Genomic DNA, 57,671 nt, shown 5'->3' on the forward strand with positions numbered 1-57,671 from the left:
ATCTGCTGATTCATCTCCTGCCAGACCTGACCGGCAAGGGAACGGTTACGTGGCAGAATACGCTGAAATCCGCGCAGCATCTGCTCTTTGTCTTTCAGTAAAAAGAAAATCATCAGCGGCACTAAAATCAGATAAATTGTCAGTGCCAGTAATCCCACCAGCGACGCCAGCGACATTTTCACCACTGAATCCCCGACTGAGAGCAGCTTACTGCGTGCATTGTCGAGGATCATATCCATCAAACCCACATCCATTAATGCAGGGAAGCGATCCGGCAGTCCGCGGGCAAATTCGTTGAACCGGCTGAACATATTCGGCATATCCAGCAACAGGTTACGTCCCTGGCTCCAGACGGTTGGCGCAAGAATAAAGATAACCAGCACACTGATCCCGATAAACAGGCTCAGGATCAGGCCAATCCCCATTTTGCGCGGGCATCCCCGTTTTTCCAGCTGATGAATCGGCCACTCCAGCAGATAGGCAAGCACAATGGCTATCAGCAGCGGCGCTAAGATACCGCTGAAAAAATAAATAATTCCGAAACCTGCCAGCAAAATGACGGTCAAAGCTACTGCCTGGGGATCGGCAAACCGCCGTCGGTACCATTGTATGATTAAATCCAGCACTGTACTGCTCCTTGGCTTAGTGGCGTAAATCTGACAATTCCTGCCACCCGGGCAGTCTGTGTGAGGATTTTACTTGAGTGTTTGCTATGATACACGAATTATTACCAGTGATAATTAACGGGGAAGACGTCATCCTATGAATTCGTTTCTGAAAAAACCGTTAGCAGCCTTATTGGCTGTCATCCTGACATTACCGACGCTGCCTGTTGCGCATGCCGCCATTGAGGATGCACTACCGGAAATCGGCACAACCGCCGGAGGCACACTCAGTATCGGGCAGGAAAACCTGATGGGCGATTTTTATCTGCGGATGATACGCAGTAGCTCACCAATGGTCTATGATCCTGTTTTACTGCAATATGTTAACACCCTCGGGCAAAAATTAGTCTCCAACGCCGATGCGGTAAAAACCCCGTTTAATTTCTTTCTGATAGCCAATCCGAATATCAACGCCTTTGCCTTCTTCGGCGGCAATGTGGTGCTGCACACCTCACTGTTCCGCTACAGTCTGACGGAAAGCGAGCTCGCCTCAGTAATGGCGCACGAAATTGCTCACGTAACCCAGCGCCACCTTGCCCGCATGATGGAAGATCAAAAAAATAAAGCCCCGCTGGCCTGGGCGGCAACACTTGGTTCAATTCTGCTGCTGATGACCGGAACGCCCGTCGGGGCGGCAGCGATGACATCAACAATGGCAGGAATTCAGCAAAATATGATCAGTTTTACTCAGTCAAATGAGCAGGAAGCTGACCGTATCGGCATGGGAACGCTGAGCCGTTCCGGATTTGACCCGCAGGGGATGCCGGATTTCATGACCATTATGGTGGATATGTCCCGCTACAGCTCCAAACCACCGGAAATGCTGTTAACTCACCCCCTGCCGGACAGCAGGCTTGCTGATGCGCGTAACCGTGCCAACCAGATGACCCGTAAAAATCCGCCGCAATCACTTGATTTTCTGCTCGCCCGCGCCCGGGCAATGAGTATGTACGGCGGACAGCCCCTGCGTAATGCCACCGATCAAATGATAGACAATTACAGCAAGGGCAACAGTAAAGAACAGATGGCCGCGGATTACGCGCGGGCAATTTTGCTGTACCGCGACAATAAATATGATGCGGCCTCGCAAATTCTGACAAAACTTCTGGCGGCAGAGCCCAATAATGTCTGGTTTATTGATGTCATGACGGATGTCGATATCGGACTGAATAAAACACAATCCGCCGTCACCCGGCTGGAAAATGCCATAAAGCGGGACCCGGGAAATCCGGTTTACCGGATTAACCTCGGCAATGCCTATATTCAGAATAAACAGTATGATAAGGCAACAAAAATCCTGCGCAATTATACCTTTGATTATCCGTCTGACCCGAGCGGCTGGGATTTACTGGCAGAAGCAGGCGGTAAAGCCGGGCATCGCGCTGATGAACTCGCCGCCCGCGCGGAATACCAGAACTTAATGGGTGATTTTGACGGCTCTGTCCGCAGCCTGACCGAAGCCAGCCGCCAGACAAAGCTCAACAGTTATGACCAGGCGCGTTATGATGCGCGGATTGACCAAATCCGCCAGTTACAGATGCAATTCAAACAATTTAAATAATCAATGAGGAAAACCATGACAGACACAGTCACCATCTGGCATAACCCGCGCTGCTCCAAGAGCCGCGAAACCCTCGCATTGCTGGAAGCGCACGGAGTAACACCTGCGGTGATTCTCTATCTGGACACCGCCCCCTCTGTTGCAGAGATTAAAAACCTGCTTAAAAAGCTGACATTTGATGATGCCCGCCTGCTGATGCGTACCAAAGAAGCAATTTACAGCGAATTGGGTCTGGCAGACGTCACGAGCCAGGATGCATTAATTCAGGCAATGCATGACAATCCGAAACTCATTGAGCGCCCTGTTGTCGTTAACGGGAAGCTTGCCCGTTTGGGTCGCCCACCGGAGCAGGTGCTGGAAATTATTAACTAAACGGTTGTCCATCCCCCGGCAATTATCCCGGGGGATATTTTCTGATGCGCCGCATTCTCACAAAATCAATAATGTTCTTTTTATGAAATCGTTATTTATTTCTGATGATACATTTTGCTCAGTTAACACTGCTCAACAAAATGATTAAAGGAATCAATCATGAAAAAGACATTAGCTGCATTATCATTCATCTCAGTTGCTGCATTTTCTGCTCACTCTGTAGCAGGTCCGGGAGAAATGGAATATACCTACCGGAATGGCGAAAAAATACGTGTGGTAAGCCCGGATGCACAGACTTCACTGTTTGAAGATACGTCCGGAAAGCCCGTCTTAGAGATTAACTCACCAAATAACCGTGGCATATCTCATAATATATTTGAAGAATATAATGTTGGACGTAAAGGTTTAACCATCATTAATAATGAAAATGCGGCCACCATTATCAATGAAGTTATCGGCAATAAAGTCACCAATTTATGGGGAAATACCCACATCGCAGGAGGCAAAGCCAGCTTGCTGATTGTCAATCCGAACGGCGTAAACTGCCACGGTTGCACCTCAACCGGTACAACAATTTATACTCACCGTAAAACGCTGCCTGTCCTGGTCAATTCATTGAATAAAAAGACAATATTCCGTGGTGTGATACCGGCGAAAGCATCAGACAGACTCACAGATATCCGCCATAATATTTCATTCTCAGCACCGTAATAACCACTATCCTGCTGCGGGTTATACCGCAGCAATGCTTCCCTTATCTGTTTATTTCCCCATCACATCCGTTTTCCGCCGGAAACTTTCCCTTCATCATACTGTCATACTTTTTATCATCACAATGAACAGATGATTACGCCGCAGCGCAATAACTTAAGAAAACTCTTATTGTGACGATGCCGGAATCACGTATTGATATATACATAATTAATTCAAAATTATACGCGTCATCAGGGATAAAGAATGACCATCTATGACTTAAAGCCGAAATTTCAGAGTCTGTTACGCCCCCTTGTTGTCCGGCTTTATGATGCCGGGGTAACGGCAAATCAGATTACGCTCTCGGCATTATGCCTTTGCGTTCTGACCGGCATTGTCCTGTTTCTCTTTCCTGTCCCGCCACTTTTTCTGCTGCTGCCTGTTGTTCTGTTTATCCGCATGGCGCTGAATGCCATCGACGGTATGCTGGCGCGTGAACATAATCAAAAAAGCCGTTTCGGGGCGATACTCAATGAGCTTGGTGATGTGATTTCTGATACCGCGCTGTATTTCCCGTTTGTTCTGCTGTTTCCCGCCTGCACAGGCTGGATATTGCTAATCCTCTTTTTATCCCTGCTGACAGAGTTTATAGGTGTGCTGGCACAGACTATCGGCGCATCCCGCCGCTATGACGGTCCCGCAGGTAAAAGTGACCGCGCATTTGTATTTGGTGCGCTCGGGCTGTGGGCGGCTATTTTTCCGTTATCTCTCTCAGCGGCAGTATTTCCGGTGCTGTTTGCCATACTGTCCGCACTGTTATTTTATACCTGTTATAACCGTATCCGCCGTGCGTTGCAGGAATGTACGCAACAAGACGTATCTCAAAAGGACTGATTATGAGTTTATCTTCTGATTATCCAACTCAGCGCGAAAGCATTGAATCTCAATTCAGTACCAGTGATCAACAGCGTTTATTTTTCCGTTACTGGCCATCTGCCACCGGTGAAAATAAAGCAATTGTGCTGTTTCACCGCGGACATGAGCATTCCGGGCGTGTCGCGCATCTGGCTGATGAACTGGATTTACCGGATTTTGCCGTCTTCGCCCCGGACGCCCGCGGGCACGGACGTAACGACGGTCCCAGAGGCTACAGCCCGTCAATGGGTACGTCCATAAATGATATCAATGAGTTTATTAAATTTATTTCAGCGGAATATGCCATTCCTGTCGAAAATATGATTGTGCTCGGGCAAAGCGTCGGCGCGGTTACCCTGACCGGCTGGGTGCATGATTTTGCGCCGAAAATTCGCGGGCTGGTACTGGCGTCCCCGGCGTTTAAAGTAAAACTGTATGTGCCGTTTGCCCGCAGCGGGCTGGCATTGATGCAGAAAATTCGCGGGCTGTTTTATGTCAATTCTTATGTAAAAGCCAAATTTCTGACTCATGACCCGCAGCGCATCGCCTCTTTTGAGCGCGACCCGCTGATCACCCGCCCTATTGCCGTTAATATTCTGCTGGAGCTGTATAAAACCGCTGACCGCCTGGTCGCTGATGCCGCCGCGATTACCGTACCAACCCAACTGTTTATCTCCGGCAGTGACCATGTTGTGCATCACAAACCGCAATATCAGTTTTATGAGCGGCTCAATACGCCAATCAAAGAGAAACACATTTTGCCGGGGTTTTATCACGATACCCTGGGTGAAAAAGATCGCCATATCCCGATTGCGGAGATCCGCCGTTTTATCACCACTCTGTTTGCAGAGCCGCGTTATCAGCATGATTATTCTCATGAAGATGTCTGCAGTGCCGGGGCTGATGCCTACCGGGAATTACAGGCACCGCTGCCGGATTATTGTCCGAAGAATCTGGGCTATAAATTACTGAGCAAAGCGATGTCCACGCTCGGCAAGGCCTCAGAAGGTGTCAGTATCGGTTATGACAAAGGATTTGATTCCGGCTCGACACTGGATTATGTCTATCGCAACCAGGCGCAGGGAAAAGGTATTTTCGGGCGCATTGTTGACCGGCAATATCTGAACAGTATCGGCTGGCAGGGAATTCGTCAGCGCAAAGTGAATATTGAAAAAATTCTGCGCCGCACGATCCGGGCATTACAGGAAAGCGGAACACCGGTACGGATAATGGATATCGCCGCAGGTCAGGGTCGCTATATTTTTGATGCTATCAATGATTACAGTAAGATAGAGTCTGTTTTGCTGCGTGATTACAGCACCGTGAATGTCGAACAGGGACGGCTTCAGATTAAAGAGCGATTCCTGGAAGACAAAATCCGTTTTGAGGAAGGCAATGCCTTTGATACCGCCGATCTCGCCGCTGTCACACCAAAACCAACGCTCGGCGTGGTGAGCGGACTGTATGAATTATTCCCTGATAACAATTTGTTACGTGATTCTCTTGCCGGGCTGGCACAGGCAATTGAGAGTGGCGGCTATCTGGTTTATACCTGCCAGCCATGGCATCCGCAGGTTGAAATGATTGCCCGCGTACTGCCGAGCCATCAGGGCGGTAAAGCATGGGTGATGCGCTGCCGCAGTCAGGGTGAGATGGATGAACTGGTTGATAAAGCAGGATTTGAGAAACTGGATCAGCTTATTGATAACTGGGGAATATTCAGTGTCTCTGTGGCAAAACGCCGCTGACAGTAATAATAATTAAGGTGCGCATCAGTGCGCACCGCTTATTTTTCGCGGACTGACATACTATATTTTCACGGACTGACATACTATGGCTGATGTAGCGGATATACCTGCTCCGGTGTTTACTTCCCGCCGGAAACGGTGGGGAGCGGCCCTGCTCTGGCTGCTGTTTCTGGCACCGTTTTTTTTCCTGACATACGGACAGGTTAACAGTTATACAGCAACACTGCCGGATGTGCCCTCTCTTGCTTTCGGCTGGGAGCACCATATCCCTTTCCTGCCGTGGACCATTATTCCGTACTGGAGCATTGATCTCTTTTACGGGCTGTCACTGTTTATCTGCACCACGCTGCGCGAGCAGTTTATTCACGGACTGCGGCTGATAGCTGCCTCTCTGGCGGCCTGCGCCGGTTTTCTGCTGTTTCCGCTGAAATTCAGTTTTCCCCGCCCACAAACAGACGGCTCTGCCGGCTGGATGTTTGATCAGCTGGAGATGTTTGACCTGCCGTTTAACCAGGCCCCATCTTTGCACATTATTTTGCTGTGGCTGCTTTGGCTGCGTTTCCGTGCGCATGTACCGCAAAAATGGCAGTGGTTTCTGCATCTGTGGTCCGCACTTATCCTGATCTCTGTCCTGACCACCTGGCAGCATCATTTTATTGATGTTATTACCGGCGGTGCAGTCGGTGTACTGATCAGTTATCTGCTGCCGGTTAATACACAGTGGCAATGGCGCACCCACCGTATTCGCCGGGGTTATCAGTTAGCAGCGCGATACGGGACAGGCGGACTGCTGCTTGCCACTGCCGCCGCTGTTATTGGTGGTCAGGGCTGGTGGCTGTTATGGCCCGCACTGGCCTTTTTATGTGTGGCAGCAGGCTATTGCGGTGCCGGAACCTCTGTCTTTCAGAAAGATAGAAACGGGCAGATTTCCCCGTCTGCCGCCGTGCTGTTACTGCCTTATCGCCTTCTGGCGCTAATCAGCTATTATTGGTATGCGCATCAGTGCCGCCATACCAGTGTGGTAAATGCGCATATCGCGCTGGGAGGATACCCGCAAGCACCGTTGTCCGCTGCCGCCGTTCTGGATATGACCGGTGAATTTCCCCGCAGCCGTTATGCTAAAGATCTGGCTTATCATTGCCAGCCGCAGTTGGATCTTTTCCCGCTGACAGAAGAAGAGATTGAATCCGCAGTGTATCATCTGACCAGGCTTGCGCAGTCCGGTCAGGTTTATGTTCACTGTAAGCTGGGTTACACCCGCAGCAGTACAGTGGTGGTTGCGTGGCTGATGAGACAGGGAATGGCGGAGAGCCTGCAACAGGCGCTGGCGTTAGTCAGACAAGCACGCCCGCAGATTGTACTGCGGGAACCAACCCTTGCCGCACTAACCCGCTGGGCAGCCCGTTACGGAAATAAAAATGAATAATATAACGTATGATAATCAGGTAATTGTTATTTTTACGGCGGGCTGGCGTTATCTGGCGGGGCTTTCATGTCTGGCGTTTCTCTTCCAGTTTATGCTGTATATCTCCGGGTTTTCCGGTGAATATCAGATGGCGGCAGGAATTGTGTTTTTTCTGTGCGCCAACTATTTTATCTTCCGGCTGTGGCTGGATCACAACTTGTTCCGCCACCTTGCAAAAACAAAAGAAAACAGTGCCTTTGACGACACACTGACAACCCTGTTCCCCGGCAGAGCGCAACATACATCCTACGCACAGCGTCTGACCGGCACAAAGCGCCTGTTTCAGCAGGGTGCGTTGTGTATGGTGATTCAGTGGGGAGTCGCTGTTATTACGCTGATGAACTGAGATCAGACAGCGTATATACCCAACGTCATTCAGGATGCAGGAAGGCGGCAAGCTCCGATTGCCGGGGAGCATACATAAGTATGTGACCCGGCTATCCTCGTTCCGCCAACGCACCTGCAGTTTGAATGAATAAGGGTATATAACTACAGGCGCAGGGTATCTTTCACAAAGGGAATAGTCAGCTTGCGCTGTGCCACAATCGAGGCATGATCGAGCCGGTCGAGCATGTCAAACAAGGTGCGCATCTGGCGATCAAGGCGTTTTAAAATAAAGCGGCCGACATCTTCCGGTAATTCAAATCCGCGCAGCTTTGCCCGCAACTGTAATGCCTGAATTTTTTCATCATCGCTCAGCGGGTGGAGCTTGTAAATCTGTCCCCAGTCAAGGCGCGAGGCAAGATCAGGCAGTTGTAACGGGATCTGGCGCGGCGGGCGGTCACCGGTGATAAGCAAACAGGTTTTGCCGGTTTCAAGAATACGGTTATAGAGATTAAATACCGCCATTTCCCACTCTTCATCACCCGCAATGCACTCAATATTATCAATACAGACCAGTGACAGATGCTCCATGCCATCCAGCACTTCAGGCACAAACCAGGCGCGTTTATCTAAAGGGACATAACCGACCGCACTGTTTTTGGAAGACGCGTGGGCACAGGCTGCGTGCAGTAAATGACTTTTTCCCCCGCCATCCCGTGACCAGAAATAAAGGTAGCTGCCATGCGGCTGATCGATAGCCGTCTGAATCGCAGATAACAGCGACGCATTTTCTCCTGCATAGAAACTGGTGAACGTTTCATCATCAGGGAGAGAGAGTGGTAGTGAAAGCTGAGACGGCGTGTTCAGAATGACCTCTGCCAACGGGTGAACAAACGCAGGTAGTTTACCATAAATTCACCGTATAAATGAACCACAACAACGCAATTCACCTGCACAGTGATACAAAAAGCCGCAGCAATGTCTCTCCCGGTGATCGTTTTAAGTGACATTCTGAATAGTTTAAACTCCGGATGATTATTTTTATAACGAGTTGCAAGAATCGCCCATCAATAAATCACACGGTTTTTTATTTAAACTTTATTTAATTTTTACCTGATAAATTAATTAACTCATTAGATACTGTTTTTTATGAAAGAATTTACCTGAAGTGTTTTTATAATACTGATGATGAATTTTTTATCTTAAACACCCGTCACTTCCGTAAAGTGATTATTTATTTTTGACTTGGACATTTTATGAAAAAAAAACATAAATTTGCTTGCCGTAATAATATTATCTATTACTTCAGCCAGTTACGCCACAGGTAGTGAATACACATATAAAAATGGAATGAAAATAAAAATAAATAATAACCATGCTGAGTTATCAACAAAAAATAAGATACCAACAATCAATGTAAATGAAAAAGATAATTCAGGTAGTGCTCACATTAAATATGATGAATTTAATGTCGGAAAAAAAGGGTTGCTATTTGATAATAAAATAAATGCTAATATTATTATCAACGAAGTCGTTTCTGATTCACTTACACGGCTTTCAGGAAACATAACTGTCCGAGGTCAGCAAGCTGAATTACTTATAGTTAATCCGAATGGTATCACCTGCTCTTCATGTAGTTTTACCAACACGTCCCACACCCATCTCATTGCAGGAAAAGCGGGAAAATATGATGATCTCACAGACCCTGAAATAAGTGAATATGAAAGCAAAGGGAAAAAAAATATCCATCAGAAACATGAAACAAAACTCAGCCGAAGAATTATCATTAATCTCGCGTAACATTGAAATAAAAAATAGCAATATAAAATCAAAAAACATTAATTTAAAAACCATAAGATCATCATACGGTGATGGTTATAAACATGCCAGTTCAATTAACATTGATAACAAATCAATTATCATTGCTAATGAAATCCGGGTTGATGCATACAATGGGACAATAATCAACAATGGGCATCTGACAGGAAATGCATATAGCAGCCTTAACAATATATCACTGAAAAACAATGGTCATGTTAACGGAAAATTCGCACAAACCTACCTTTTCGGTGATATATATATTCAGGGAAGTAAATCTATTAACTTTGAAAAACATGAAGTTATTGATGGGAATAAAAACAACATCTTCTGGTCTGGTGGGAAAACAGTAATAAATTAAAACAATGCATAGCCGGACCATATACTTTATGGCCCGGCTGACTACCTGTTTTTGCCTTTTGTTTTCAACTTAAAATTAACAGTAAAGTGAACGAGATCATAACAACAAATTTATTCAAATAAACTATCTTTCCGTTCATTTCAAATAAACATAAGGATATTATATAAACAAACCAGGACTGTTAATTTCATTATTAATACTGCCACCGTTATCATCCGCAAATGCCGTTGGTACAAATATAAATATTGCTAATAATATGGCTAAACTGAGCAATGATAATAATAAAAAAAATCATCACCATTTTACAGAAAGATAACTCACACATTTCACATATTACCTATAACGAATTTAATGTTGGTAATGAAGGCATTATTTTTAATAACAAAATTGGTGCGGACACCATCATAAATGAAGTTGTTTCCCGGTCAGCGTCTGAATTGAATGGCGAAATTTGTACTGGTGAATCCGAACGGTATCGTCTGTTCTTCATCATGTCGTTTCAGAAATATAACACTTGCAAATCTTATTGTTGGCCAGGCAGTTCTTCCTTCAAAAGCGGTTATTGGTCGTTATGCTGACAGCACATCCGCATTGGTTATCAAAGACACTACAAAAAAAATAGCTGAACGATTAATACTAAACAGTAAAAATATTGATGTCAGTAATAGTAATATCCAAACTAATCATCTGACTCTGACCAATGTTTATAACTACCTGCATGGCATCCCGTCAAAAAAATAAAACATCTATTGATGAAAATACTAAAATACGGGCAGGTAATATCAGTTTTAATGTTATCGAAACTGATATTCATAATGATGGCGTAATAAAAGGAAATATTCGCGGGATGGTTATTTCATCCAACTTTAATAACGACGGTAAAATATCCGGTGAAAAATTGTCTTTACAGTTTTCCGATAACCGGGGAATTACCAGAAATGGAAAAGTCATATTTAAGGACGGTAGCCTTTAATTATATATCAGTAATGTACTGTTGATATCACCGGAGGAAACAATTTATCCTCCGGTGATAGTATTATCAGTCTTTCTTCACTTCATCCAGATTCACATCCACCACCCGCTCTTCCGGACGCAGAATGTTCACAATACGGAATATCAATGCCAGCCCGATACCCACAACCGTCGCCAGCGCCATGCCTTTCAGTTCAGCTGCGCCAATGTGGATGGTCGCCCCGCTCACCCCGATAATCAGGATAACAGCAGTCAGGATCAGGTTTTGCGGCTTATTGTAATCCACTTTGGAATCAATCAGCACACGGATACCGGACGCACCAATCACCCCGTAAAGCAGCAGAGAAACGCCGCCCATCACAGGTACAGGAACGGCGGCAATCGCCGCTGCCAGTTTACCCACACAGGATAAAAGCACCGCCAGTACAGCTGCCCCGCCGATAACCCAGGAGCTGTACACCTTGGTAATTGCCATCACACCAATATTTTCGCCGTAAGTCGTGTTCGGTGTGGAGCCGAAAAAGCCGGATATGACCGTGGATAACCCATTGGCAAACATCGAGCGGTGCAGACCGGGGTCTTTCATCAGGTCACGTTTGACAATATTTGCCGTCACCACCAGATGCCCGACGTGCTCGGCGATCACCACCAGTGCTGCCGGTAAAATAGTTAAAATGGCAAACCATTCAAAACGCGGCGTATAAAATGTCGGTAATGCAAACCATGGCGCGTTACTGATCGGGGTTAAATCCACCACCCCCATAAAGAAAGACAGTATGTAGCCGGTCAGAACACCGATGAGGATCGGGATAATCGCCAGGAAACCGCGGAAGACCACCGAGCCCATAATAGTGACGCCCAGGGTGGTCAGGGAGATAATCAGCGTCGTGCTGTCCGGTGACGCACCATCCGCGACTTTCAGCCCGGCCATACCGGCAGCGGTTCCGGCAAGCTCAAGACCGATAACCGCAACAATCGCGCCCATTGCCGCAGGCGGAAACAGGACGTTTATCCAGCCGCGCCCCGCAATTTTGATAATCCCCGCTACCAGCATAAACAGCAGACCACAGACAATAAAGCCGCCGAGCGCCAGTTCATAGCCGAGAGGCAGTAAAATCAGTACCGGTGAAATAAAGGCAAAGCTTGACCCCAGATACGCAGGGATTTTTCCTTTACAGATGAACAGATACAGCAGCGTGCCGATACCGTTAAACAATAAAATAGTGGACGGATTTACCTGAAAGAGGATAGGTACCAGAACAGTGGCACCAAACATGGCAAACAGGTGTTGCAGGCTTAACGGGATTGTGACCAGCAGTGGCGGACGTTCATCGACTTCAATAACGCGGCGCGTCATCTTAAACCTCTTATTGATTACTCAGGGATATGTCAAAAAAAAGCCGACTATCAAGTCGGCTCATTATATTATTTCGTACCAAATATCTTATCGCCTGCATCACCCAGCCCCGGAACAATGTATCCGTGCTCATTAAGGTGATCGTCAACAGAGGCAGTGTACAGCTCAACATCCGGGTGTGCTTTTTCCAGCGCTTTCAGCCCTTCCGGTGCCGCAACCAACACCAGAATTTTAATTGCGGTACAGCCGGCTTTTTTCAGCAGGTCAATCGTGGCAATCATAGAACCGCCGGTTGCCAGCATCGGGTCAACCACCAGCGCCATGCGCTCTTCAATATTAGAGGCTAATTTCTGGAAGTACGGCACAGCTTCTAACGTGACTTCATCACGATAAACACCGACAACACTGATGCGTGCGCTCGGAATACTTTCCAGCACACCATTCATCATACCAATACCTGCGCGCAGGATTGGCACAACGGTAATTTTTTTTACCCTTAATTTGTTCGATTTCGACCGGACCACACCAGCCCTCAATGGTCACTGTCTCAGTTTCTAAGTCTGAAGTTGCTTCATAGGTCAGCAGGCTACCGACTTCTGAGGCCAGTTCACGAAAGCGCTTTGTGCTTATATCATGATCTCGCATCAGGCCAAGTTTGTGTTTAACGAGCGGGTGTTTAACCTCGGTGACTTTCATGGGATCTCCTACTGTGTAAGCCCTGGCGGACAAAAAAATCGCGAGATTATACCGCTTTTCTTCCGCAGCGCCACCCTGCATTTGTTGATTTTAGTCAACTATCACGCGTTTCATGTTCGTTACATAAATAAATGTGACATGACGCAATATCATAAATTCCGGCGCAAATAGTCTCGCAATCGTTTGCGCGGACTGCTAGAATGATCACGTTTTCGATTCACCCACTTACTTGCAATCGCCGTTGGGGGCCGCAGTGACTGACAAAACTTCTCTGAGTTACAAAGATGCCGGTGTTGATATTGATGCCGGTAATGCCTTAGTTTCCCGTATTAAGCATGTTGTCAAAGAAACACGCCGTCCTGAAGTGATGGGCGGACTGGGTGGTTTCGGTGCGCTTTGCGCAGTACCGCAAAAATACCGGGAGCCGGTGTTAGTCTCCGGCACTGACGGCGTGGGAACCAAACTGCGTCTGGCGATGGATCTGGCACGTCACGATACTATCGGTATTGATTTGGTTGCCATGTGTGTGAATGACCTGATCGTTTGCGGAGCAGAGCCCCTCTTCTTCTTAGATTACTACGCAACCGGAAAACTGGATGTGGATACGGCCGCCCGTGTGGTGACCGGTATCGCCGAAGGCTGTAAACAGTCCGGCTGCGCACTGGTCGGCGGTGAAACCGCTGAAATGCCGGGCATGTATCACGGTAATGATTATGATGTTGCCGGGTTCTGCGTCGGCGTGGTTGAAAAATCAGAGATTATTGACGGCAGCAAAGTCCGCGCCGGTGACGCGCTGATTGCCCTTGCATCCAGCGGACCACACTCTAACGGCTATTCGCTGGTCCGTAAAATTCTGGAAGTGAGCAAAACAGACCCTGCCACAACGGAGCTTGACGGAAAATCACTGGCAGACCACCTGCTGACCCCGACGAAGATTTATGTGAAATCCATCCTGAAACTTATCGCAAATACCGATGTACATGCTATTGCGCATCTGACCGGCGGCGGTTTTTGGGAAAATATCCCGCGTGTATTACCTGACTGCACACAAGCGCGCATTGATGGTGCATCCTGGCAATGGCCGTCTGTGTTTAACTGGCTGAAAACCGCCGGCAATGTGGATGAGTATGAAATGTACCGCACCTTTAACTGCGGTGTCGGTATGATAATCGCACTGCCGGTCGCGTCTGTACCTGCCGCACTTGCATTGCTGACCGAAGCCGGTGAAACCGCATGGCAGATTGGCGATATCGCCGTCTGCCGTGAAGATGAGCCGCAGGTTGTTATCCGCTGATGAAAAAGCGTCTTGTCGTTCTGGTTTCCGGCAGCGGCAGTAATTTGCAGGCGTTAATTGACGCCTGCAACCCGCAGCGCCCTGACGCAATCAATGCTGTAATTGTGGCTGTTTTCAGTAATAAAGAAGACGCATACGGATTAACCCGTGCGCGCCTTGCGGGGATACCGGCGCTGTCACTCAGCCCGGCACAGTTCAGCTCGCGGGATACATTTGATGCGGCGTTACAAACGCATATTGATGACTATCAGCCTGATCTGATTATTCTTGCCGGTTATATGCGAATTCTGAGTCCCGGGTTTGTCCGCCATTATTACGGGCGCATGCTCAATATCCACCCTTCTCTGCTGCCGAAATATCCGGGTTTGCATACCCACCGCAAAGCACTGGACAATAACGATGCCGAACACGGTACATCTGTTCACTTTGTGACTGAGGAATTAGACGGCGGCCCGGTTATTCTTCAGGCGCGTATCCCGTTGTTTGCGGGCGATACCGAAGAAAACGTGACGGCGCGGGTACAGCAGGAAGAGTACCGGATTTATCCGCAGGTCATAAACTGGTTTGTGCAGGACAGACTCACACTGCGTGATGACGGCGCTTATCTGGACGGAATGAGCCTGGACGGAATTAGTCTGACTGACCACCCCGGGTAATCGTCATAATCAGCGCATCGACATCATTTTTTTCAGGTGATCTTTACGCCGCTCTGTGTAGTTCCACCAGGACTGTGCCGGTTGTCCCCCCAGAAAATCAGTGACTGACCAGAACACATCCATCACACAGGGGTCCTGGCGGACGCCGGTGATAGCACACAGCATTTCGTACATAATGACCGGGTCAGAGCCGGTTATCTCTTCCGGTTTTTCATACCCCAGCAGGCGCAGATCATCTGCCGCCGCTTTCCCGACGTTAGGTAAATCAGTAAATGTCTTCAGATTTGTCCGGTCAGCTTTGGTCGGGTTCATGGGGATATCCGGTGTGTATTAATAATACGCGTATTATCACATAATTTATCTTCTGGCGGCACACAGATTTATACTCTTATTGTGATTAATGCATGATTAATGAGACTAATAATGAAAACCGGCCCGGATAACACGCTACCAGGTCCCCGGGGCGCTAAATTTCCATCCTCAGATAATTCCGTTTCTGTTATGTGTTACACTTGTCGTTAAGATTTACCCAACGTCATTCAAGATTCGGGCAACGAACCTGCGGTTTGAATGAATAAGGGTATAAACACAATACCGGAGTGATATATGACTGGTGGTCAGGTTGTTCCGCCTGTAAAACTGCGTCCGCTTGAGCGCGAAGATTTAGCATTTGTTCATCAGATGGATAATAACGCCAGCATCATGCGTTATTGGTTTGAGGAACCTTACGAAGCATTTATTGAATTAAGCGATTTATACGACAAGCATATTCACGACCAATCCGAACGCCGCTTTATTGTTGAAAGTGACGGTACCAAAGTGGGATTAGTCGAGCTGGTTGAAATTAACCATATACACCGGCGTGCCGAGTTTCAGATTATTATTGCTCCGGCACATCAGGGACACGGTTTTGCCTCCCGCGCAGCCGGTCTGGCAACAGATTACGCATTCTCAGTTCTGAATCTGTACAAACTTTATCTGATTGTGGATATCGAAAACGAAAAAGCGATTCATATTTATAAAAAGCTCGGTTTTCACACAGAAGGTCAGTTAATTGATGAATTTTTCGTCAACGGTGAATACCGGACCGCTATCCGCATGTGTATTTTTCAGCCTGAATATCTGGTCTATAAAAATAACACCGTGAACCCGGAAAGATTTATCGAAAAAAATGCCCGCGTAAAGCAGAACCTGTAGTTTTTTTTTTAGTAAACTGTACGCCGCGTTTAACCTTATTAAACAGAGCAACTCATTGCCATTGCGGAGTAATAATGTCCCAAGATAGACTCTATATGGAAAAAGAACTCAGTTGGCTATCGTTCAACGAACGGGTTCTTCAGGAGGCTGCCGACAACCGCAATCCGCTGATTGAACGCATGCGTTTTCTGGGCATTTACTCCAATAATCTGGATGAGTTTTATAAAGTCCGTTATGCGGATGTCAAACGCCGCATCCTGATTAATGAGGAACAACGTGGCTCCGGCGCCAGTGCGCGCCATCTGCTGCGCAAAATTGAAACCAAAGTCGCCAAGCAGGATCAGGAATTTGATTCCCTGTATAACGACCTGCTGCTGGAAATGGCCCGTAACCAGATTTTCCTGATCAACGAACGCCAGATTTCACCAAAGCAGCAAATCTGGCTGCGCCAGTATTTCCGCCAGCATCTGCGCCAGTACATCACGCCTATCATGATCCAGACCAGCACGGATCTGGTGGAATTTCTGAAAGACGATTACACCTATCTTGCGGTGGAAATTGTCAAAGCCGGACGGCAGACCCGCTATTCGCTGCTGGAAATTCCGTCTGATAAAGTGCCGCGTTTTGTGTATCTGCCGACCGAAAATAACCGCCGCCGCCAGTCAATGATCCTGATTGATAATATTCTGCGTTACTGTCTGGATGAGGTATTCAAAGGCTTTTTCGATTTCGACGCGCTGAATGCGTACTCCATGAAAATGACCCGCGATGCAGAATATGACCTGGTGACCGAAATGGAGTCCGGGATGATGGAACTGATGTCATCCACACTCAAGCAGCGCCTGACCGCAGAGCCGGTACGCTTTGTTTATCAGCGGGATATGCCTGATGAAATGGTCACCCTCCTGCGGGAAAAACTGGGGCTGACCAATGATGACTCCGTCATAGCAGGCGGACGCTACCATAATTTCAAGGATTTCATCCGCTTCCCGAATGAAGGCAATAAGAATTTATTAAACAAACCATTGCCGCGTCTGCGCCATGCCTTATTTGATCATCACCGCAACGGCTTTGATGCGATCCTTGAACAGGATGTCCTGCTTTATTACCCTTATCACACCTTTGAGCATGTGATGGAGCTGCTGCGCCAGGCCTCTTTTGACCCGGGTGTTATCTCCATCAAAATGAATATTTACCGCGTTGCCAAAGATTCGCGCATTATTGAATCCATGATCCACGCGGCACACAACGGTAAAAAAGTGACTGTGGTGGTGGAATTACAGGCACGGTTTGATGAAGAAGCGAATATTCACTGGGCGAAGCACCTGACCGCCGCCGGTGTGCATGTCATTTTCTCCGCGCCCGGACTTAAAATTCACGCCAAGCTGTTTATCATCTCCCGGCTGGAAGAGGGGGATATTATCCGCCGCTATGCCCACATCGGCACCGGTAACTTTAATGAGAAAACAGCGCGTCTTTATACCGACTACTCTCTGCTGACCGCCAATGAAGAGATAACCAATGAAGTGCGCCGGGTATTTAACTTTATTGAAAACCCGTACCGCCCGGTCAGTTTTGATAACCTGATGGTTTCCCCGCAGAATTCACGGGCAATGCTTAATCAGCTGATTGATGACGAAATTGCCAATGCCCTTGCCGGTTATGAGTCCGGGATCACCCTCAAAATTAATAATCTGGTTGATAAACAACTGACTGACCGCCTGTATGATGCCTCCGAAGCCGGGGTGAAAATACGACTGCTGGTACGGGGAATGTGCTCACTGGTGCCGGGACAGGTGCCATACAGTGAAAATATTCAGGTTACCAGTATCGTTGACCGTTTTCTTGAACATGACAGGGTCTATGTCTTTACAAACAAAGGGGACGAGAAAGTCTACCTCTCCTCCGCAGACTGGATGACCCGCAATATCGATTACCGGATAGAAGTGGCGGTTCGTCTGCTGGATCCGGCGCTGCGCCGCCGGGTCATTGACATACTTGATATTCAGTTCAGTGATAATGAAAAAGCCCGTTTTATCGATAAAGAAATGACCAACCACTATGTGCCGCGCGGTAATAAACGAAAAATCCGCTCACAGATGGCGGTTTATGACTATATTCGTTCCCTGGAACAACCGGATAATTAAAGGGCTCTGTTCATGCCATTATCACTGATCACGGAAAAAGATCGCCCGCTGGAAATTGCGGCTATCGACTTAGGCTCTAACAGCTTTCATATGGTCATTGCCCGTATTGTTAACGGCGCATTACAGGTTCTCGGTCGCCTGAAGCAGCGGGTTTATCTGGCTGAAGGGTTGAATGAACACAATGAACTGAGTGAAGAAGCCATCGCGCGCGGGCTGGCCTGTCTGGCGCTGTTTGCAGAACGTCTTCAGGGCTTTCCGGCAGCACAGGTCACTATCGTCGGCACACACAGTCTGCGTGAAGCGGTCAATGCGTATGAATTTGTGGAGCGCGCCGCTGCTGTTATCCCCTACCCGATAGAAATAATCTCCGGACATGAAGAGGCGCGCCTGATTTTTATGGGTGTGGAGCACACACAGCCGGAAAAAGGCCGCAAACTGGTGCTGGATATCGGCGGCGGCTCAACTGAGCTGGTGATCGGCGAGCGCTTTGAGCCCATCCTGATTGAAAGCCGCAGCATGGGTTGCGTCAGTTTCAGCCGCCAGTTTTTTCCGGATGGCAACATTACTGAAGCCAGCTTTACCCGCGCCAGACTTATGGCGGCGTCCAAACTGGAAAATATCGCTATCGCCTTCCGCGTTCAGGGCTGGGATGTGTGTCTCGGGGCATCCGGCACAATCAAAGCCGCCTGTGAAATTTTGCGGGAACTGGGCGAACGGGACGGAATAATTACCCCTGTCCGCCTGGCATTGCTGGTTAAATTAGTTCTGCGTTACAAAAATTTCGCCTCACTGGACTTACCCGGTCTGTCAGAGGATCGCAAAAAGGTGTTTGTGCCCGGGCTTGCTATCCTGTGCGGTTTATTTGATGCCCTCGAAATTAAAGAACTGCGGCTGTCCGGCGGTGCGCTCCGCGAGGGTGTGCTATATGAAATGGAAGGTCGTTTCCGCCATCAGGATATCCGCCAGCGCACCGCACAAAGCCTGGTGGAGCACTATAATGTGGATAAAGCGCAGGTGTTACGCGTTCTGACCACCATGAAAAATCTTTACCGCCAGTGGTCGGAGCAAAACCCGGATCTTGTCGATCCGCAGCAGGAAGCGATTCTTGTCTGGGCGGTCTGGCTCCATGAGGTCGGATTAAGTATCAATCTGTCGGGTTTACACCGCCATTCGGCCTACATTCTGCAAAATACCAATTTACCGGGATTCACTCAGGAGCAGCAACTGCTGCTCTCCACGCTGGTACGCTACCACCGGAAAGCTATCAAAAGTGACGATATCCCGAAATTTATACTGTTTAAACGTAAGCAGGTCATCCCCCTGATACAGATCCTGCGTCTGTCCGCTCTGCTCAATAATCAGCGCCAGTCAACCACCAAACGGGCAACATTGCGTCTGGTAACTAATGACGGACACTGGACACTCTTTTTTCCGCGTTATTACTTAACGGTAAACACGCTGATGCAACTTGATCTGGAAAAAGAGCAGGCATACTGGGATGATGTGCCCGGCTGGCACCTCGATATAAAAGAAGAAGACGTATAACAGAGAGAACGCCGCTCAGTCTTATTATTTAAAGTTTTATTTGTATACCCAACGTCATTCAGGATGCAGTTTGAATGAATAAGGGTATAAAGGAAAATCATGTCTGAACACAGTTTCACCATTGACAGCGCATCTCCGGTCAACCGGCATTCCCAGCGGCTGGCACATGTCCGCCAGCAAATCCTGCCTTTGTTTCTTAATGACAGTGAGTTTGTTGAGACCATACTGGGTACGGCTGATGAACATGCCAGGCTCAGTGATGAAGCGCTGCATGCAAAGATAAAAACAGTCAAAGATCTGCTGACCGGTCTTCACGCCGCTGACCTCGCGGATATGCTGGAAGCCTTGCCTTATGATGAACGTCTGGCACTCTGGCACCTGATTGATAACCATCAGCGCGGTGAAGTGCTGGTTGAAGCCTCAGTCTCTGTCTGGGACAGTCTGATCAAAGATATGTCAGACAAAGAGTTGCTGCGCGCAGTTGCCTCCCTGCATGTGGATGAGCAGGCCTATATCGCGGAGCATCTGCCGCGCGATACCATGCGCCGCCTGCTGACCTATCTTGAGCCGAGCCTGCGTAACCGCATCCGCACTGTACTGCAATATCCGGGCGACAGTATCGGGCAGATGATGGACTTCGAATTCGTCACTGTGCGCAGCAATGTATCATTGAAAACAGTACAGCGCTTTCTGCGCTACCGCAGTAATATTCCGGAAGCAACGGATAAAATATTTGTTATCGACAGCAGCAATATTTTGCAGGGTGAGCTGCCGCTCACCACCATTTTGACGCAATCCCCGGACAAACTGGTGTCTGAGGTAATGAAAACTGAACCGGTGACCTTTCTCCCCGATGAAAAAGGGGAAGATGCCGCCGGGGCGTTCGAACGTTATGACTTAATTTCTGCGGCAGTTGTTGATAACAACGGGCGCCTGCTCGGGCGGCTGACGGTTGAGGATATCGTTGATAACCTCAACGAAGAAAGCGAAGAAAATATCCGCCGTATGGGGGGATTAAGCCCGGAAGAGGATGTGTTCGCACCGGTCGGTCAGGCAGTCAGAAACCGCTGGGCATGGCTGGCTATCAATCTGTGTACCGCGTTTGTCGCCTCGCGCGTTATCGGCGTGTTTGAAGATACCATCTCTCAGTTGGTCGCACTGGCTGCTCTGATGCCGATTGTCGCAGGTATCGGCGGTAATACCGGCAACCAGACAATTACCATGATTGTCCGCGCACTGGCACTTCATCAGATCCAGAAAGGCAGTTTTTCTTTCCTGCTGCTGCGTGAACTCGGGGTCGCCTTTATCAACGGCGTTGTCTGGGGCGGAATAATGGGCGTTGTGACCTATCTGCTCTACGGCGATATGGCAATGGGTGCGGTGATGACACTGGCGATGGTACTGAATCTGCTGATGGCAGCCATTATGGGCGTGCTTATCCCGCTGACCATGGTAAAACTCGGGCGGGACCCCGCGCTCGGTGCAAGTGTGATGATCACTGCCATTACGGATACCGGCGGCTTTTTCATCTTCTTAGGTCTTGCCACCCTGTTCCTGGTCTGACTATTCAGGCAGCAATGCCCGCAAAAAATAATGGTCACGCAAAGAGAGGCTCTGCTTCTGCTTTACGTGACCATTTTTATTACCCTTGTACCCAACGTCATTCAGGATGCAGGAAGGCGGCAAGCTCCGACCGCCGGGGAGCATAGGTAAACTATGTGACCCGGCGGGCTTTTCGTAGCCAACGAACCTGCGGTTTGAATGAATAAGGGTATATACCAGTGGATTATCATGCAGGCGCAGCCATACATAGTCAGAATGATCATAATCCCAGTTTTATTACCGGATATTCACCCTGCTTCCCCGGTTTATTTGTTATTACTGACCCGGTTATATATCCCGTAATATTGATGAAAGGATAACAAAAGAATATAAATATTATTTATATTACCCACACTATGTGTGTTTGTTAATATCATCAATAATCTCTTATCTTTATTTTATCCCTGTTCAATTTTGTATTTCATAATATCCTGACTTTCCAGGCTCATTAACGTTATCATCCGTGACGCACGTCGTATTTGGATTTTAAACCTATTCAATCTCATATAAAAAGAATCTATGGCTTGTTTTTGCCGGTACTATTTACACTACATGGTGTTTTTTGCTATAACAAAGCGTACACTTCAGTAACATGTTATCCATATGATTTCGTTTCCGGATCTCCCTGTAAGACCCGGAAAACAGTTATCGCCATTATCTCTTTTGGGACAATCCAATGAGAAAAAAATATGACACGACCCCGTCATTGAATCAGTAAATGAATTAAAGGACACAATTATGACAGCAACTGCATCACCATTAAGTCAGCCTCAGGCAAGACCGTTAAATAAAAACGATTATAAAACTCTGGGTTTATCATCTCTCGGCGGCACGCTTGAATTCTATGATTTTGTCATATTTGTGTTTTTCACCGGCACGCTAACCCACCTCTTTTTCCCGGGCGACAATGAAGTTATCGCTCAGATGAAAACGCTGGGTATTTTTGCCGCCGGTTACCTGGCGCGCCCGCTCGGCGGGATTATTATGGCGCACTTCGGGGATATAATCGGGCGTAAACGCATGTTTACCCTCAGTATCTTTCTGATGGCGGTGCCGACATTAATCATCGGCCTGCTGCCGACATATGAAAGCATCGGAGTGGCTGCACCTGTTTTACTGCTGCTGATGCGGATTTTACAAGGTGCGGCAATCGGCGGGGAAATGCCCGGTGCCTGGGTCTTTATCGCGGAGCATACTCCGCAGCAGCGCTACGGGCTGGGCGTCGGAACATTAACCTCCGGCATTACCGGCGGGATCCTGCTCGGCTCACTGGTGGCAATTGCGGTTCAGGCAACTTACAGCGCGGAAGAAGTATCTGCCTGGGCATGGCGAATTCCGTTTGTATTAGGCGGGGTGTTTGGTCTGATCTCCGTGTATCTGCGCCGTTTTTTACAAGAAACACCTATCTTTAAAGAAATGGCCGCCAGCCGGACATTATCCGCAGAAATGCCGGTCAAAACGGTTCTGAAAAACCACAAAATGGCGTGTTTTGTTACCGCAGCACTGACCTGGTCATTATCCACCGCGATTGTTGTCATTATCCTGATGACACCGTCTGTGGTAGTTGAAAAGATGTATGGTATTGATCGCACACTGTCATTGCAGGCTAACTGTGTGGCGACACTGACCTTAACCCTCGGCTGTATTTTCTGGGGCTGGCTGGACGATAAAACCGGCAGCCGTGTGACCTTGGCACTGTCCTGGGGCGGATTAGCCATCAGCGCATTCCACTTTTACAGTGCGCTGTCACCGGATATCACGGCGGCGTCCCTGGTTATCAACTATGCGATCATGGGCTTTTTTGTCGGTGCGATTGCCACCACACCGATTATCAGCACCCGTGCATTTCCGCCGGCGATACGTTTTTCCGGGTTATCTTTCGCCTACAACATGGCGTACGCGGTATTCGGTGGATTAACCCCGATGCTGACCGCAGCATGGTTACAGAAAAGTACAATGGCTCCGGCGTATTATGTAGCAGGGGTATCAATACTCGCCATTATTGTCGGCTTTATACCACTGGCACATTTTGGCTGGACTGCCCGTAAAGAACGCAATCTGAATACGGTTGCAGCACAGCAACCATAAGATCCGCAGAACATAAAAAGGGCCGGCAATAATTGCCGGCCCTTTTTTACAGATATATTTTATAAATAACGTTACCGCCAGCAGGCGTTTTTCATAACGGAATATTTTCCTGCGCCCATTAATGCAAGCGCCAGCGCACTGATAAAGAAATACACCAGACTTTCGATAGCCCACGCCCCTGTCGCATCAAGCACAAATGTTTTATTTATCCCGATCATCAGCCAGGCCACAACCATGGTAAACGCCACCAGCAAGGCTGACGGACGCGTTAAAATACCAAGAATAATAAATACCGGTGCGACAATCTCACCCAGAAATGTGCCGTATGCAATAAACTCAGGTAAACCGAAAGAGGCCAGCAGCCCTTTAATACCGGCAGCACCGGTCAGCAATTTACCGATACCGTGAAATAACATTAACCCGCCTACGGAGAGCCGCAATAATAATTTTCCGGCATCCTCGTGTGATAGCAACCTGTTTATTAACCCTGTCATGGTATACCCCTGTTGAATGAGAATAGTACTCACCCGTATTATAACGTAGCACAGAGTGTTTAGCGTAACAGAGAATCTGACCAGGCAGACAAGTGATCATTTTCCGGGATGATTTATCCGGCTGATTTGTTAAAAATCAACATTACCGAAACAATTAAGTTATGTCTTATATTACAGTTGGATAACGGAACATTACCTTATTCGTTTTTTAAAATATCCCTGTTTTATCTTTCCATTAACATAAAAACCTTCATTTCAATCAATTTATCTGAACTTCATCATCAAAAATACTCGCCTTATTCCCTTCCGGCAGAAATATCGTCTCTATACACATATCATCCGGTGATTTATTAAACAGATCCCCGTAATGAATATACCCGCCACGTATATTACTGTAGTCATCACGCTGCCGTGCAATACAAGGATATAATCCGTACCAGTTATCTTTTTCCATATAATTACACCAGTGCGCATCTATACCCTTTGATTCATTGGGTACGCTTGTTTCATTCATCAGAGCAATTGATTCATTGAATATTCTCAGAACTGTTTCTGCATAATGCTGGTTTACTATATAAGCATGAGCACAAAAAGATAACATGAGTTTCAACAGATAATTATCAGGCTCCTGTGTATAGGCAAGATAATAATTCCCGCCTAATAATGCCACATCCCATGACCTTTCATTCAGGCAGGCTAAAAATTTATTCGCCTGACGGATATGCGTTAAATCCATATAAAAATCGGCATCATCTTCAAGAACTAATACTGTTCCCAGATTTTGTTTGATAACCATATCCATCACGGCCGCATGTGAACGGGCACAGCCGATAAACCCCGGGTTATCTTCAATCGCATCAAACCGGATTATTTTAGCATCCGGTATTTCTGCTTTTTTTAATACGCTTAAAATATGTTCATTGCGGTCATCCCGCGATTTAAGATTAATATAAATAACCTTATCAAAATACTGATGGTCTAATGAAAAGTTCTCATCAGACATAAACATAGAAAGATCCATATTATTAACACCCTGCGTCCATTACTTATTCATTAAGCTTATATAAACAAGTACCACAGTCAATGCGTATTACTCCTGATTAAATATATTATATATTCCACGTCACGCATCACATAATGAGTATTATAACGCGTTTTTTGAGTTACTTAACAACAGACGCTGCCCACAGGGAATATACTGGTGTCTGTATGCCATACACGCAGCACCCTTTTTTTCGTTTGTCGTTGAGGATAGTCCATGAAAAAAAAATATTATCGCACTGTGCCTGTTTTCATTATTTTCAGCTCACGCTTTTGCCGCTGTTCCGGCGGGTAATGATGTCACCACCAAGCCAGACTTATATTATTTAAAAAAATGAGCAGGCGATAGACAGCCTGAAATTGTTACCACCTCCGCCGGAGGCGGGCAGTATTCTCTTTTTAAATGACCAGGCAATGTATGAAAAAGGTCGCCTGCTGCGCGGTACAGAGCGGGGAAAACAGGCGCAGGCTGATGCAGATTTAGCAGCCGGTGGTGTATCAACCGCATTTTCCGGGGCATTTGGCTCGCCGATAACGGAAAAAGAGTCACCAGAACTTTATAAATTGCTGACCAATATGATTGAAGATGCCGGTGATCTCGCCACCCGTTCAGCCAAAGAACATTATATGCGCATCCGCCCGTTTGCTTTTTATAATACGGAAACCTGCAATACCAAAGATCAGAAAAAACTGTCTTCTAACGGATCATATCCATCCGGTCATACCTCAATCGGCTGGGCAACGGCATTGGTATTATCCGAAATTAATCCGCAAAATCAGGATGCTATCCTGGAAAGAGGCTATCAGCTCGGGCAAAGCCGCGTTATCTGTGGCTATCACTGGCAAAGTGATGTTGATGCAGCGCGGATTGTCGGTTCAGCAGCCGTTGCCACATTGCACTCCAACCCGGCATTTCAGGCACAATTAGAAAAAGCCAAACAGGAATTTGCGAAGCAATCTCAGAAATAACCTCTTATATCCAATGTTACTCAGGGGCAGATATAAATCAGCCCCTGTTTCCTGCTGTTATTCCCACAGGTATTTATCCTGCCTGTCCCAGCCTTTTGTCTTCATACAGGTATAAAAATAGCGGTTCCGGCTGCCTTCATTGACATCCATTACATAGCTTTCTGTCACCGGTGTTTGTTCTTTATAGGTTTTGTTTTTCCCGCAGTCATCATCTTTTTTGCATTGTTTCTCAACATCCGCCATGACACTGCGCTGCGCAACTTCATTTTTTTTCAGGATATTGTTTATGCGCATCCCGTAAACAATAGGTTTCCGCTTCTGCCTGCGTATATAAATCAACGCCCGGAACAGGGACCCAGACAGATGAACATCCCGAAATAAGTAAAATAAATAAAAAAAACAGGTGAGAATCTCATAATTATAGTATGTATTATCAGTCGTTTAAGGAAATACGTATTCTACACGGCATCATATTAGGAGTAAATCCGGAAGATAATCTAATCCTAAGCTATATACCCAACGTCATTCAAGTTTCAGGAAGGCGGCAAGGGAGAATAGACGGGGAGCATAGATAAACTATGTGACCCGGCTATTTGAGCGCAGCCAACGAACCTGCAGTTTGAATGAATAAGGATATAACAACGGTATTAATATTCCACGCAGATCCGCCCGCTGTAGCCATCTGCTACAGAGACATTTACTCAGAACAACCTTTTTTTCACATTTCTTCCATTTTTAATGTCAGATTTACCGGTACACTATCCCCATCATAATTCAGGCTGTTTTGTGCCTTTACGCGTATTGTCGAACTGAGCGCCGGACTAAGTACCGGACAAAAATGGAATGACGAGTAACTCAATAATGAATAATGTACAAAAAAGAAAGAAACGCGTTGGCATCATGATTGCGGTCATTCTCCTCGGAACCGCCGCTTACAGCACCTACCGCTATTTTCAGCCACAACCGCCCGCCGCACCAGCGTCGGAGGGAAAGCGGGGAGCTGCATCCGGTAACAGTAACCGCCCGGGACGTCCGCCGTTAGCCCCGGTCCAGGTGGCAAAAGCCACATCAGAAACCATTCCGCGTACACTTTCCGCACTGGGGACTGTGCAGGCCGCCAATTCAGTGACCATCACCAGTCGTGTGGAAGGTCAGCTGATGAAAATTCATTTTGAGGAAGGTCAGAAAGTGAATGCGGGCGATTTACTCTTTACCATTGACCCGCGCCCGTTTGAGATCCAACTGGCACAAGCTCAGGCACAGCTCGCAAAAGATAAAGCCACTCTCGCCAATGCCCGCCGTGACCTGAGCCGCTATCAGAAACTGGCAGCCACTCATGTGATTTCACAGCAGGAACTGGATACCCAGCAGGCGCTGGTTAAATCAGAGGAAGCTGGTATTCAGGTTGATCAGGCGGCTGTTGATAATGCAAAACTGCAACTGACTTACAGCCGGATAACCGCCCCCGTCAGCGGAAAAGCGGGTCTTCGCCAGGTTGATACCGGAAACTTTATCACCGCCGGTACAGCGATGCCGCTGGTGGTGATAAACCAGACCACGCCCGCCGATGTCCTGTTTACCGTACCGGAAAATGATATCGCCCTGATCCGCATGGCTCAGCGCACCATACCGCAACTGGCCGTTGTCGCCCGCAATAAAGATAACAGCATCAAACTGGCGCAGGGCACATTACTGACACTGGATAACCAGATAGATCCTGCCACCGGCACAATTAAAGCCAAAGCGCGCTTTGCTAACGAAGACGATCTGCTTTTCCCGAATCAGTTTGTTAATGTGTTATTGCAGGTCGGGCAATTGCAGGATGCGGTAGTTATCCCGGATGCCGCGTTGCAGATGGGTACAGAAGGTCATTATGTCTGGCTGCTCGGCGCAGACAATACCGTCCGCAAACAGATTGTGGAGGTCGCATTACAGACCCCGGAGCGCGTGGTCATCAGTAGTGGTGTGGCAGTCGGGGATACACTGGTCACTGACGGCACTGATCGTCTGACAGACGGCGCACAGGTTGACGTTATATCGCCGGAAAAAACAGCAAAACCGAAAAAAACCGCTGCCGGAGATAACACCTGATGTCCGGTGATAACAATATCATCAGCGGTGGCGGACCTTCCCGTATTTTTATTCTGCGCCCTGTCGCCACTACCCTGTTTATGCTGGCTATTTTGCTGGCGGGGATTATCGGCTACCGGATGCTGCCGGTGTCTTCGCTGCCGGAAGTGGATTACCCGACAATTCAGGTGGTCACACTCTACCCGGGCGCGAGTCCGGATGTGATGACATCTGCTGTTACCGCACCACTGGAGCGCCAGTTCGGGCAGATGTCCGGACTGAAACAGATGTCATCGCAAAGCTCCGGCGGTGCATCTGTTATCACCTTAATGTTTCAGCTTTCTCTGTCACCGGATGTCGCGGTGCAGGAAGTCCAGGCATCCATCAATGCCGCAACCAATCTGCTGCCGAATGACCTGCCCTACCCGCCGGTTTACAGCAAGGTCAACCCCGCTGATCCGCCGGTATTAACACTCGCGGTCACCTCCGATGCGATGCCGATGACCCGGTTGCAGGACATGGTGGAAAACCGGATCGCACAGAAAATATCACAGGTCACCGGTGTCGGTCTGGTAACACTGGCGGGCGGACAACGCCCGGCGGTGCGCATCCAACTGAATGCTAATGCGGTCGCCGCTTACGGGCTGGACAGCGAAATCATCCGCAGTGCGGTTAACAGCGCCAATGTGAACTCCGCCAAAGGGAGCCTGGATGGCCCGGCGCGCTCAGTAACACTGTCGGCAAACGATCAGATGAAATCACCTGAAGATTACCTGGATCTGATTGTCAGCTATAAAAATGGTGCGCCTGTCCGCCTGCGTGATATTGCCACTGTTGAGGAAGGCCCGGAAAATACACAACTGGGTGCCTGGGCAGATGCTCAGCAGGCGATTGTGATTAATATTCAGCGCCAGCCCGGCGCAAACGTGATTGCAACCACTGACACTATCCGTGATCTTATCCCGGAATTAGTGGAAACCCTGCCGGACTCTGTCACCGTCACCATTTTGACTGACCGGACAGACGCTATCCGCGCCTCAGTCAAAGATGTACAGTTTGAGCTGTTTCTGGCTATCGCCCTGGTTATCATGGTGATGTATCTGTTCCTGCGCAATCTAGCGGCAACACTTATCCCGGGCGTGGCAGTACCGCTCTCACTCATCGGGACATTTGCTGTCATGCATTTCTGTGGTTTTTCCGTCAATAACCTGACATTGATGGCGCTGACCATTGCCACCGGCTTTGTGGTGGATGATGCAATTGTGGTGGTGGAAAATATCGCCCGCTACCTGGAAAAAGGGGAGAAACCCATTGTCGCCGCCCTCAAAGGTGCCGGTGAGATTGGCTTTACCATTATTTCACTGACTTTCTCCCTGATCGCGGTACTGATCCCGCTGCTGTTTATGGGGGATATTGTCGGACGGTTGTTCCGGGAATTCGCCATCACGCTGGCAGTGGCTATCCTTATCTCCGGGATTGTCTCCCTGACGCTGACGCCGATGATGTGCGCCCGCCTGCTGAAAACAGAATCCGCACACCGTTCAAACCGTTTTTCCCGTGCCACCGAACGTTTTTTTGAGCGCGTTATTGCCGGTTATGGTCGCTGGCTGACGTGGGTGCTGCATCATCAGTGGCTGACACTCAGCGTGGCATTCAGCACCATGGTGCTGACGGTTATACTCTGGCTGTTTATTCCGAAAGGCTTTTTCCCTGTTCAGGATAACGGATTAATTCAGGGAACGTTAGAAGCACCACAGTCTGTCTCTTTTCAGGCAATGAGTGAGAAACAACAGACCATCAGCCGTCTGCTGCTGGATGACCCGGCGGTTGAGAATGTCGCCGCATTTGCCGGTATCGACGGCAGCAATGCCACACTGAACACCGGACGCCTGCAAATCACCCTCAAACCGCTGTCTCAGCGCGACGATCGCGTGGAAGCGATTATTGCGCGGCTACAGGAAAAGGCCGGCAATCTGCCGGGTATGACGCTCTGGCTGCAACCCTCGCAGGATCTGACGATTGATACCCGGACATCCAGGACACAATATCAGTTCACATTACAGGCCAATTCTCTTGAGGAACTGGATCTGTGGGTGCCGCGCCTGATGGCGGAATTACAGGCTGATAAGGCACTGAAAGATACCGGCAATGACTGGCAGAACAAAGGGCTGGTTGCGTACATTGATATCAACCGGGATACCGCGTCACGCCTTGGTCTGACTATGACGGATATTGATAATGCCCTGTATAATGCCTTTGGTCAGCGCCTGATCTCCACCATTTATACCCAGGCGAGTCAGTATCGCGTTGTGCTGGAAAATAACACGGCACAAAACCCGGGTGCTGATGCACTCAATACTATCCGCATGATCAATAAAGACGGCAACTCTATTCCGTTATCGGCGTTTGCCACCGTTTCACAGCGCTTCGGACCGCTGGCGATTAACCATCTGTCACAGTTCCCGTCAGCGACCTTCTCCTTTAATGTTCCGCAGGACAGTTCGCTGGAAGCCGCCATAAATGCAGTAAAATCTGCGGAACAACGTATCGGACTGCCGAAAGATATCACCACACAATTCCAGGGTGCGACCCTCGCCTTTGAAAATGCCCTCTCCGGCACACTGTGGCTGATCCTCGCAGCAGTAGTGGCAATGTACATTGTGCTCGGCATTCTGTATGAAAGCTTTATTCACCCGATAACCATTCTTTCCACACTGCCTACCGCAGGTGTCGGCGCACTTCTGGCTCTGAACATGGCGGGCAATGAGCTGGATATGATTGCGATAATCGGGATTATCCTGCTTATCGGCATCGTGAAGAAAAATGCAATAATGATGATTGATTTCGCCCTCGCGGCAGAGCGGGATCAGGGGATGTCGCCGTATGATGCCATCTATCAGGCCTGTCTCCTGCGTTTCCGCCCTATCCTGATGACCACCATGGCAGCACTCTTTGGCGCACTCCCGCTGATGCTCAGTACCGGGGTGGGCGCTGAGCTGCGCCAGCCGCTTGGCGTCTGTATGGTCGGCGGGCTGATTATGAGCCAGATCCTGACACTGTTTACCACACCGGTGATTTATCTGATGTTTGACCGTATTTCTCATTGGCGTGATAACGCAGGCGTATCATCATGAAACTGTTCGCCCTGTTTATCGCCCGTCCGGTGGCAACCACACTGATAAGCCTCGCGATCACCCTGTGCGGAGCCATAAGCTTTCTGTTCCTGCCCGTCGCCCCGCTGCCGCAGGTGGACTATCCGGTGATTTATGTCTCTGCATCCCTGCCGGGCGCATCACCGGAAACCATGGCATCCTCCATTGCCACGCCACTTGAGCGCTCCCTCGGGCAGATTGCCGGTGTCTCTGAAATGACATCGTCCAGTTCACTGGGCAGCACCAGTATCACACTGGAATTTGATTTAAACCGCGATATTAATGGTGCCGCCAGGGATGTTCAGGCGGCACTGAATGCCGCGCAAAATCTGCTTCCATCAGGTATGCCAAGCCGCCCGCGCTACTATAAATCCAACCCGTCGGATGCGCCGATCATGATCCTGACGCTGACATCTGACACCCTTGACGCCGGAAAATTGTATGACATCGCCTCCACCCGACTGGCGCAGCGGTTGTCTCAGATTGAAGGTGTGAGTGAAGTGTCTGTCGGCGGCGGCTCCCTGCCTGCCGTGCGTGTGGAGCTGAACCCGTCGCAGTTGTTTAACCAGGGTGTGTCACTGGACAGTGTGCGCAAAGCAATAACGGACGCCAACGTGCTGCGTCCGCAGGGATCATTATCGGATGACGGACGCCGCTGGCAGATTAACAGCAACAGCGAACTGAAAACAGCCGCTGATTACCGTCCGCTGATTGTCCATTATAATAACGGCGCGGCGGTGCGCCTGTCTGATGTCGCCGCCGTCAAAGATTCTGTACAGAATGTCCGTGCCGCCGGGATGACCAATGGCAAACCCGCCATTCTGCTGGTGATCCGCCGGGAAGCCGGTGCCAATATCATTGCGACTGTCGAACGTATCCGCGAACAACTGCCGGTTTTACAGGACGCTATCCCCGCCAGTGTGGATATGCAGGTGGCGCAAGATCGCACCCCGACTATCCGTGCCTCCCTGACGGAAGTTGAGCGCGCACTGACCATTGCTGTCGCGCTGGTTATTTTGGTGGTTTTTCTCTTTCTTCGCTCCGCCCGCGCAACCTTAATCCCGGCACTCGCCGTGCCGGTGTCGCTGATCGGCACTTTCAGCGCCATGTATCTGTGCGGATTCAGTCTCAATAATCTGTCACTGATGGCGCTGACCGTTGCCACCGGTTTTGTGGTGGATGATGCGATTGTCGTGCTGGAAAATATCGCCCGCCATATTGAAAACGGACTGAAACCCAAAGAGGCAGCACTGAAAGGTGTCAGTGAAGTCGGGTTTACCGTGCTTTCCATGAGCATTTCCCTTGTGGCGGTGTTTATCCCGCTGCTGCTGATGGACGGACTGGTCGGGCGGTTGTTCCGCGAATTTGCTATCACGCTGACGACCTCAATTGCCATCTCACTGCTTATCTCACTGACCCTGACGCCGATGCTGTGTGCTTATCTTCTCAAAGGTCGCGCCGCCCCCGTGCGGGAGCGCAAACGGGGCGCGGGACGGATTTTATTCCGTATTCAGCAAGGGTACGGGCGCAGCCTCACCGTAGTGCTGGCGCACAGCCGCTGGGTGATGCTGATTTTTGCCGGTACTATCGCGCTCTCTGTCTGGCTCTATATTTCGATCCCGAAAACCTTTTTTCCCGACCAGGATACCGGGCGGCTGCTCGGGTTTGTCCGCGCGGATCAAAGCATTTCGTTTCAGTCTATGGAGCAGAAAATGCGCACCTTTATGCAGCGCATTAACAGTGATAAAGATGTTGCCAATGTGACCGGGTTTACCGGTGGCGGGCGGGTGAACAGCGGCTTTATGTTTATCTCCCTCAATTCTCTGGATGAGCGGACAGACAGCGCGCAGGCTGTTATCAACCGCCTGCGGGTGACACTCGCTGATGAACCGGGCGCAAACCTGTTTCTGATCCCCGTACAGGATGTCCGCGCAGGCGGACGCGAATCCAACTCCAGCTATCAGTATTCCCTGCTGGCGGACGATTTATCCGCTCTGCGCGAATGGGAGCCGAAAATCCGCAAAGCCCTGGCTGACCTGCCGCAACTGACGGATGTAAACTCGGATAAAGAAGATAAAGGTGCGGAAATGGCGCTGACCTATGATCGCGATGTCATGGCGAAACTCGGGATCAGCGTGAATGATGCCAATAATCTGCTTAATAACGCCTTCGGGCAACGGCAGATTTCCACCATTTATGAGCCACTGAATCAATACAAAGTGGTGATGGAAGTCGCGCCGCAGTTCACACAGGATGTCAGCGCCCTGGATAAAATGTTTGTGATAAACAAAGACGGGCAGCCGGTTCCGCTGAGCTATTTTGCACAATGGCAGCCCGCCAATGCACCTTTGAGTGTCAATCATCAGGGGCTCTCGGCATCATCCACCATCGGTTTTAATGTGGCAGAAGGCTCGTCACTGTCTGATGCCGTTGCGGCTGTCGAGCGCACCATGGTAGAACTGAGTGTGCCGTCCTCCGTGCGCGGCACCTTTGCCGGAACAGCGCAGCTGTTTCAGGAAACACTGAAATCACAGATATTGCTGATTATTGCCGCCATTGTGACTGTCTATCTGGTGCTCGGCATGTTGTACGAGAGTTTTATTCATCCGCTGACGATTTTATCCACACTGCCGTCAGCCGGTGTCGGCGCGCTGCTGGCACTGCATTTCTTTAATATTCCGTTCAGCCTGATCGCCCTTATCGGGATCATGCTGCTGATTGGTATTGTGAAGAAAAATGCCATTATTATGGTGGATTTCGCGATTGCGGCACAGCGTGGCGGACAAAGCGCCCGGGATGCTATTTTTCAGGCGTGTCTCCTGCGTTTCCGCCCTATTCTGATGACCACACTTGCCGCGCTGTTCGGCGCTCTGCCGCTTGCGCTCGGCAGCGGTGACGGCGCATGAGCAGCGTCAGCCGCTGGGAATAGCCGTAGTCGGCGGGTTGCTGGTCAGCCAGATCCTGACACTTTACACCACCCCGGTGATTTATCTGTTCTTTGACCGGCTGAGCCGTAAAAAAGCAGAACAACACCAGGGGCGATCCGTTCTGAGTACGGAGGAAAATCCATGAAAATTGGTATTGGTCAGAAATTATTTCTCGCGATTTTTGCCACCTGCATGCTGGTGGTGCTGACAATGCATCTGGCTATCCGCTTCAGTTTTGAACAGGGATTTATCGGCTACCTGCAACGCTCAGCGGAAGACAGAACAGAAACTATCGCCGATGTGGTTGCCGAACAATATGCCGATTACGGCAGCTGGTATTTTCTGCGCAACAACCAGCGCGGATTTATGCAGGCCTTGCGCGCGCTCGATACTGACAGACACATGCAGCATATGGAGCGCGGCTGGCGTATGCGTTTCTGGCTGCTGGATACCAACAATAAACGTTTGTTCGGACACGGTCCGGTGCCGTCCGGCGAACTTTACCGGAAACCGGTGAAATATGAAGACAATATTGTCGGCTGGGTCGTGATGCCCGCCGATGACAAAATCAATCTGGCGGCGGATCAGAGCTTTGCCCACCAGCAGGCGCGCACCAGCTGGATAGTCTCCGCGCTGGTATTGCTGGTCACCGTGATCGTCACCTGGCTGCTCGCCCGGGGCTTTCTGCGCCCGGTCAAACGACTGGCGGAAAGTACTCACCAGTTAGCCGCCGGTAATTTCAGCAGCCGTGTGCCGGTTCGCGGAAACGATGAAATAGCCCGGCTGGCAGATGATTTTAACCAGCTCGCCTCCACGCTGGAAAAAAATGAACGGATGCGCCGCGATTATATGGCGGATGTTTCCCACGAGCTGCGCACCCCGCTGGCAGTATTGCAGGGGGAGCTGGAAGCCTTACAGGACGGGATCCGCCAATCCACCCCGGAAACACTCGCTTCCCTGCTGGCGGAAGTGCAGACTCTGACAAAACTGGTCAGTGACCTGCATCAGCTCTCATTGTCTGATCGCGGCTCGCTCTCTTACCGCAAAGAGCCGTGTAACCTGTCCGATGTGATAAGCCGCTCGCTGGGCGTGTTCCGCCATCGTTTACAGGAAAAAAATCTCAGCGTATCCGTCTCGCTGCCGGAAACACTTATGGTATTCGGCGATGACGCGCGCCTCGGGCAATTGTTTCATAATCTGCTGGAAAACAGCCTGCGCTATACCGACAGCGGCGGTGAAATAGCCGTGACCGCACAACAGGATGATAAACAGATCTGCGTCGATTGGTCAGACAGCGCACCGGGTCTGAATGATGAGCAATTTACACAGATTTTCGAGCGTTTCTACCGCAGTGAGTCCTCACGCAACCGCGCCAGTGGCGGGTCTGGGCTGGGTCTTGCGATTTGTGATAAAATAACCGAAGCGCATCACGGGCAGATCAGTGCATCTGCATCCCCCCTCGGCGGCGTCACCATCACCCTGGTGCTGCCCCGTTCTGACACCCGGGAGTAACCTGCATGGAAGAGAATGCTGAACGTATCCTGATAGTGGAAGATGAGCCGAAACTGGCTCAGTTACTGATGGATTATCTGCACGCCGCTCACTACCGCACGCACTGGCTGGCGCGCGGCGGTGAAGTGACTGCCTGGGTGCAGGAGAACCGGCCTGATCTTATCCTGCTGGATTTAATGCTGCCGGAGAAAGATGGTCTGACACTCTGTCGTGAAATCCGCCGGTTCAGTGACGTCCCCATTATGATGGTGACGGCAAAAACAGAAGAGATCGACCGCCTGCTGGGGCTCGAAATCGGCGCAGATGATTATGTCTGCAAGCCCTACAGCCCGCGTGAAGTGGTTGCCCGCATCAAGACGATTTTGCGCCGCTGTCAGCGCAATCAGGAGCCATCAGAGGATAAATCTGATGTACTGATTATTGATGAAGTAAATTATCAGGTGCGCAGCGGAGAGCATAGCTTGGATCTGACTCAGGTGGAATTTCGCCTGCTGCGCACTATGGTGTCACAACCGGGCACCGTGCTTACGCGCAATCAATTGTTGGATAATCTGTATGATGATTACCGCGTTGTTACAGACCGCACCATTGACAGCCACATTAAAAACCTGCGCCGGAAGCTGGAACAGTTAGATAACGGACGGGATTTTATACATTCGGTGTATGGACTGGGGTATCGCTGGGAAGGTGGTAATACAGAAATTATTACTGCCAATATTATATAGTTATACCCAACGTCATTCAAGGTGCAGGCAGGTGGCAAGCTCTGACCGCCGGGGAGCATAGATAAACTATGTGACCTGGCTGGCTGAGCGTAGCCAACGAACCTGCGGTTTGAATGAATAATGAATAAGGGTATAAACGGCGGGCAAAACCCGCCGTCTGACACTCAGTTAATCAGAGAAGGCGATTTGATCCGCGATACAATCTTCTCAAGCGTATTGTCGGCATCCTGTAATAAATCGGCTTTCGCGATACGGAATGTGCGATCCAACTCTGCGGTTTTGATGTGTAATTTAATCATTGCACGGCTTTCACTGACAAGTGAAAACGCACTCAGCGGCGCTTCATAGCAGATAGCGTACTGACTCGGGGTAAACAGCAGGTTATCACCCACAATGGCCAGCATCGGGTAATACTGAATGCGCCGTCCGTTAATAAACAGCACAATGCCCACGGCAACCATCAGCCCGCCGATATCCATACCGACAAACAAAATACCCACACCGACAGCCGCCAATATCAGCGCCATATTCATCTGGCGCTGTTTATTAAATTTCAGCAGCACCTCAAACGGTAATTGTGCCAGTTTCGGTACCGGTTTCAGTGACTGATACACGGCGCGGTTATAGTCGTATAAGCTGCCGGCAATAAACACAAATCCCAGCGGAACAAAGATAATACCGCCGATCATCGCCAGGATCATGGACAGCTTCGGCTGGCTGCGTAAAAACGCAAGACTGGCTAACTGCGCCACAAGCCCGCCGCCCATCAGCATTTTCACTGCCGGTATAACTTCCAGCAGTTGCTGCATCTGATAATCCAGCTCGTCGCGGTACGGCTCAAGAGCGGATGGGATCCAGGAAATAATTCCCCAGAAAATCAGGTTCAGAGCCAGACCGACCCACACTGCAATATGTCGTTTTTCCATGTATCCACGCTGTAACAGGCAATAGTGAATGATATATATACGGCGAATGTTAACGCCATATCAATAATTTGGCGAAACTATAGCAAATCAGCATCGGATGTTCATGCCATTTTCAGTAATTTATTTGATACCGGCTCCCGGTCGCGCTAGAATCCCGAGCCTTAATTACGCCCTGCCTTACCGGCAGGGTGCTGACTTGAACTCAGACGGAATACAACATGTTTACACCTGAATTACTCTCTCCGGCGGGATCGCTGAAGAATATGCGCTATGCGTTTGCTTATGGTGCCGATGCCGTTTATGCGGGACAACCCCGCTACAGCCTGCGCGTGCGTAACAACGAATTCAATCACGAAAACCTCGCAATAGGCATTAAAGAAGCCCACGAACAGGGCAAACGATTCTATGTCGTGGTGAATATCGCGCCTCATAATGCCAAACTGAAAACCTTTATCCGTGATCTGGAACCGGTCATTGCGATGGAGCCGGATGCACTGATTATGTCTGATCCCGGCCTTATCATGATGGTGCGCGAGCACTTCCCGCAGATGGACATCCATTTATCTGTCCAGGCGAATGCCGTTAACTGGGCGACAGTGAAATTCTGGCATCAGATGGGACTGACCCGTGTGATCCTCTCCCGCGAACTGTCTCTTGAAGAGATAGCCGATATCCGCAAAAATGTGCCGGAAATCGAGCTGGAAGTCTTTGTCCACGGCGCGCTGTGTATGGCTTACTCCGGCCGCTGCCTGCTCTCCGGATATATCAATAAGCGCGACCCGAACCAGGGTACCTGCACCAATGCCTGCCGCTGGGAATATAAAGTGGAAGAAGGCAAAGAAGATGTGGTCGGTAATATTGTCCACAAGCAGGAGCCTATCCGGGTAAAAAATATTGAACCAACCCTCGGTGCCGGTGCACCGACTGACAAAGTGTTCATGATTGAAGAAGCACAGCGTCCGGGTGAATATATGACCGCGTTCGAAGATGAGCACGGCACTTATATTATGAACTCCAAAGATCTGCGGGCAATCGAGCACGTAGAGAAGCTGACACAGATGGGTGTGCATTCCCTGAAAATTGAAGGACGCACAAAATCCTTCTATTACTGCGCCCGCACCGCACAGGTTTACCGCCGCGCCATTGATGACGCCGTTGCCGGAAAACCGTTTGATGCATCCCTGCTGACTACGCTCGAAGGTCTGGCACATCGTGGTTACACAGAAGGCTTCCTGCGCCGTCATACCCATGAGTCTTATCAGACCTATGAGTACGGTTACTCTGTTTCCGATTCGCAGCAGTTTGTCGGTGAATTTACCGGTAAACGTGTGGATGGTCTTGCCGAAGTCGATGTGAAAAATAAATTTCTTGTCGGCGACAGCTGGAACTGATGACGCCGGACGGCAATATCAGCTTCACTCTGGATTCAATAACCACCCGTAAAGGTGAATCCACTGATGTGGCACCGGGTAACGGACATATTGTATATCTGCCGGTTCCTGATGATGTTGACCTGGAATTTGCTTTGCTTATCCGTAACTTACCGGGTACAAGCACACGTAACCCGCATGTTCCTGACGCCATTGATGCCGCTGCGGCAACAAAATAGGTAAATGTTCTGAATTTTCGAAACCGATCACAACAATCACTCCGGTTATTTCGTAGTATCGGACGAGAAAATGAAGAACTAAAACGTTTATTATAATTCAGGAACCACCTCCTTAGTTGGCTCAATCTCCCTTGAGCCAACCTTTTCTTTTTGTGCGATCCCCCTCTTTTTCCGACAAATCACTGGCATATCTGTATTTCGTTAGCTATTTTTAAATAATTAAACTATACCCAACGTCATTCAGGATGCAGGCAGGCGGCAAGGGAAGACTGAGGGGGAGCATACATCAGTATGTGACCCGGCTGGCTGAGCGTAGCCAACGCACCTGCAGTTTGAATGAATAAGGGTATAATACGGAGTCACTAAATGACCACTCCCCATCTATTAGTTCTTAACGGAAAACGCGCCTCAGATGAACGTATCCGTCAGGCAGTACAACACCTGCGGGACACCGGTGAAAACATTCAGGTACGTGTAACGTGGGAGTCTGATGATATTCCCCGTTTTGTTCAGGAAGCGGTCTCCCTCAATGCCGCCACCGTCATTGCCGCCGGTGGCGACGGAACAATCAATGCGGTATGTAATGCATTAATGCAGCGCCCCTCAGAGAAACGCCCTGTTCTCGGCATCCTGCCGCTTGGCACTGCCAACGACTTCGCTACTGCTGCCGGTATTCCGGCTGACCTGACTGATGCGCTGATGCTGGCGGTAAAAGGTAATGTCACCGCCATTGATATTGGCTGCGTCAATGAATCACGTTATTTCATCAATATGGCAACAGGCGGGTTTGGTCCGAAAATCACCACCGATACCCCGGAGCCTCTGAAAAAGAGCCTCGGCGGAGCTGCCTATTTTCTCCACGGCTTAACCCGTCAGGATCTGCTGAAAGCCGATCACTGCACCATCAGTTGTGACGATTTTCACTGGCAGGATGATGCGCTGGTGATTGGTGTGGGAAATGGCTGTCAGGCCGGGGGCGGACACCGGATCTGTCCGGATGCCCGAATCAATGACGGTCTGCTTAATCTATCCATTCTGCCGGAGCGAAACTGGCCGCGATCACTGTGGAATACTCTGTTTAACGAGGGTAGCGCAGACGGCGTAATCATGAAATACAGCGCACATATCACGATCACCTCAAAGCACGATATGGTGTTTAACCTGGACGGAGAGCCGCTGACAGGACAGCAATTTGACTTTCAGCTGCTGCCTGAAGCGATCCAGTGCCGGTTGCCGCCACACTGCGGGTTGTTATCTTCAACATAATCTATGACAATCCGTGACAATTTTATAACCAACGTCATTCAGAATGCAGGCTTCCCTGCACCAACGAACCTGCGGTTTGAATGAATAAGGCTATTACCCAACGTCATTCACACCACCAACGAACCGGCGGCTTGAATGAATAAGGGTATTACACGTTACAGAAACCGGAGTTTACATACCATGACTGATATCGTTAAATTGTTAGGCAATGATGCTTCTTCCCTTCTCGGACATACCTGCACTACCATTGCAAAAGAAAATCTTTATCTGCCGGGCGATGATTTCGTCACCCGCGTGATGATGGACAACAACCGCCCGAATACAGTCCTGCGCTCTATGCAGTCACTGTTTAGTCACGGACGGCTGGCGGGCACCGGTTATCTGTCTATTTTGCCGGTCGATCAGGGTGTTGAACACTCAGCCGGTGCGTCATTTGCAGCAAACCCGCTCTATTTTGATCCGAAAAATATTGTGGAACTCGCCATCGAAGCCGGCTGTAACTGTGTCGCGTCAACTTACGGCGTACTGGCATCTGTCGCCCGCCGCTACGCACACCGTATTCCGTTCCTGGTTAAAATCAACCACAACGAAACCCTGAGCTTACCGGCACAATATGACCAGACTCTGTATGCCAGTGTAGATCAGGCGTTTGAAATGGGTGCCGTTGCCGTGGGTGCAACAATTTACTTCGGCTCACCTGAATCCCGCCGTCAGATTGAAGAAATTTCCGCCGCCTTTGAACGCGCCCACGAGTTGGGTATGGTGACAGTGCTGTGGGCGTATCTGCGCAATCCTGAGTTCAAAAAAGATGGCGTTGATTACCATGCCAGTGCTGACTTAACCGGGCAGGCTAACCACCTTGCAGCAACGATTGGTGCCGATATCGTTAAACAGAAAATGGCGGAAAACAACGGCGGCTTTAACGCCATCGGTTTCGGTCACACTGATGAGCGGGTCTACAGCAAACTGACCACGGAGAATCCGATTGATCTTGTGCGTTATCAGCTGGCGAACTGCTATATGGGGCGTGCGGGGCTTATCAACTCAGGTGGTGCATCCGGCACCAATGATATGGCTGATGCTGTGCGTACTGCGGTGATTAACAAGCGTGCGGGCGGAATGGGGCTGATTCTGGGGCGCAAAGCCTTTAAGAAATCGATGAAAGACGGGGTTGCATTAATCAATGCGGTGCAGGATGTGTATCTCGATAAGAATGTGACGATTGCGTAATCCTGAAAACACGGGCTGTTTTCTGTCAGTCCGGTGAACCTGCGGATAACGGGCAAAACGAAAAGACGCTGTAAATACTTCCCTGTACGCTCAGGCGCGTCATCCATGACGCGCATGCTTTTCGTTCTGCTGCCCGTTATCCGCATTATTACATCAGCGGCAGATAATTTTATAACAAACGCAGTGTTATCTTTTCTTCTTCTTTCTGCCTGCCTGATTAAAGCGCTGCCGGTTGTTCTCTGTGCTGCTCTCTTTTTTTCTTCTGTTTATCAGATCCCGGATAAACAGGCGGTGCAACATTCACTTTGATATCCCGCTTCTGCGGTTTAGCCGCCGGTTTTTTGACTTTTTTATCTTCTGATGATGATTTTTCAATCGCATCAAAGAGTTCCATCAACTCATCATCCGTTAAATCACGCCATTCGCCCACCGGTAACCCGGTCAGGCTGATATTCATGATACGCACGCGCTCAAGTTTAGTGACTTCATAACCAAAATGTTCACACATCCGGCGGATCTGGCGGTTAAGCCCCTGAACCAGCGTGATACGAAAAGCAAAAGGCGCTTCCTGCTTCACCTTACATTTTTTAGTCACGGTGCCCAGAATCGGCACACCGGCGCTCATGCCGCTGATAAACTCATCCGTCACCGGCTTGTTGACCGTTACCACATACTCTTTCTGATGATCATTACCCGCACGCAGGATTTTATTCACCAGGTCACCGTGGTTTGTCAGAAAAATCAATCCCTGAGAGTCTTTATCCAGGCGACCTATCGGGAAAACACGCTCGCTGTGATTGACAAAATCGACAATATTATTTTTCTCGCCCGCCTCTGTCGTACTGACAATGCCGACCGGTTTATTCAGCGCGATTAAGACCAGGTTATCCTGCTCCCGCGCTTCAATAAGCTGTCCGTTAACTTTCACTACGTCACCAGGCATCACCTGCGAGCCGATAGCCGCACGTTTGCCGTTGATAATCACCAGCCCCTGCTCAATATAGCGGTCTGCATCACGGCGGGAGCAGATGCCGCTTTCGCTGATATATTTGTTAAGACGTACAGACGAATCAGTTTCCATATCTTCCCCCTGAAAAGCGCGCAATATACACGAATTACCGCGTTATATCACCACCACTGATAAAAATGGTGAACCGGCCCCTGTCCGCGCCCGACATCCAGGCTGTCTGCCGCTGCCAGCGCACCGTGTAAATACTGTTTTGCCGCCGCAACCGTGTCATACCAATCCGCACACTGCGGGCGCAATGCCGCCAGTGCCGCAGACAAGGTACATCCGGTACCGTGACTATTTTTGGTCGCAATCCGCGGGGAGGTAAAGCGGCAACTGCCTTCCGGTAAAAATAGCCAGTCAGGGCTTTCCGCGCTGTCAAGATGCCCGCCTTTCAGTAATACCGCTTTTGCACCCGCCGCCAGTAAGGCCCCGCCCTGCTCCTGCATCATTTTTTCATTGGTGGCAGGGTCAGTTTTCAGCAGTGCTGCGGCTTCCGGCAGATTCGGCGTGATAATGGATACATGAGGAAGTAATACTGACATCAATGAATCAACGGCATCGGCGTTTAACAGCGGATCGCCGCTTTTCGCCAACATCACGGTGTCCAGCACCACACAGGGTAATGCATATTGCCGCAATTTATCCGCCACAACCTCAATCACCGCCGCATTGGATAGCATGCCTATCTTGCTGCTGTCGATGCGCACATCCGTTAACACCGCATCCATCTGAGCGGCAATGAAATCAGGATCAACCGGATAAACAGAATTCACACCACAGGTATTTTGTGCCACCAGCGCGGTCATTACTGTTGTGCCGTAAACACCTAATGCCGAAAACGTTTTTAAATCGGCCTGAATACCCGCGCCACCACTCGGGTCAGTTCCGGCAATCGTTAATGCATTAATTCTCACCTGTGCTCCTGTTTATTCCGCCCGGAAACCGCATAATTAATTATACGCATATGCCTGCGGGAAACCACCGCCCATGACGGTCATTCTTTAGCTGTTTATACCCTTATTCATTCAAACTGCAGGTTCGTTGGCAGCATGAAGCCCGCCGGGTCACATACTTGTGTATGCTCCCCGGCAATCGGAGCTTGCCGCCTTCCTGCATCTTGAATGACGTTGGGTATATATGAAATTACCTGAAAAATGAGCATAAAAAAAACCCCGCGCCGGTAAGGGCACGGGGTCTGAATTTGCGTCAGTGATATACACTCGTCATGATAACGGCTATAAGGCTGTCGCATTCATTACGTTAACAGAACATATATCAGAGGCAGATAATCTGCCGGTGATGATTATGCGCCGGTGACGTTAGCCGCAGCAGGACCTTTAGGACCATCCTGCACTTCGAATTCAACTTGTTGGCCTTCAGCAAGTGTTTTAAATCCGTCGGTCATGATTGCAGAGAAATGTACGAATACATCTTTGCTGCCATCAGCTGGAGTGATGAAACCAAAACCTTTTGATTCGTTAAACCACTTAACCGTGCCTTTAAGTTTAGCCATTGATAAAATTCCTATCCTACAAATTGCCAATATTATGGCGAATACAAACTAGTCGTTACTGCTTAAAAAACAGAAGCGTACCTCGTTTACCCATTTGAGTTATCACATAGGATAGTCCGGAAATCAAGTTGTTTTTTCCGGGGGAAGATCTGGTGCACATATTTAGAAATATTAATAACCGATTCCGGTAATATTATGCACAAATTTCATAACCTCTTGTGTTTTAACACATAACGATTTTTCAGTTTTGTGCCTTTTTTAAAAGACAGGTAAGGTTCTCTGGTTCATCATTTCCACACTAAGAATCGGGCTGTTATCTTAGCGTATGGCTATTTTATTTGGCTTTAAATCAGTTTGACTGTGTGAAAATGATATGACGTTTATGTTATTATCATTGTAGTCTATAAATTAACATTTCTTGTTATCAGCAAGATATGCTCAATTCAGGATGCAGGCAGGCGACGAACTCAGCCGGGCATCCGGAAGTATGATGAATATAGCCGTTTTGAAAGAATGGATTATTGTTACACCAGGAGTCATTCATGAAGCTTGCTTTATCTGCCATCAGCGCGCTGACACTCTCTTCGCTGCTGCTCCCTGTCCTCCCCGCGATGGCTCAGGAACAGGTTACATCAAAAAGTGACAACGTCACAAGCGAAGCGCCTGCTTCTGAAGGGCTGTGGGATACCTTTAAACGTAACGTATCCAGGACCTGGGATTCGGATCAATATGATGTGTATGTGCCGTTCTGGACATGGCACAACAGACTGACCTACGACAAAGAAAAAACAGATACGTATAATGAAAAGCCCTGGGGCGCCGGATTCGGTAAATCCTATTATGATGATGATAATGACTGGCATGCGTTATATGCCATGGCATTTAAAGATTCACACAATAAGTGGGAGCCGATTGTCGGTTACGGGTTTCAGAAGATGTGGACACCAAACGGTCTCGGGGGATTTAAAGCCGGTGCCGGTTTTACCCTGGCAGTGACTGCGCGGGATGATTATCACTACATTCCTATCCCGGTGCCTTTGCCGCTGGCATCCATTGAATATAACCGCCTTGCTATTCAGGCTACGTATATTCCGGGCACATACAATAACGGTAACGTATTGTTTATGTGGGCGCGCTGGCAGTTCTGACCATCCGTATATTCTGACCATCAACATAAATAAAAAACCGGGGAATTCCCCGGTTTTTTTTATTGCTTATACCCAACGTCATTCAAGTTATATTTTGCTTGCCCGGCGGCGCTCATAATAACGGTAAGCCAGCCAGAGGAAGGCAATCCAGAGCGGTAACAGAATAACTGAGATCCGCGAGCCATCCATCAGCGCAATCAATACCAGGATAAAGGCCAGGAACGCCAGACAGATATAGTTTCCCCACGGATACCACAGTGCTTTGAAGAACGGCTCCACACCCTCTTTTATCTTCGCCTGACGGAATTTCAGGTTGGAGATGCAGATCATAATCCAGTTAATCACCAGCGTCGTCACCACCAGCGACATCAGCAGAGAAAATGCCTCTTTCGGTAACAGGTAGTTAATCAGTATCCCGGCTGAAGTGACAAGCCCGGAGAGCATAATCGAGTTCACCGGCACGCCGCGCGGAGTGATATTTTTCAGAAATGAAGGTGCATTGCCCTGACGCGCCAGGCTGTAAAGCATCCGGCTGTTGCTGTACACACCGCTGTTATACACAGAGAGTGCCGCCGTCAGTACCACGACATTCAGTGCGTGCGCTATCCAGAAATTAACATTTCCCTGCGACGAATCAGCCGCCCCGAATGCATGACCTATCTCACGGAAAATAAGCACAAACGGGCTGACATCCTCGACAATTTTAGTCCACGGATAAAGTGACAAAATGACGGCAATCGATCCGATATAGAAAATAAGGATACGGTAAACAACCTGGTTTATCGCTTTAGGAATGCTGTAGCGGGGATTTTCCGCTTCTGCCGCCGCCAGCCCGACCAGCTCCAGCCCGCCGAAGGAGAACATAATAATGGCCATGGCAAAAATCAGCCCTTTCCAGCCATTAGGCATAAATCCGCCCAGTTCCCAGAGATTGGTCACAGACGCCTGCGGCCCGCCGGTGTCGCTGAGTAACAGCCAGGCACCAAACAGGATCATACCGAGGATCGCCACGACTTTTATCATGGCAAACCAGAATTCAGTTTCCCCGTAAACTTTGACGTTCACGAGATTTATCAGGTTTATCAGTACAAAGAACACCGCCGCAGACACCCAGGTCGGTACATCCCACCAGAAATTGATGTATTTACCGACGGCTGTCAGCTCAGCCATGCCCACCAGCACAAACATCGCCCAGTAGTTCCAGCCGGATAAAAACCCGGCAAATCCGCACCAGTATTTATGGGCAAAGTGACTAAATGAACCGGCAACCGGCTCTTCCGCCACCATTTCACCAAGCTGGCGCATGATAAGAAATGCAATAAACCCGGCTACTGCATAGCCGAGCAGGACAGAAGGCCCCGCCATCTGAATCGTTTCTGCGGTTCCCAGGAACAACCCTGTACCAACAGCACCACCCAATGCAATAAGCTGTATATGTCTGTTTTTTAAACCACGCTTGAGCGTCTGCTCTTGCTGTACCTCTGACATTTTATCCTCTGTAACGGCCATATTATTATGCTGAACGATGCGTCCGGCGCGCCGTTGGACGGCGCAAAAGTTTAAGCCCGTTATTAAAACATCATTTCACTGACTTGAATACCGTTAACAACAAGATAATCAGAGGGAAAAGACCGACATCACCCCTTCTCAGACGGAATAAATTTTGTAATTTCGCAGATCCCCAACATAAAATCCTCACGCTGGTCACAGTACTTGTCCAGCGCTGCGATATAAAAAAAGCACACCGACAATAATAAGCAGCAAGATAATCACGGCTTTCTTCATTTTTCACCTATTTTCATCTGAATTATACCCGTTAAAAAGATTTAGTTATGTTCCCTGCCAGATGCACGTACCGGCTGATTGAATGTGCCATTTCACAAAAAATCATGTCAGTCCGCAGAAAGTGCATAAACAGATAACGCCCTGTTTTGTCATAATGAAATAAACTTGTATACTTGAAAAACCCTGAAACTGAGTCGAAATCGTAATGCTGCAAGATAATCATATAGCACTGGTGTGCGCCCTTAGTAAGTGGATAGAAAACCATCCGGGTCGCGTTATCCATCTTGAAGAGCTCGCTGCCTATTCTGGGTACTCCCTCTGGCACATGCAGAAAATCTTCAAAGAAGTTGCCGGCATTTCTCTCGGCAAATATATTCGTCAGCGCCGTCTTGCCGGTGCGGTCACTGCTTTGCGCCGCAGTGAACAGACTATCTTTGATATCGCACTGGATTTCGGTTTCGGGTCGCAATCTCACTTCACCTATATGTTCCGCAAAGAATATAACATCACCCCCTACGACTACCGCCAGAATCCTGAGATTGAGCTGGATATCAAAGAGCCCTGGCATTTCACTCACGACTGTAACTAAGGCAACTTAAACAATTAATAACAGAATTATATTTAGTTATATGATTTTGGAATCCGTATTTAGTGTCCGTATTTAAAGGATAAAAGGCCGTCCATCTGCGCTATCACCATGTTCCTCTCTGTTTTTAAAGGCAAATGGCGATATCCTCCGGCAACCGGGCTGTTTTATTGACATATCAGCTAAATGGCGGCATAACATTTTAATGATTTATACTCTGAATAATTCAGGATGCGGGCTGAGCGTAGTCAACGACCCGGCATCCTGAAGTATGACGGGTATATTGTTGTCACTGTTTTCAGGAGTTTGCATGTCCGTAAAACTTATTGCCATTGATCTGGATGGCACTCTGCTTAATTCTTATCACCAGATAACCCCTGCCGTCAGTGCCGCTGTCAGTCGTGCAAAAGAGAAAGGGCTGCATATCATTCTGACCTCCGGACGCCCGTTTAACGGGATCCTGCCGTATCTCACTGAACTGGGACTGAATAAAGAGAACTGTTATTGCATCAGTAATAACGGCGCGGTTATCCATGAGGCTGAAAATGGCGAACCGGTGATGGAAACCCCGATGGATTTTGAGGATTACCGCTATTTTGAGTCGCTGGCGCGGGAAATAAATGTCCATTTCCATGTGCTGAGCAGCAATGAAATGTACACCGCCAACCGGGATATCAGTTATTACACGCTGATGGATGCTTATCTGACGCAGACTCAGCTGAATTACTGCCCGCTGGCAGAGATGGACAGCGAAATGATGTTCAGTAAATTTATGATGATAGATAATCCTGTCCGGCTGAATGAAGCGGCCGGTTTTATTCCGCAGGTTTCTTTCGACAGCTACAATATCTTGCGGACCGCCCCGCATTTTGTGGAAATTTCCGCAATAAATGCCACCAAAGGGAAAGCAGTCGCGCTTATCACTGAAAAACTGGGACTGACACCGGACAAAGTGATGTGTATCGGCGATCAGAATAATGATATTTCCATGCTGGAATATGCCGGTGTCGGCGTTGCGATGGGCAATGCCGCAGAGCATATTAAGCAAAAATCCGGGTTTGTAACCACGACAAATGATGAAGATGGCGTGGCTGTCGCAATCCAAAAATTTGTATAACCGGAATTAAATGTATTCAGATAAATCATTACCCTGCAGGCTTCATGCCGCCAACGAACCTGCAGTTTGAATGAATAAGGGTATATACCCAACGTCATTCAAGATGCAGGCAGGCGGCAAGGGAAGACTGACGGGGAGCATACATCAGTATGTGACCAGGCAGGCTTCATGCCGCCAACGAACCTGCAGTTTGAATGAATAAGGGTAATATTATTTAGAGCCATAACGGTAAACCAATGCCTTCACTCTCGCCAGTGTGTCGGCATCTGCTGCACCATTCACTTTATCTGATCGGAAATGCATCTGGAACGCTTTGATAACATTACGGGTTTTTCCGTCCATTTTGCCGGTAACCGCAATATCATAACCATACTGTTTCAGCGCCTGCTGTAACTCACGGACATTTATCTTATCTGACGGATGACGTCCGGCAAGAAAGCGCTGTACATCGCGTGTTTCAGGCCAGGCGCCTATCCCGCGCTTCGCCAGGTATTCCCACGGAAACATCGGTCCGGGATCCAGTTTACGCTGCGGCGCAATATCACTGTGTCCCACGACATTTTCAGGGCGGATATTATGACGCTCAATAACATCCTGAGCCAGCTTCACAATCAGGTCGATTTGCCCGGTCTGATACGGCAGCCAGCGCTGACCGACAGATAATTTTTCCACACCGAGGTTTACAATCTCAACACCAATGGAGTTTTTATTCAGACTGGTGTCTCCCCGCCAGTAACTTTTCCCGGCATGCCACGCCTCGCTGCCTTCGGGGATCAGCTGTATCACCACCGGTTTACCGTCACGCCGCGCCGGGATTGTCGGTACCAGATACTGCACACTCACCCCTCCGGCAGTCAGCACCCGTAATGATGCCTCATCATTGAGCGCGGTATAATGAAAAACAAGATAATCATTGGGTTTTGACAGCCACGGCTCTTTGATATTCCGCGGATCGACAATAAAATCACCGCGATCAATAAAATGACTCTGATTACTGCATCCTGTTAATACCAGCGCACACACTAAACACACGCAACGCCACATCTTTTTTATCCTGTGAAACAACATGTTATCTTATCCGGTATGGTTACCGGTACTGCGGATCTGTCCCGTTGGTATAACGCACATATTATAATAACAAGGAAAGTATCAGTGCGGTGTATTATGACGACTTCACGGCCCGGGCGCTATGCCCTGAAGGCAGGATCAACTGATGTTTTTGCCGCTGTTTTTGTTCATACGGAGATTAAAATGGATATTTATACCTACCCGAAATCACGCTCCATCCGCGCAACATGGGTGGCCGAAGAGCTTGGACTTGATTATCAGTGCCACTTTGTCAATGTGATGTCTGCTACAAAACACACGCCCGGGAAAAATCAAAAAGTCCCGGCTCTGGTTGACGGGGATATGGTTATCTTCGAATCATCCGCTATTTGTATTTATCTGGCACAAGCCTATGGTAACGGGCAACTTTATCCGCAGGATCTGCGCGAACAGGCAGTCGTCAATCAGTGGCTGGCCTATATTATTTCAGAGCTGGAAGCCCCGCTCTGGACTATTCTCAAACATGCGGTTGTCTGGCCTGAAACCCTACGCAATCCGGCGCTGATTGAGCCGGCTAAAGCTGATTTCCTGCGGGCAATTGTCCTGATTGAGCAAGAGATCAGCGGAAAAACAGGGTTATGTAATAATACGTTTTCTGTGGCAGATATCTTTTTGTTTCACATATCGCGCTGGGCAACGACACTGGGCCTGCCGATATCCGAAACACTGACACAGTATGTTGCCGCACTTGAGACGCGTCCGGCATTGCACCGCGCCCGTCTGCGGGAAGAAGCCGCGGCAAATACCGCAGGCTAATCAAAAACACCCGCAGCTGCGGGTGTCTTTACTTATATTCGTATTTACTGCCTGTCCGGATTTTCCGTAAGGTCATACTGCTGTGATGCGGCTTTCAAAACGGCAATATCAGAGGCACAAATCAGCGGTCTGAGTGCGGTAAATTTCGCTTCCGGCCAGTCATACAGTGCCAGCGCCCGCAGCTCACGGATGGTGTCATCATCAAACCGGGAACGGATATAGGTTGCCGGATTACCGCCGACAATAGTATAAGGCGGCACATCACGGACAACCACACTGTTTGCCGCAATAACCGCGCCCTCACCAATCGTCACGCCGGGCATTACCATCGCCCGCATGCCAATCCAGGCACCATCTCCGATATGCGTATCACCTTTACCGATATACGCGGCATCAATGACATCCTCAAACGGATAAAGACTGAACCAGTCATGGCGGTGTGTATGATTACCGCCCATCAGGATCACCGCTTCCGCTCCGATACAGACATAATCACCGATATATAATTTATCGACATCCCAGCTGAGCTGCCAGTCACGACTGACCTCATCGCCCTGTAAATAGCGGACGACCGAGCTCTCAAAGCCCTTGTCCCAGCAATCGCTGTAATAACTGTGGGTGCCTTTAATATAGATATTCGGGTTAGTCACGGTTTCATGTAACCGCTCACAGACGGACCAATGTTTCTGTTTCATGGTAAATCTCAATTTTATAAAATGATTACCACAGAACGCTGTTCTATGGTGATGTATTCGCGTTCAAAAATACATCACTCCGGGCAATAATCGCCCGTTTCAGACGCGGGTTTTCCATCACTGTCTCCCGTTTATAAAAACACCCGCCGGAGCGGGTGCAAAAGAAAGGTTTCTTACTATCTTAACTAATTTGCTTTCTGTTCAACCAGCGGCTCGGGCGCATCTTCCCAGATACCGTCCTCAACCTGCTTTTGGATTTCAGGATAAAGGTTGATGTCAAAGTGCGGTAATTTTCCCGCTTTGCGCTGTTGGTTATAATCTTTTGCCAGCTTAAATGCAACGCCGGACAACAGCAGAATCGCGATCAGATTAGTCACCGCCATCAGACCCATCGAGAAATCTGCCATTTTCCAGACTAACGGCATTTCCGATAAAGCACCAAACATAACCATTCCCAGAGACGCCAACCGCAGGACAAACAGCCCTTTGGTGTGTTTATGCTCCAGGAAGACCATATTGCTTTCTGCATAAGCATAGTTCGCAATAATCGAGGTAAAAGCAAAAAAGAAGATAGCTACCGCGACAAAAATAGCGCCCCAGTCACCAATCACTGAACTGAGTGCCAACTGTGTGATCTCAATTCCGTTCACCTGATCCGGCGGATTATCCAGCACGCCTGACGACAAAATAATAATCGCTGTTGCGCTGCAAATCACAATGGTATCCATAAAGACACCCAGCATCTGGACATAGCCCTGAGACACCGGATGTGGCGGAAACGGAGCCGCGGATGCTGCCGCATTCGGTGCCGAACCCATACCGGCTTCATTAGAGAACAATCCGCGCTGCACACCATTAATCATCGCCTGTGCCACACCATAACCCACCGCACCGGATACCGCTTCCTGCAAGCCAAACGCACTTTTTATGATAAGCAGGAATATCTCCGGCAGGCGCTCGGCATAATGCCCCATCACCCAGAACGCGAGGATCAGATAAGCAACCGCCATGACGGGTACAACTAACTCAGCCACCCGGGCAATAGAGCGCACACCACCGAAAATAATGATCCCGCAAAGCACCACCAGCCCGATACCGACGTACCCCTCATCTGCGCCAAATGCCATTTTTGATGCCTGTGCAATAGAGTTAGCCTGCACAGCATTAAACACCAGCCCGAATGCAATAATCAGCAGAACAGAGAAAATCACACCCATCCAGCGGGCTTTCAAACCCCGCTCCATATAATAAGCAGGTCCGCCCCGGTAATTTCCCTGATCGTCACGGGTTTTATAAAGTTGCGCCAGTGTACTTTCAATAAAAGAGGTCGCCATACCGATTAATGCGACCACCCACATCCAGAAAATAGCGCCCGGTCCGCCGGCTGTCAGCGCGATTGCAACACCGGTCAGATTTCCGGTGCCGACCCGTGCTGCCAGGCTGGTGCAGAGTGCCTGAAATGGCGAGATGCCGGATTTATCCGATTTCTTACTGTGCTTTAACACACTGAACATATGTCCGAAGTGACGGAATTGGATAAATCCGGTACGGACAGTAAAATACAATCCGACGCCAAGTAATAAATAGATAAGCAGGTGGTTCCAGAGCAGTCCGTTTAACGTATTAATTATGTCGGTCAAAGTTATACCTCTTTATATTGCTATGGCAGGTTTTCGGCAAACAATCGCCTTAACGAATGACAGGTAATATAGGTGTTGTCATCTCTGAACTATTATTATTGTTTAAAAAAAAAGACACCCTCTTATTAAAAATCAACCAGACTTTACCATAAGAGTTATTTTCCTGTATATTTTTTTTATTCATTTTTTTTTGTTTTCTATTTATACACGTTACTGTTTAATGTAAATCAGACCGCACGTAAAAAACAAAAAATCGCACATAAAAAATGAAAAAAATTATAATTAAAAATCAAAATAAAAAACAATGACTTAATGAGGGCGCGTCGGTGGCGGTTAAATTACACTGGTATCACTTTCAATTTATAGCCTTAATCATCGCGCTACTTTATCTAAAACATATGTTTAATTTAATCGTATATTACTTCTGCTATTTTTATTTTACTTTCCTATGTTACTTATGATTTAAACATAACCATTAACCCAGGTAAATCATTACAGATAACCGGGGGCATCTCTAACGGCTGTATAATTATTTAAATAAACCAATAGGGAATAGCTATTATGTATTTATGTTTAATTTTTACTGATATATTAATGGGTGTGAGTCCGGATATATTTTCAAGCTATTATATCAGGTGATACCGTATAATAGATCACTCTCCTGTCGGTTCTCTGAAAACACAGAAAACCCGGTTTTACCCAAAGAAGGAGGTAAACATTGCATTCAGACACAAACCCGGTAAAAAACACTTCCCGTACAGGCAACTTTACGCTAACCTATCGCTATATAATCTGTTATATATCGGATTGTATGCATTGCTCTTAATATATATTTTTGCCGGTCAGCTGACCGGCAATTTTTTTTACCTGAAATTTATATTATTATCACCGGTAAACAATCACGCTGCGGCAACAAATTTATCATAATTTATTCTGTTACGGGTCTTTTGTGTGATGTAAACTATCTGCATCAGTTTAACTAATGTAACCGTTATGTCCTCTCTGCAACTCGTACTGACTATCTATGCCACAGTGGGTCTTTTTTTCATTTATTCTGACCTTTTTTCTGACAAAAGATCCGAACCCGCTTTTTCGCCTGCTCAGTTGTCTGCTGATAGCCCTGACCTGGCCGATGTCATTACCGGTGGTTATTCTGTTTTCATTGTTCTGATCACGCCTATTGAACTGACAGATCCAACGTCAGATATCACGGCGGGGGAAGCAAGTAAAAATACTCATGAAAGGAGCAATAAAGGAGAACAGCAACCACAAGAGGAATAAAGACTGTGGCGGTGTTCTCCTTTACTAAGGTAATTAGTCTGCTGTTGTAGAAAAAAGTAAAAACAGTAACACCATTCAGAAATAATAACGCAGAAAATCAATCCATCGCATTGATAGCTTTTTCATAAATTACATTCATGAAATCATCATTCTGTTGTTCTGAATATATTTCCAACATAACCTGAATGGCTTCTTTGGTAACAGGCTCGCCACTTTTGCATAAAAGGACTGCCGCCCTGCCAATTACCTGGCAAATTTCTCCATAGACATATGCGTCGCTTACTCGTTCTGAAATCATAATTGTGCCTATTTGTCTTATAATATAACTACTCCCCTGTCCGTCCTGTACCGAAGGAAAGGGATTGCTGTTCACTAATGCGTCAGTAAGAATAATCCAAAAAAAAAACTCTCAATAATTAATTATCGTCACATTGCGATTAATGTTCAAAGAAAAACATAATATTCAGGTAGCACTTTTCAAAAAACATAAAATGCTCATTTATTTTCAATATTTTACACTATTTAGGTGTTATCCCTGACTGTTATTGTTACTTCTGAGTTACATTTCGATAAATACTATATCATGCGATATATACTTTTTTCGCCACCAATATACATAAATTTATAAAAAATTTCTGCGACTCAATAACAGACTATATTATGATTATCTTAATGAATGCCGGCCCCTGTGCCGTACTCACTTATTGATTATATTAATCATATAAAATATCAATACTTCTTCAACAAGCAGAGATTCTCTTTATTACTTAACATTTAGTGTGGGTTTTCAGTATTTACACACTACGATAGTCATAAGCATTAACCAGTAATCAATAAAAGAAATATACGTATCATTTACTTTATTCTTCAACCCGGGAATTTATTGATTGCATAATTTCACTTACGATATTATTTCATTATCTTCATTCTTTTATTATTTACCCGCGTTATATAATAAATAAACACCCCGCAACTTTGCTTAATCTTATTTAGAATACTCATCGTGCGGGTTAATATCTTACATTCCCCTGAAAAGGTCCGGACCAGACAGGATCTGCCACATTTTTAAACAAATCTGTCGTAAACAAGACATCTTGTTTTACAAAATATTAATAATTAACATTATCGCTGCCGATACCAGTTTTTTATAGTTGTATTCCCCCGGATTTCCCATTATGATTCGCGCCTTTGAATAGTGTGTCTCTCTTTTATTTATCTGATTGAGGTTATATGAGCTCTACTCGTATTGCGAATCCCGGCCCGTTAGGCTTACTGGGATTTGGTATGACAACTATCTTGCTGAATGTTCACAACGCAGGATTTTTCCCGATGGCATCCGTTATCCTGAGCATGGGAATTTTCTACGGCGGAATAGCACAGATAATTGCAGGTATTTTTGAGTTTAAGAAAGGAAATACATTCGGCGCGACTGCATTTACCTCTTACGGTTTTTTCTGGATAAGTCTTGTCGGCATCATGGTTATGCCGTCAATGGGATTCGGCGTTGAAACCAGCCATGAATTCCTGGCTGTTTATCTGGCGTTGTGGGGTATTTTCTCTTTCTTTATGTTTATTGCCACACTGAAGGCGAACATTGCGCTGAGCGCAGTATTCTTCTTACTGGTTATTTTGTTTGCTTTACTCGTTATCGGAAATGCTACCGGTAATGCAACAATACTGAAATTTGCCGGTTATGAAGGGATCCTGTGTGGTGCCGTCGCATTCTATCTGGCCATGGCTGAAGTTCTGAACGAACAATACGGCCGGACCATTTTACCGATTGGCGAACGCCACGCGTAATAACCCTGAATTATCCGTATTAAAAAACCCGTTCACTACTCAGTGAACGGGTTTTTATTTATTCTGCCCAACATATACCCAACGTCATTCAAAAGGGTATATAAGGGTAATAATCAGAAACTCAGCCCGGCACCCAGATATGCACCATCGGCAATCCGGTTTTCATGACCGTTGTTTGATTCCACTTCAATTTTGCGATAGCCGGCGTTCACACTAAGCGGCGCAAAAACTGTCCAGTTAGCACCCACATTCGCTTCTTTATATGAATCGTTACCGGATACCAGTGCTGACGGCGCACCATAATATTCACCGTAAACACTCAGTGACGGCATAATACTCCACGCCACACCCACGCCGGGTGCAACTGCCAGTCCTTTTTTGCCGGAATCCGGGTCCAGATACAGCGCTTTCCCGCCGATGCTGGCAGAGACAGGACCTAACGGAAAGGCAAATTTAGCTCTGGCACCGCCGAGCTGACCCGCATGATCACTGCGCGCCCAGTTACCATCAAACGATAAACCGGCATTCGGGTTACCGAAACCAACATTCATATCGGTATATTTCTTACCGGCCTGCATACTCATTGATACCGCATTTGCCGCACCAGCAACAAACATCAGTGATGCAGCCGCAGCCGCCATATATTTTTTTCATTATGCCACCACATTAAAATCAGACAGGGTTCTGAGCATTTTCTCTGAAATGCTAACCATTTGAAAGTTAATAATTTACTATTTATGTAAAGTTATCTATACCCAATGTCATTCAGGATGTAGCCAACGAACCTGCAGTTTGAATGAATAAGGATATCCACACGATCAATAGGTCTAACCAATCTATCAAATCGACACATTCTTTTTCTTACAGTGCTATATTTTATACCAAGTCAAAAATTCAGATAAAAACAATAATGCTGCGCAAAATTTCTGACTAACCACACTGCTGATTGTGTACATCGCGCTAGTTTCTGCATCTCAGCTTGTTTGTTTATTTTACCGACTGGAGATATGTGATGAAAAAGAAAGGATTAACCACAGCGGCGGGCGCACCCGTTGTTGATAATAATAATGTGATAACCGCCGGAAAACGCGGACCGATGTTATTACAGGATGTCTGGTTTCTTGAAAAACTAGCGCATTTCGACCGCGAAGTGATCCCTGAGCGCCGTATGCATGCCAAAGGCTCCGGTGCATTTGGTACATTTACCGTCACGCACGATATCAGCCGCTTTACCCGCGCTAAATTGTTTTCTCAGGTTGGCAAAAAAACTGACATGTTTGCCCGCTACTCAACCGTTGCCGGTGAACGTGGTGCCGCTGATGCAGAGCGCGATATCCGCGGATTTGCGCTGAAGTTTTATACGGAAGAAGGTAACTGGGATATGGTGGGTAATAATACCCCGGTATTCTACCTGCGTGACCCGCTGAAATTCCCGGATCTGAACCATGTTGTTAAACGGGATCCGCGTACTAATCTGCGCAATATGGCGTATAAATGGGATTTCTTCTCGCATCTGCCTGAATCACTGCACCAGTTAACCATTGATGTCAGTGATCGCGGTCTGCCACAGAGTTTTCGCCACATGCACGGCTTCGGCAGCCATACTTACAGCTTTATCAACAGTGATAATGAACGTTTCTGGGTGAAATTCCACTTCCGTTGCCAGCAGGGGATCGCCAACCTGATGGATGATGAAGCCGAACAATTAATCGGTAAAGATCGCGAGAGTTCACAGCGCGACCTTTATGATGCAATTGAAAACGGGGATTATCCGCGCTGGAATCTGCAAATTCAGGTAATGCCGGAAACGGATGCCGCAAAAGTCCCGTATAAC

General features: G+C 48.2%; 49 protein-coding genes and 5 pseudogenes (2 of these 54 only partly in view). 35 read left to right on the forward strand and 19 right to left on the reverse strand.

Going from position 1 to position 57,671, the window contains the following annotated elements:
- Positions 1–626 carry the 5' portion of an AI-2E family transporter gene (locus tag AYY16_RS05900; RefSeq protein WP_067363279.1) on the reverse strand. Its footprint begins 457 nt before the window's first position, so 626 of the gene's 1,083 nt are visible here — the first part of the coding sequence; it begins with the start codon at positions 624–626; the stop codon falls past the left edge of the window.
- Between the two features lie 136 nt (positions 627–762).
- Between AYY16_RS05900 and bepA the strand changes: the two genes are divergently transcribed.
- The 7 genes from bepA (at position 763) to AYY16_RS05935 (ending at position 7,765) form a co-directional block, all read left to right on the forward strand.
- Positions 763–2,226 (forward strand): beta-barrel assembly-enhancing protease, encoded by a 1,464-nt coding sequence (gene bepA / locus AYY16_RS05905; protein WP_067363283.1) that lies wholly within the window; start codon positions 763–765, stop codon positions 2,224–2,226.
- A gap of 15 nt (positions 2,227–2,241) precedes the next feature.
- Positions 2,242–2,598, forward strand: coding sequence for an arsenate reductase (glutaredoxin) (gene arsC / locus AYY16_RS05910; protein ID WP_067363286.1), 357 nt, complete (start codon positions 2,242–2,244; stop codon positions 2,596–2,598).
- Between the two features lie 159 nt (positions 2,599–2,757).
- Entirely contained in the window at positions 2,758–3,309 is a 552-nt protein-coding gene (locus AYY16_RS05915) for a two-partner secretion domain-containing protein (RefSeq protein WP_067363290.1), read from the forward strand.
- 246 nt (positions 3,310–3,555) lie between these two features.
- On the forward strand, positions 3,556–4,185 hold the full coding sequence (locus AYY16_RS05920; protein ID WP_067363293.1) for a CDP-alcohol phosphatidyltransferase family protein: 630 nt from the start codon (positions 3,556–3,558) through the stop codon (positions 4,183–4,185).
- 2 nt (positions 4,186–4,187) lie between these two features.
- Positions 4,188–5,954, forward strand: coding sequence for a bifunctional alpha/beta hydrolase/class I SAM-dependent methyltransferase (locus tag AYY16_RS05925; RefSeq protein WP_067363297.1), 1,767 nt, complete (start codon positions 4,188–4,190; stop codon positions 5,952–5,954).
- 85 nt (positions 5,955–6,039) lie between these two features.
- Entirely contained in the window at positions 6,040–7,380 is a 1,341-nt protein-coding gene (locus AYY16_RS05930) for a phosphatase PAP2/dual specificity phosphatase family protein (protein WP_067363300.1), read from the forward strand.
- Complete coding sequence (locus AYY16_RS05935) at positions 7,373–7,765, forward strand: hypothetical protein (RefSeq protein ID WP_067363303.1); 393 nt, start codon at positions 7,373–7,375, stop codon at positions 7,763–7,765. Before AYY16_RS05930 ends, AYY16_RS05935 begins: the two co-directional genes overlap by 8 nt.
- A gap of 143 nt (positions 7,766–7,908) precedes the next feature.
- Here AYY16_RS05935 and hda read toward each other — a convergent pair whose 3' ends face one another.
- The gene (hda, locus tag AYY16_RS05940; protein ID WP_150384645.1) at positions 7,909–8,625 is read right to left on the reverse strand and encodes a DnaA inactivator Hda; all 717 of its coding nucleotides are present in this window, start codon (positions 8,623–8,625) and stop codon (positions 7,909–7,911) included.
- A gap of 393 nt (positions 8,626–9,018) precedes the next feature.
- On the opposite strand from hda, the gene AYY16_RS05945 reads away from it, so the two are divergent.
- The 5 genes and pseudogenes from AYY16_RS05945 to AYY16_RS21665 all read left to right on the forward strand — a co-directional run bounded on the left by AYY16_RS05945 (position 9,019) and on the right by AYY16_RS21665 (position 10,895).
- Positions 9,019–9,543: a two-partner secretion domain-containing protein gene (locus AYY16_RS05945; protein ID WP_156664955.1), complete on the forward strand. Its 525-nt coding sequence runs from the start codon at positions 9,019–9,021 to the stop codon at positions 9,541–9,543.
- Positions 9,500–9,922 carry a hypothetical protein gene (locus AYY16_RS05950; protein ID WP_067363313.1) on the forward strand — a complete coding sequence of 141 codons (423 nt, stop codon included), beginning with the start codon at positions 9,500–9,502 and terminating at the stop codon, positions 9,920–9,922. The genes AYY16_RS05945 and AYY16_RS05950 overlap by 44 nt, the downstream gene beginning before the upstream one ends.
- Positions 9,923–10,194: 272 nt before the next feature.
- Positions 10,195–10,320, forward strand: a pseudogene (locus AYY16_RS21660) (hypothetical protein); the annotation flags it as partial.
- Positions 10,321–10,363: 43 nt separating this feature from the next.
- Positions 10,364–10,663, forward strand: a complete 300-nt coding sequence (locus tag AYY16_RS20905) for a hypothetical protein (protein ID WP_067363316.1) — start codon at positions 10,364–10,366, stop codon at positions 10,661–10,663.
- Positions 10,641–10,895 (forward strand): hypothetical protein, encoded by a 255-nt coding sequence (locus tag AYY16_RS21665; RefSeq protein ID WP_067363319.1) that lies wholly within the window; start codon positions 10,641–10,643, stop codon positions 10,893–10,895. The genes AYY16_RS20905 and AYY16_RS21665 overlap by 23 nt, the downstream gene beginning before the upstream one ends.
- Positions 10,896–10,961: 66 nt before the next feature.
- Here the strand turns inward: AYY16_RS21665 and uraA are convergent, their stop codons facing one another.
- Entirely contained in the window at positions 10,962–12,251 is a 1,290-nt protein-coding gene (gene uraA, locus AYY16_RS05965; RefSeq protein WP_067363322.1) for a uracil permease, read from the reverse strand.
- 68 nt (positions 12,252–12,319) lie between these two features.
- Positions 12,320–12,947: pseudogene (gene upp, locus AYY16_RS05970) on the reverse strand (uracil phosphoribosyltransferase).
- 253 nt (positions 12,948–13,200) lie between these two features.
- Here upp and purM point away from each other — a divergent pair.
- Complete coding sequence (purM, locus tag AYY16_RS05975; RefSeq protein ID WP_067364787.1) at positions 13,201–14,241, forward strand: phosphoribosylformylglycinamidine cyclo-ligase; 1,041 nt, start codon at positions 13,201–13,203, stop codon at positions 14,239–14,241.
- The gene (gene purN / locus AYY16_RS05980; RefSeq protein ID WP_067363328.1) at positions 14,241–14,897 is read left to right on the forward strand and encodes a phosphoribosylglycinamide formyltransferase; all 657 of its coding nucleotides are present in this window, start codon (positions 14,241–14,243) and stop codon (positions 14,895–14,897) included. The genes purM and purN overlap by 1 nt, the downstream gene beginning before the upstream one ends.
- 9 nt (positions 14,898–14,906) lie before the next feature.
- Here the strand turns inward: purN and AYY16_RS05985 are convergent, their stop codons facing one another.
- Positions 14,907–15,209 carry a helix-hairpin-helix domain-containing protein gene (locus AYY16_RS05985; RefSeq protein ID WP_067363330.1) on the reverse strand — a complete coding sequence of 101 codons (303 nt, stop codon included), beginning with the start codon at positions 15,207–15,209 and terminating at the stop codon, positions 14,907–14,909.
- A 294-nt stretch (positions 15,210–15,503) separates the two neighbouring features.
- Between AYY16_RS05985 and speG the strand changes: the two genes are divergently transcribed.
- From speG to AYY16_RS06010, 5 genes are all read left to right on the forward strand, one after another.
- Positions 15,504–16,094 (forward strand): spermidine N1-acetyltransferase, encoded by a 591-nt coding sequence (gene speG, locus AYY16_RS05990; protein ID WP_067363333.1) that lies wholly within the window; start codon positions 15,504–15,506, stop codon positions 16,092–16,094.
- Between the two features lie 74 nt (positions 16,095–16,168).
- Positions 16,169–18,241: a polyphosphate kinase 1 gene (ppk1, locus tag AYY16_RS05995; protein ID WP_067363336.1), complete on the forward strand. Its 2,073-nt coding sequence runs from the start codon at positions 16,169–16,171 to the stop codon at positions 18,239–18,241.
- Between the two features lie 12 nt (positions 18,242–18,253).
- Complete coding sequence (ppx, locus tag AYY16_RS06000; RefSeq protein ID WP_067363339.1) at positions 18,254–19,786, forward strand: exopolyphosphatase; 1,533 nt, start codon at positions 18,254–18,256, stop codon at positions 19,784–19,786.
- A gap of 99 nt (positions 19,787–19,885) precedes the next feature.
- On the forward strand, positions 19,886–21,349 hold the full coding sequence (gene mgtE / locus AYY16_RS06005; RefSeq protein WP_067363342.1) for a magnesium transporter: 1,464 nt from the start codon (positions 19,886–19,888) through the stop codon (positions 21,347–21,349).
- Between the two features lie 777 nt (positions 21,350–22,126).
- The gene (locus tag AYY16_RS06010; protein ID WP_067363345.1) at positions 22,127–23,476 is read left to right on the forward strand and encodes an MFS transporter; all 1,350 of its coding nucleotides are present in this window, start codon (positions 22,127–22,129) and stop codon (positions 23,474–23,476) included.
- Between the two features lie 71 nt (positions 23,477–23,547).
- Here the strand turns inward: AYY16_RS06010 and AYY16_RS06015 are convergent, their stop codons facing one another.
- Positions 23,548–23,970 carry a DoxX family protein gene (locus AYY16_RS06015; protein WP_067363348.1) on the reverse strand — a complete coding sequence of 141 codons (423 nt, stop codon included), beginning with the start codon at positions 23,968–23,970 and terminating at the stop codon, positions 23,548–23,550.
- Between the two features lie 259 nt (positions 23,971–24,229).
- Positions 24,230–24,991, reverse strand: coding sequence for a glycosyltransferase family 25 protein (locus AYY16_RS06020; protein ID WP_067363352.1), 762 nt, complete (start codon positions 24,989–24,991; stop codon positions 24,230–24,232).
- A gap of 250 nt (positions 24,992–25,241) precedes the next feature.
- Here AYY16_RS06020 and phoC point away from each other — a divergent pair.
- Positions 25,242–25,980, forward strand: a pseudogene (gene phoC, locus AYY16_RS06025) (acid phosphatase PhoC).
- Positions 25,981–26,037: 57 nt separating this feature from the next.
- Here phoC and AYY16_RS06030 read toward each other — a convergent pair.
- On the reverse strand, positions 26,038–26,274 hold the full coding sequence (locus AYY16_RS06030) for a hypothetical protein (protein ID WP_235846226.1): 237 nt from the start codon (positions 26,272–26,274) through the stop codon (positions 26,038–26,040).
- A 567-nt stretch (positions 26,275–26,841) separates the two neighbouring features.
- Here AYY16_RS06030 and AYY16_RS06035 point away from each other — a divergent pair.
- The 5 genes and pseudogenes from AYY16_RS06035 to baeR all read left to right on the forward strand — a co-directional run bounded on the left by AYY16_RS06035 (position 26,842) and on the right by baeR (position 36,366).
- Positions 26,842–28,071: an MdtA/MuxA family multidrug efflux RND transporter periplasmic adaptor subunit gene (locus tag AYY16_RS06035; protein WP_067363355.1), complete on the forward strand. Its 1,230-nt coding sequence runs from the start codon at positions 26,842–26,844 to the stop codon at positions 28,069–28,071.
- Positions 28,071–31,184 carry an MdtB/MuxB family multidrug efflux RND transporter permease subunit gene (locus AYY16_RS06040; protein ID WP_067363358.1) on the forward strand — a complete coding sequence of 1,038 codons (3,114 nt, stop codon included), beginning with the start codon at positions 28,071–28,073 and terminating at the stop codon, positions 31,182–31,184. Before AYY16_RS06035 ends, AYY16_RS06040 begins: the two co-directional genes overlap by 1 nt.
- A pseudogene (mdtC, locus tag AYY16_RS06045) lies at positions 31,181–34,274 on the forward strand (multidrug efflux RND transporter permease subunit MdtC). The gene AYY16_RS06040 and the pseudogene mdtC overlap by 4 nt, the downstream one beginning before the upstream one ends.
- Positions 34,271–35,641 carry an envelope stress sensor histidine kinase BaeS gene (baeS, locus tag AYY16_RS06050; protein ID WP_067363361.1) on the forward strand — a complete coding sequence of 457 codons (1,371 nt, stop codon included), beginning with the start codon at positions 34,271–34,273 and terminating at the stop codon, positions 35,639–35,641. The pseudogene mdtC and the gene baeS overlap by 4 nt, the downstream one beginning before the upstream one ends.
- Before the next feature lie 5 nt (positions 35,642–35,646).
- Positions 35,647–36,366 (forward strand): envelope stress response regulator BaeR, encoded by a 720-nt coding sequence (gene baeR / locus AYY16_RS06055; RefSeq protein WP_067363364.1) that lies wholly within the window; start codon positions 35,647–35,649, stop codon positions 36,364–36,366.
- A gap of 164 nt (positions 36,367–36,530) precedes the next feature.
- On the opposite strand, the gene AYY16_RS06060 is transcribed toward baeR, so the two are convergent.
- Entirely contained in the window at positions 36,531–37,292 is a 762-nt protein-coding gene (locus AYY16_RS06060) for a hypothetical protein (RefSeq protein WP_067363367.1), read from the reverse strand.
- A 218-nt stretch (positions 37,293–37,510) separates the two neighbouring features.
- On the opposite strand from AYY16_RS06060, the pseudogene trhP reads away from it, so the two are divergent.
- The 3 genes and pseudogenes from trhP (at position 37,511) to fbaB (ending at position 41,397) form a co-directional block, all read left to right on the forward strand.
- Positions 37,511–38,901 (forward strand): annotated as a pseudogene (gene trhP / locus AYY16_RS06065) (prephenate-dependent tRNA uridine(34) hydroxylase TrhP).
- Between the two features lie 366 nt (positions 38,902–39,267).
- Entirely contained in the window at positions 39,268–40,167 is a 900-nt protein-coding gene (yegS, locus tag AYY16_RS06070; RefSeq protein ID WP_067363370.1) for a lipid kinase YegS, read from the forward strand.
- A 180-nt stretch (positions 40,168–40,347) separates the two neighbouring features.
- On the forward strand, positions 40,348–41,397 hold the full coding sequence (gene fbaB, locus AYY16_RS06075) for a class I fructose-bisphosphate aldolase (RefSeq protein ID WP_067364790.1): 1,050 nt from the start codon (positions 40,348–40,350) through the stop codon (positions 41,395–41,397).
- Between the two features lie 217 nt (positions 41,398–41,614).
- Here the strand turns inward: fbaB and rluF are convergent, their stop codons facing one another.
- The 3 genes from rluF to cspE all read right to left on the reverse strand — a co-directional run bounded on the left by rluF (position 41,615) and on the right by cspE (position 43,922).
- Complete coding sequence (gene rluF / locus AYY16_RS06080) at positions 41,615–42,478, reverse strand: 23S rRNA pseudouridine(2604) synthase RluF (protein ID WP_156664956.1); 864 nt, start codon at positions 42,476–42,478, stop codon at positions 41,615–41,617.
- 47 nt (positions 42,479–42,525) lie between these two features.
- Positions 42,526–43,323: a bifunctional hydroxymethylpyrimidine kinase/phosphomethylpyrimidine kinase gene (gene thiD, locus AYY16_RS06085; RefSeq protein ID WP_067363373.1), complete on the reverse strand. Its 798-nt coding sequence runs from the start codon at positions 43,321–43,323 to the stop codon at positions 42,526–42,528.
- A gap of 389 nt (positions 43,324–43,712) precedes the next feature.
- Positions 43,713–43,922, reverse strand: coding sequence for a transcription antiterminator/RNA stability regulator CspE (gene cspE, locus AYY16_RS06090; protein WP_067363376.1), 210 nt, complete (start codon positions 43,920–43,922; stop codon positions 43,713–43,715).
- A 542-nt stretch (positions 43,923–44,464) separates the two neighbouring features.
- Between cspE and pagP the strand changes: the two genes are divergently transcribed.
- Entirely contained in the window at positions 44,465–45,070 is a 606-nt protein-coding gene (gene pagP, locus AYY16_RS06095; protein ID WP_067363378.1) for a lipid IV(A) palmitoyltransferase PagP, read from the forward strand.
- Between the two features lie 87 nt (positions 45,071–45,157).
- Here pagP and AYY16_RS06100 read toward each other — a convergent pair whose 3' ends face one another.
- Both AYY16_RS06100 and mgrB read right to left on the reverse strand, forming a co-directional pair.
- Positions 45,158–46,558 (reverse strand): amino acid permease, encoded by a 1,401-nt coding sequence (locus tag AYY16_RS06100; RefSeq protein ID WP_067364793.1) that lies wholly within the window; start codon positions 46,556–46,558, stop codon positions 45,158–45,160.
- Between the two features lie 149 nt (positions 46,559–46,707).
- On the reverse strand, positions 46,708–46,815 hold the full coding sequence (gene mgrB / locus AYY16_RS19580) for a PhoP/PhoQ regulatory lipoprotein MgrB (RefSeq protein ID WP_235846251.1): 108 nt from the start codon (positions 46,813–46,815) through the stop codon (positions 46,708–46,710).
- Positions 46,816–47,060: 245 nt separating this feature from the next.
- Between mgrB and AYY16_RS06105 the strand changes: the two genes are divergently transcribed.
- Together AYY16_RS06105 and yidA are read left to right on the forward strand one after the other, a co-directional pair.
- Positions 47,061–47,444: a helix-turn-helix domain-containing protein gene (locus AYY16_RS06105; RefSeq protein WP_067363382.1), complete on the forward strand. Its 384-nt coding sequence runs from the start codon at positions 47,061–47,063 to the stop codon at positions 47,442–47,444.
- 307 nt (positions 47,445–47,751) lie between these two features.
- Entirely contained in the window at positions 47,752–48,558 is an 807-nt protein-coding gene (yidA, locus tag AYY16_RS06110; protein WP_067363385.1) for a sugar-phosphatase, read from the forward strand.
- Positions 48,559–48,768: 210 nt separating this feature from the next.
- Here the strand turns inward: yidA and AYY16_RS06115 are convergent, their stop codons facing one another.
- Positions 48,769–49,602: an N-acetylmuramoyl-L-alanine amidase gene (locus AYY16_RS06115; RefSeq protein ID WP_067363388.1), complete on the reverse strand. Its 834-nt coding sequence runs from the start codon at positions 49,600–49,602 to the stop codon at positions 48,769–48,771.
- 120 nt (positions 49,603–49,722) lie between these two features.
- Here AYY16_RS06115 and AYY16_RS06120 point away from each other — a divergent pair, with 120 nt between their 5' ends.
- Positions 49,723–50,421, forward strand: coding sequence for a glutathione S-transferase family protein (locus AYY16_RS06120; RefSeq protein ID WP_223861123.1), 699 nt, complete (start codon positions 49,723–49,725; stop codon positions 50,419–50,421).
- A gap of 44 nt (positions 50,422–50,465) precedes the next feature.
- On the opposite strand, the gene AYY16_RS06125 is transcribed toward AYY16_RS06120, so the two are convergent.
- Together AYY16_RS06125 and AYY16_RS06130 are read right to left on the reverse strand one after the other, a co-directional pair.
- Positions 50,466–51,116 (reverse strand): CatB-related O-acetyltransferase, encoded by a 651-nt coding sequence (locus tag AYY16_RS06125; RefSeq protein ID WP_067363391.1) that lies wholly within the window; start codon positions 51,114–51,116, stop codon positions 50,466–50,468.
- A 185-nt stretch (positions 51,117–51,301) separates the two neighbouring features.
- On the reverse strand, positions 51,302–52,756 hold the full coding sequence (locus tag AYY16_RS06130; protein WP_067363395.1) for an alanine/glycine:cation symporter family protein: 1,455 nt from the start codon (positions 52,754–52,756) through the stop codon (positions 51,302–51,304).
- A 1,024-nt stretch (positions 52,757–53,780) separates the two neighbouring features.
- Between AYY16_RS06130 and AYY16_RS06135 the strand changes: the two genes are divergently transcribed.
- Positions 53,781–53,927, forward strand: a complete 147-nt coding sequence (locus AYY16_RS06135) for a GhoT/OrtT family toxin (protein ID WP_156664957.1) — start codon at positions 53,781–53,783, stop codon at positions 53,925–53,927.
- A 207-nt stretch (positions 53,928–54,134) separates the two neighbouring features.
- On the opposite strand, the gene AYY16_RS06140 is transcribed toward AYY16_RS06135, so the two are convergent.
- Complete coding sequence (locus AYY16_RS06140) at positions 54,135–54,335, reverse strand: hypothetical protein (protein ID WP_067363398.1); 201 nt, start codon at positions 54,333–54,335, stop codon at positions 54,135–54,137.
- A 932-nt stretch (positions 54,336–55,267) separates the two neighbouring features.
- On the opposite strand from AYY16_RS06140, the gene satP reads away from it, so the two are divergent.
- Entirely contained in the window at positions 55,268–55,837 is a 570-nt protein-coding gene (gene satP, locus AYY16_RS06145; protein ID WP_067363401.1) for an acetate uptake transporter, read from the forward strand.
- A gap of 113 nt (positions 55,838–55,950) precedes the next feature.
- Here the strand turns inward: satP and AYY16_RS06150 are convergent, their stop codons facing one another.
- Positions 55,951–56,478, reverse strand: a complete 528-nt coding sequence (locus AYY16_RS06150) for a YfaZ family outer membrane protein (protein ID WP_067363404.1) — start codon at positions 56,476–56,478, stop codon at positions 55,951–55,953.
- 371 nt (positions 56,479–56,849) lie between these two features.
- Between AYY16_RS06150 and AYY16_RS06155 the strand changes: the two genes are divergently transcribed.
- A protein-coding gene (locus AYY16_RS06155; protein ID WP_067363409.1) for a catalase crosses the window boundary here: on the forward strand, positions 56,850–57,671 show its 5' portion. Its footprint extends 621 nt past the window's final position; the window shows 822 of its 1,443 coding nt (coding positions 1–822); its start codon is at positions 56,850–56,852; its stop codon lies off the right edge, out of view.

The sequence above is a fragment of the Morganella psychrotolerans genome, assembly GCF_001676155.1.
Classification (GTDB): domain Bacteria; phylum Pseudomonadota; class Gammaproteobacteria; order Enterobacterales; family Enterobacteriaceae; genus Morganella; species Morganella psychrotolerans.

Bases quoted from the DNA above. Each gene is read 5' to 3' on its own strand.
- fbaB (WP_067364790.1), top strand. From the start codon at position 40,348: ATGACTGATATCGTTAAATTGTTAGGCAATGATGCTTCTTCCCTTCTC.
- yidA (WP_067363385.1), top strand. From the start codon at position 47,752: ATGTCCGTAAAACTTATTGCCATTGATCTGGATGGCACTCTGCTTAAT.
- rluF (WP_156664956.1), bottom strand. From the start codon at position 42,478: ATGGAAACTGATTCGTCTGTACGTCTTAACAAATATATCAGCGAAAGC.
- AYY16_RS20905 (WP_067363316.1), top strand. From the start codon at position 10,364: ATGGCGAAATTTGTACTGGTGAATCCGAACGGTATCGTCTGTTCTTCA.
- satP (WP_067363401.1), top strand. From the start codon at position 55,268: ATGAGCTCTACTCGTATTGCGAATCCCGGCCCGTTAGGCTTACTGGGA.
- AYY16_RS05950 (WP_067363313.1), top strand. From the start codon at position 9,500: ATGAAACAAAACTCAGCCGAAGAATTATCATTAATCTCGCGTAACATT.
- AYY16_RS05915 (WP_067363290.1), top strand. From the start codon at position 2,758: ATGAAAAAGACATTAGCTGCATTATCATTCATCTCAGTTGCTGCATTT.
- speG (WP_067363333.1), top strand. From the start codon at position 15,504: ATGACTGGTGGTCAGGTTGTTCCGCCTGTAAAACTGCGTCCGCTTGAG.
- baeR (WP_067363364.1), top strand. From the start codon at position 35,647: ATGGAAGAGAATGCTGAACGTATCCTGATAGTGGAAGATGAGCCGAAA.
- cspE (WP_067363376.1), bottom strand. From the start codon at position 43,922: ATGGCTAAACTTAAAGGCACGGTTAAGTGGTTTAACGAATCAAAAGGT.
- AYY16_RS06015 (WP_067363348.1), bottom strand. From the start codon at position 23,970: ATGACAGGGTTAATAAACAGGTTGCTATCACACGAGGATGCCGGAAAA.
- ppx (WP_067363339.1), top strand. From the start codon at position 18,254: ATGCCATTATCACTGATCACGGAAAAAGATCGCCCGCTGGAAATTGCG.
- AYY16_RS06135 (WP_156664957.1), top strand. From the start codon at position 53,781: ATGCCACAGTGGGTCTTTTTTTCATTTATTCTGACCTTTTTTCTGACA.
- AYY16_RS06030 (WP_235846226.1), bottom strand. From the start codon at position 26,274: ATGCGCATAAACAATATCCTGAAAAAAAATGAAGTTGCGCAGCGCAGT.
- AYY16_RS05920 (WP_067363293.1), top strand. From the start codon at position 3,556: ATGACCATCTATGACTTAAAGCCGAAATTTCAGAGTCTGTTACGCCCC.
- AYY16_RS06120 (WP_223861123.1), top strand. From the start codon at position 49,723: ATGACGACTTCACGGCCCGGGCGCTATGCCCTGAAGGCAGGATCAACT.
- ppk1 (WP_067363336.1), top strand. From the start codon at position 16,169: ATGTCCCAAGATAGACTCTATATGGAAAAAGAACTCAGTTGGCTATCG.
- mgtE (WP_067363342.1), top strand. From the start codon at position 19,886: ATGTCTGAACACAGTTTCACCATTGACAGCGCATCTCCGGTCAACCGG.
- AYY16_RS06100 (WP_067364793.1), bottom strand. From the start codon at position 46,558: ATGTCAGAGGTACAGCAAGAGCAGACGCTCAAGCGTGGTTTAAAAAAC.
- AYY16_RS06040 (WP_067363358.1), top strand. From the start codon at position 28,071: ATGTCCGGTGATAACAATATCATCAGCGGTGGCGGACCTTCCCGTATT.
- bepA (WP_067363283.1), top strand. From the start codon at position 763: ATGAATTCGTTTCTGAAAAAACCGTTAGCAGCCTTATTGGCTGTCATC.
- AYY16_RS06105 (WP_067363382.1), top strand. From the start codon at position 47,061: ATGCTGCAAGATAATCATATAGCACTGGTGTGCGCCCTTAGTAAGTGG.
- AYY16_RS06115 (WP_067363388.1), bottom strand. From the start codon at position 49,602: ATGTGGCGTTGCGTGTGTTTAGTGTGTGCGCTGGTATTAACAGGATGC.
- yegS (WP_067363370.1), top strand. From the start codon at position 39,268: ATGACCACTCCCCATCTATTAGTTCTTAACGGAAAACGCGCCTCAGAT.
- uraA (WP_067363322.1), bottom strand. From the start codon at position 12,251: ATGACGCGCCGCGTTATTGAAGTCGATGAACGTCCGCCACTGCTGGTC.
- AYY16_RS06125 (WP_067363391.1), bottom strand. From the start codon at position 51,116: ATGAAACAGAAACATTGGTCCGTCTGTGAGCGGTTACATGAAACCGTG.
- baeS (WP_067363361.1), top strand. From the start codon at position 34,271: ATGAAAATTGGTATTGGTCAGAAATTATTTCTCGCGATTTTTGCCACC.
- AYY16_RS06010 (WP_067363345.1), top strand. From the start codon at position 22,127: ATGACAGCAACTGCATCACCATTAAGTCAGCCTCAGGCAAGACCGTTA.
- arsC (WP_067363286.1), top strand. From the start codon at position 2,242: ATGACAGACACAGTCACCATCTGGCATAACCCGCGCTGCTCCAAGAGC.
- purN (WP_067363328.1), top strand. From the start codon at position 14,241: ATGAAAAAGCGTCTTGTCGTTCTGGTTTCCGGCAGCGGCAGTAATTTG.
- AYY16_RS05930 (WP_067363300.1), top strand. From the start codon at position 6,040: ATGGCTGATGTAGCGGATATACCTGCTCCGGTGTTTACTTCCCGCCGG.
- AYY16_RS06035 (WP_067363355.1), top strand. From the start codon at position 26,842: ATGAATAATGTACAAAAAAGAAAGAAACGCGTTGGCATCATGATTGCG.
- pagP (WP_067363378.1), top strand. From the start codon at position 44,465: ATGAAGCTTGCTTTATCTGCCATCAGCGCGCTGACACTCTCTTCGCTG.
- AYY16_RS06060 (WP_067363367.1), bottom strand. From the start codon at position 37,292: ATGGAAAAACGACATATTGCAGTGTGGGTCGGTCTGGCTCTGAACCTG.
- AYY16_RS05925 (WP_067363297.1), top strand. From the start codon at position 4,188: ATGAGTTTATCTTCTGATTATCCAACTCAGCGCGAAAGCATTGAATCT.
- AYY16_RS06140 (WP_067363398.1), bottom strand. From the start codon at position 54,335: ATGATTTCAGAACGAGTAAGCGACGCATATGTCTATGGAGAAATTTGC.
- AYY16_RS06020 (WP_067363352.1), bottom strand. From the start codon at position 24,991: ATGGATCTTTCTATGTTTATGTCTGATGAGAACTTTTCATTAGACCAT.
- AYY16_RS21665 (WP_067363319.1), top strand. From the start codon at position 10,641: ATGGCATCCCGTCAAAAAAATAAAACATCTATTGATGAAAATACTAAA.
- AYY16_RS05935 (WP_067363303.1), top strand. From the start codon at position 7,373: ATGAATAATATAACGTATGATAATCAGGTAATTGTTATTTTTACGGCG.
- AYY16_RS05985 (WP_067363330.1), bottom strand. From the start codon at position 15,209: ATGAACCCGACCAAAGCTGACCGGACAAATCTGAAGACATTTACTGAT.
- AYY16_RS06150 (WP_067363404.1), bottom strand. From the start codon at position 56,478: ATGGCGGCTGCGGCTGCATCACTGATGTTTGTTGCTGGTGCGGCAAAT.